Source organism: Pseudomonas sp. S07E 245 (assembly GCF_019599025.1).
In the GTDB taxonomy this organism is placed as follows: Bacteria; Pseudomonadota; Gammaproteobacteria; order Pseudomonadales; family Pseudomonadaceae; genus Aquipseudomonas; species Aquipseudomonas shirazensis.
The window spans coordinates 4,621,792-4,679,135 of record NZ_CP080625.1; the positions used below are offsets into that span (position 1 = coordinate 4,621,792).

Annotated in this window: 46 protein-coding genes and 1 pseudogene (2 of these 47 only partly in view); 18 read left to right on the forward strand and 29 right to left on the reverse strand. The window is 62.0% G+C overall.

The window, feature by feature from the left end; translation table 11 throughout:
• The 9 genes in view from hutH to K3F44_RS21355 are tightly spaced (at most 8 nt apart) and all read right to left on the reverse strand, a layout consistent with a single transcriptional unit that may run on beyond the window.
• A protein-coding gene (hutH, locus tag K3F44_RS21315; protein WP_150570357.1) for a histidine ammonia-lyase crosses the window boundary here: on the reverse strand, positions 1-616 show its beginning. Its footprint begins 923 nt before the window's first position; only the first 616 of its 1,539 coding nucleotides appear in the window; its start codon is at positions 614-616; its stop codon lies beyond the left edge, outside the window.
• Positions 603-1,541 carry a glycosyl transferase gene (locus K3F44_RS21320; protein ID WP_150573367.1) on the reverse strand — a complete coding sequence of 313 codons (939 nt, stop codon included), beginning with the start codon at positions 1,539-1,541 and terminating at the stop codon, positions 603-605. The genes hutH and K3F44_RS21320 overlap by 14 nt, the downstream gene beginning before the upstream one ends.
• Positions 1,538-2,272 carry a glycosyltransferase family 2 protein gene (locus tag K3F44_RS21325; RefSeq protein WP_150570355.1) on the reverse strand — a complete coding sequence of 245 codons (735 nt, stop codon included), beginning with the start codon at positions 2,270-2,272 and terminating at the stop codon, positions 1,538-1,540. Before K3F44_RS21325 ends, K3F44_RS21320 begins: the two co-directional genes overlap by 4 nt.
• Positions 2,265-3,944, reverse strand: a complete 1,680-nt coding sequence (locus K3F44_RS21330) for an AMP-binding protein (RefSeq protein ID WP_220632921.1) — start codon at positions 3,942-3,944, stop codon at positions 2,265-2,267. The genes K3F44_RS21325 and K3F44_RS21330 overlap by 8 nt, the downstream gene beginning before the upstream one ends.
• Positions 3,941-4,486 (reverse strand): hypothetical protein, encoded by a 546-nt coding sequence (locus K3F44_RS21335; RefSeq protein ID WP_101315564.1) that lies wholly within the window; start codon positions 4,484-4,486, stop codon positions 3,941-3,943. The genes K3F44_RS21330 and K3F44_RS21335 overlap by 4 nt, the downstream gene beginning before the upstream one ends.
• Positions 4,483-4,737: an acyl carrier protein gene (locus K3F44_RS21340; RefSeq protein WP_101315566.1), complete on the reverse strand. Its 255-nt coding sequence runs from the start codon at positions 4,735-4,737 to the stop codon at positions 4,483-4,485. The genes K3F44_RS21335 and K3F44_RS21340 overlap by 4 nt, the downstream gene beginning before the upstream one ends.
• Positions 4,738-4,745: 8 nt before the next feature.
• Positions 4,746-5,018, reverse strand: a complete 273-nt coding sequence (locus K3F44_RS21345; protein WP_101315568.1) for a phosphopantetheine-binding protein — start codon at positions 5,016-5,018, stop codon at positions 4,746-4,748.
• The gene (locus K3F44_RS21350; protein WP_220632922.1) at positions 4,993-5,805 is read right to left on the reverse strand and encodes a 1-acyl-sn-glycerol-3-phosphate acyltransferase; all 813 of its coding nucleotides are present in this window, start codon (positions 5,803-5,805) and stop codon (positions 4,993-4,995) included. Before K3F44_RS21350 ends, K3F44_RS21345 begins: the two co-directional genes overlap by 26 nt.
• Positions 5,781-6,500, reverse strand: a complete 720-nt coding sequence (locus K3F44_RS21355) for a beta-ketoacyl synthase chain length factor (protein ID WP_150571528.1) — start codon at positions 6,498-6,500, stop codon at positions 5,781-5,783. The genes K3F44_RS21350 and K3F44_RS21355 overlap by 25 nt, the downstream gene beginning before the upstream one ends.
• 316 nt (positions 6,501-6,816) lie before the next feature.
• Between K3F44_RS21355 and K3F44_RS21360 the strand changes: the two genes are divergently transcribed.
• On the forward strand, positions 6,817-7,590 hold the full coding sequence (locus tag K3F44_RS21360; RefSeq protein ID WP_101315573.1) for a ParA family protein: 774 nt from the start codon (positions 6,817-6,819) through the stop codon (positions 7,588-7,590).
• On the opposite strand, the gene trxC is transcribed toward K3F44_RS21360, so the two are convergent.
• The 4 genes from trxC to K3F44_RS21380 form a co-directional block, all read right to left on the reverse strand.
• Positions 7,587-8,021 (reverse strand): thioredoxin TrxC, encoded by a 435-nt coding sequence (gene trxC / locus K3F44_RS21365; RefSeq protein WP_101315575.1) that lies wholly within the window; start codon positions 8,019-8,021, stop codon positions 7,587-7,589. The two genes, K3F44_RS21360 and trxC, sit on opposite strands and share 4 nt — an antisense overlap.
• Positions 8,022-8,198: 177 nt before the next feature.
• Positions 8,199-9,659: a protein adenylyltransferase SelO gene (gene selO, locus K3F44_RS21370; protein ID WP_101315577.1), complete on the reverse strand. Its 1,461-nt coding sequence runs from the start codon at positions 9,657-9,659 to the stop codon at positions 8,199-8,201.
• Between the two features lie 75 nt (positions 9,660-9,734).
• Entirely contained in the window at positions 9,735-13,052 is a 3,318-nt protein-coding gene (gene mscK, locus K3F44_RS21375) for a mechanosensitive channel MscK (RefSeq protein WP_220632923.1), read from the reverse strand.
• A 47-nt stretch (positions 13,053-13,099) separates the two neighbouring features.
• Positions 13,100-14,842, reverse strand: coding sequence for a potassium/proton antiporter (locus tag K3F44_RS21380; RefSeq protein ID WP_103435727.1), 1,743 nt, complete (start codon positions 14,840-14,842; stop codon positions 13,100-13,102).
• Between the two features lie 160 nt (positions 14,843-15,002).
• On the opposite strand from K3F44_RS21380, the gene K3F44_RS21385 reads away from it, so the two are divergent.
• Positions 15,003-17,156 carry a dermonecrotic toxin domain-containing protein gene (locus K3F44_RS21385; RefSeq protein WP_220632924.1) on the forward strand — a complete coding sequence of 718 codons (2,154 nt, stop codon included), beginning with the start codon at positions 15,003-15,005 and terminating at the stop codon, positions 17,154-17,156.
• Positions 17,157-17,192: 36 nt separating this feature from the next.
• Here K3F44_RS21385 and betA read toward each other — a convergent pair whose 3' ends face one another.
• From betA to betI, 3 genes are all read right to left on the reverse strand, one after another.
• Positions 17,193-18,890 (reverse strand): choline dehydrogenase, encoded by a 1,698-nt coding sequence (gene betA, locus K3F44_RS21390; protein WP_101315586.1) that lies wholly within the window; start codon positions 18,888-18,890, stop codon positions 17,193-17,195.
• Between the two features lie 77 nt (positions 18,891-18,967).
• Positions 18,968-20,440: a betaine-aldehyde dehydrogenase gene (gene betB, locus K3F44_RS21395; protein WP_101315588.1), complete on the reverse strand. Its 1,473-nt coding sequence runs from the start codon at positions 20,438-20,440 to the stop codon at positions 18,968-18,970.
• Between the two features lie 30 nt (positions 20,441-20,470).
• Complete coding sequence (betI, locus tag K3F44_RS21400) at positions 20,471-21,136, reverse strand: transcriptional regulator BetI (RefSeq protein ID WP_101315590.1); 666 nt, start codon at positions 21,134-21,136, stop codon at positions 20,471-20,473.
• Between the two features lie 423 nt (positions 21,137-21,559).
• Here betI and K3F44_RS21405 point away from each other — a divergent pair, with 423 nt between their 5' ends.
• Together K3F44_RS21405 and K3F44_RS21410 are read left to right on the forward strand one after the other, a co-directional pair.
• A complete protein-coding gene (locus K3F44_RS21405) occupies positions 21,560-23,563 on the forward strand; it encodes a BCCT family transporter (RefSeq protein ID WP_150572675.1) in 2,004 nt (667 codons plus the stop codon).
• A 167-nt stretch (positions 23,564-23,730) separates the two neighbouring features.
• On the forward strand, positions 23,731-28,392 hold the full coding sequence (locus tag K3F44_RS21410) for a dermonecrotic toxin domain-containing protein (protein WP_220632925.1): 4,662 nt from the start codon (positions 23,731-23,733) through the stop codon (positions 28,390-28,392).
• Between the two features lie 3 nt (positions 28,393-28,395).
• Here the strand turns inward: K3F44_RS21410 and K3F44_RS21415 are convergent, their stop codons facing one another.
• The 4 genes from K3F44_RS21415 to gpmI form a co-directional block, all read right to left on the reverse strand.
• On the reverse strand, positions 28,396-29,160 hold the full coding sequence (locus tag K3F44_RS21415; RefSeq protein WP_150571521.1) for a divergent polysaccharide deacetylase family protein: 765 nt from the start codon (positions 29,158-29,160) through the stop codon (positions 28,396-28,398).
• A gap of 7 nt (positions 29,161-29,167) precedes the next feature.
• Positions 29,168-30,484 carry a S41 family peptidase gene (locus K3F44_RS21420; protein ID WP_150571520.1) on the reverse strand — a complete coding sequence of 439 codons (1,317 nt, stop codon included), beginning with the start codon at positions 30,482-30,484 and terminating at the stop codon, positions 29,168-29,170.
• Positions 30,485-30,558: 74 nt separating this feature from the next.
• Positions 30,559-31,860: a murein hydrolase activator EnvC gene (locus tag K3F44_RS21425; protein WP_103435734.1), complete on the reverse strand. Its 1,302-nt coding sequence runs from the start codon at positions 31,858-31,860 to the stop codon at positions 30,559-30,561.
• A gap of 118 nt (positions 31,861-31,978) precedes the next feature.
• On the reverse strand, positions 31,979-33,511 hold the full coding sequence (gpmI, locus tag K3F44_RS21430) for a 2,3-bisphosphoglycerate-independent phosphoglycerate mutase (RefSeq protein ID WP_101315602.1): 1,533 nt from the start codon (positions 33,509-33,511) through the stop codon (positions 31,979-31,981).
• Between the two features lie 204 nt (positions 33,512-33,715).
• Between gpmI and K3F44_RS21435 the strand changes: the two genes are divergently transcribed.
• Genes K3F44_RS21435 through secB form a run of 3 tightly spaced genes read left to right on the forward strand, consistent with a single transcriptional unit; the run spans position 33,716 to position 34,909 of the window.
• A complete protein-coding gene (locus K3F44_RS21435) occupies positions 33,716-34,129 on the forward strand; it encodes a rhodanese-like domain-containing protein (protein WP_101315604.1) in 414 nt (137 codons plus the stop codon).
• Between the two features lies 1 nt (position 34,130).
• Entirely contained in the window at positions 34,131-34,385 is a 255-nt protein-coding gene (grxC, locus tag K3F44_RS21440) for a glutaredoxin 3 (RefSeq protein ID WP_101315605.1), read from the forward strand.
• Between the two features lie 38 nt (positions 34,386-34,423).
• Entirely contained in the window at positions 34,424-34,909 is a 486-nt protein-coding gene (secB, locus tag K3F44_RS21445; RefSeq protein WP_103435737.1) for a protein-export chaperone SecB, read from the forward strand.
• A 51-nt stretch (positions 34,910-34,960) separates the two neighbouring features.
• Here the strand turns inward: secB and trmL are convergent, their stop codons facing one another.
• Positions 34,961-35,416, reverse strand: coding sequence for a tRNA (uridine(34)/cytosine(34)/5-carboxymethylaminomethyluridine(34)-2'-O)-methyltransferase TrmL (gene trmL / locus K3F44_RS21450; RefSeq protein ID WP_101315609.1), 456 nt, complete (start codon positions 35,414-35,416; stop codon positions 34,961-34,963).
• Between trmL and K3F44_RS21455 the strand changes: the two genes are divergently transcribed.
• Positions 35,415-35,852: a hypothetical protein gene (locus K3F44_RS21455; protein WP_220632926.1), complete on the forward strand. Its 438-nt coding sequence runs from the start codon at positions 35,415-35,417 to the stop codon at positions 35,850-35,852. The genes trmL and K3F44_RS21455 overlap by 2 nt on opposite strands.
• A gap of 359 nt (positions 35,853-36,211) precedes the next feature.
• On the opposite strand, the gene ntrC is transcribed toward K3F44_RS21455, so the two are convergent.
• The 4 genes from ntrC to glnA all read right to left on the reverse strand — a co-directional run bounded on the left by ntrC (position 36,212) and on the right by glnA (position 41,089).
• Positions 36,212-37,648 carry a nitrogen regulation protein NR(I) gene (ntrC, locus tag K3F44_RS21460; RefSeq protein ID WP_101315613.1) on the reverse strand — a complete coding sequence of 479 codons (1,437 nt, stop codon included), beginning with the start codon at positions 37,646-37,648 and terminating at the stop codon, positions 36,212-36,214.
• Positions 37,645-38,730 (reverse strand): nitrogen regulation protein NR(II), encoded by a 1,086-nt coding sequence (gene glnL / locus K3F44_RS21465; protein ID WP_101315616.1) that lies wholly within the window; start codon positions 38,728-38,730, stop codon positions 37,645-37,647. Before glnL ends, ntrC begins: the two co-directional genes overlap by 4 nt.
• A gap of 262 nt (positions 38,731-38,992) precedes the next feature.
• Positions 38,993-39,526, reverse strand: a complete 534-nt coding sequence (locus tag K3F44_RS21470) for a chorismate mutase (RefSeq protein ID WP_220632927.1) — start codon at positions 39,524-39,526, stop codon at positions 38,993-38,995.
• 156 nt (positions 39,527-39,682) lie between these two features.
• A complete protein-coding gene (glnA, locus tag K3F44_RS21475) occupies positions 39,683-41,089 on the reverse strand; it encodes a type I glutamate--ammonia ligase (protein WP_101315620.1) in 1,407 nt (468 codons plus the stop codon).
• 502 nt (positions 41,090-41,591) lie between these two features.
• Here glnA and thiI point away from each other — a divergent pair.
• The 4 genes from thiI to K3F44_RS21495 all read left to right on the forward strand — a co-directional run bounded on the left by thiI (position 41,592) and on the right by K3F44_RS21495 (position 46,618).
• Entirely contained in the window at positions 41,592-43,046 is a 1,455-nt protein-coding gene (gene thiI, locus K3F44_RS21480; protein WP_150571217.1) for a tRNA uracil 4-sulfurtransferase ThiI, read from the forward strand.
• Positions 43,047-43,173: 127 nt separating this feature from the next.
• Positions 43,174-44,994 (forward strand): translational GTPase TypA, encoded by a 1,821-nt coding sequence (typA, locus tag K3F44_RS21485; protein ID WP_101315624.1) that lies wholly within the window; start codon positions 43,174-43,176, stop codon positions 44,992-44,994.
• Positions 44,995-45,229: 235 nt separating this feature from the next.
• Positions 45,230-45,814: a 2OG-Fe(II) oxygenase gene (locus tag K3F44_RS21490; protein ID WP_150571216.1), complete on the forward strand. Its 585-nt coding sequence runs from the start codon at positions 45,230-45,232 to the stop codon at positions 45,812-45,814.
• A gap of 6 nt (positions 45,815-45,820) precedes the next feature.
• The gene (locus tag K3F44_RS21495) at positions 45,821-46,618 is read left to right on the forward strand and encodes a hypothetical protein (RefSeq protein ID WP_220632928.1); all 798 of its coding nucleotides are present in this window, start codon (positions 45,821-45,823) and stop codon (positions 46,616-46,618) included.
• Positions 46,619-47,614: 996 nt separating this feature from the next.
• Here the strand turns inward: K3F44_RS21495 and K3F44_RS21500 are convergent.
• Positions 47,615-48,019 (reverse strand): YkgJ family cysteine cluster protein, encoded by a 405-nt coding sequence (locus tag K3F44_RS21500; RefSeq protein ID WP_101315626.1) that lies wholly within the window; start codon positions 48,017-48,019, stop codon positions 47,615-47,617.
• A 183-nt stretch (positions 48,020-48,202) separates the two neighbouring features.
• Here K3F44_RS21500 and K3F44_RS21505 point away from each other — a divergent pair, with 183 nt between their 5' ends.
• The 3 genes from K3F44_RS21505 (at position 48,203) to K3F44_RS21515 (ending at position 52,440) form a co-directional block, all read left to right on the forward strand.
• Complete coding sequence (locus K3F44_RS21505; protein WP_188035175.1) at positions 48,203-50,653, forward strand: glycogen/starch/alpha-glucan phosphorylase; 2,451 nt, start codon at positions 48,203-48,205, stop codon at positions 50,651-50,653.
• A 176-nt stretch (positions 50,654-50,829) separates the two neighbouring features.
• A complete protein-coding gene (locus K3F44_RS21510) occupies positions 50,830-51,840 on the forward strand; it encodes a class 1 fructose-bisphosphatase (RefSeq protein WP_101315630.1) in 1,011 nt (336 codons plus the stop codon).
• A 3-nt stretch (positions 51,841-51,843) separates the two neighbouring features.
• A complete protein-coding gene (locus K3F44_RS21515; RefSeq protein ID WP_101315633.1) occupies positions 51,844-52,440 on the forward strand; it encodes a DUF924 family protein in 597 nt (198 codons plus the stop codon).
• Between the two features lie 53 nt (positions 52,441-52,493).
• On the opposite strand, the gene K3F44_RS25175 is transcribed toward K3F44_RS21515, so the two are convergent.
• Both K3F44_RS25175 and K3F44_RS25180 read right to left on the reverse strand, forming a co-directional pair.
• A complete protein-coding gene (locus K3F44_RS25175; RefSeq protein WP_371918905.1) occupies positions 52,494-53,324 on the reverse strand; it encodes a methyl-accepting chemotaxis protein in 831 nt (276 codons plus the stop codon).
• 24 nt (positions 53,325-53,348) lie between these two features.
• Positions 53,349-54,386, reverse strand: a pseudogene (locus K3F44_RS25180) (cache domain-containing protein); the annotation flags it as partial.
• 222 nt (positions 54,387-54,608) lie between these two features.
• On the opposite strand from K3F44_RS25180, the gene bamE reads away from it, so the two are divergent.
• Positions 54,609-54,863, forward strand: coding sequence for an outer membrane protein assembly factor BamE (gene bamE / locus K3F44_RS21525; RefSeq protein WP_101315637.1), 255 nt, complete (start codon positions 54,609-54,611; stop codon positions 54,861-54,863).
• A complete protein-coding gene (locus K3F44_RS21530) occupies positions 54,860-55,432 on the forward strand; it encodes a lipocalin family protein (RefSeq protein WP_150572667.1) in 573 nt (190 codons plus the stop codon). The genes bamE and K3F44_RS21530 overlap by 4 nt, the downstream gene beginning before the upstream one ends.
• 4 nt (positions 55,433-55,436) lie before the next feature.
• Here K3F44_RS21530 and K3F44_RS21535 read toward each other — a convergent pair whose 3' ends face one another.
• The gene (locus tag K3F44_RS21535; protein WP_181088389.1) at positions 55,437-56,801 is read right to left on the reverse strand and encodes a formimidoylglutamate deiminase; all 1,365 of its coding nucleotides are present in this window, start codon (positions 56,799-56,801) and stop codon (positions 55,437-55,439) included.
• 145 nt (positions 56,802-56,946) lie between these two features.
• Between K3F44_RS21535 and hutC the strand changes: the two genes are divergently transcribed.
• On the forward strand, positions 56,947-57,344 hold the 5' portion of the coding sequence (gene hutC, locus K3F44_RS21540) for a histidine utilization repressor (protein ID WP_178080811.1). 313 nt of this gene lie beyond the right edge of the window; the window shows 398 of its 711 coding nt (coding positions 1-398); its start codon is at positions 56,947-56,949; its stop codon lies beyond the right edge, outside the window.

The window sequence follows — 57,344 nt, forward strand, 5'->3', positions numbered from 1 at the left end:
TCACCGCAGTGCCGTTCATCAATGCCAGTGCCTCTTTGGGGCGCAGCACCAAGGGCTGCCAGCCCAGCTCGCGGTGCACGTCGGCACTACTGCGGCGCTGGCCCTGGTAGCTGACCTCGCGCTCGCCGGACAGGGTCGCTGCGACGTACGACAGCGGCGTCAGGTCGCCGCTGGCGCCGACCGAACCTTCTTCCGGGATCAACGGCAGGATGTCGTGCTCGAGGAACGCGCGCAGGCGCTCCAGCAACTCCAGGCGCACCCCCGACACGCCGTGGCTCAGCGAGCGCAGGCGGGCCGCCAGCACGGCGCGCACCGCCGGTGCTTCGAGCAGGCGGCCCAGGCCGCAGCCATGGAAGGTGTACAGGTGCTGCGGCAGCGCTTCGACATGCTCCAGCGGCACGGCCACCACGCAGGAATCGCCGTAACCGGTAGTGACGCCGTAGATCACCCCTTCTTTGCTCAGCAGGGTGTCGAGAAAGCGCGCGCCACGAGCGATGCGTTCGCGGTAGGCGGCGTCGTCCTGCAAGTGGGCGCTGGCCCGGCGTTCGGCCAGGGCTACAACAGCTTCGATGGCCAGGTGCGACTCACCGAAAGTTACAGGCTCATGCGGATGCATCGTCGTCGGTCTTCCAGAAAGGGTAGAAGTTGAACCACTGCAGCGGCGCTTGGCTGCAGTAGTGCGCCAGGCGTTGCGCATAGCGCGTGGTCCATTCGGCAATCACTTGGTCGCGCTGGCCGCGGCGCCATTGCACACGCTCGGCAAAGGGTTCGAGGGTGACTCGGTAGCGGCCTTGCAGCTTGAGGCAGAACAGCAGGTTGAGCGGGCAGCCAAGGATCCCCGCCAGCAGCCACGGCCCCTGCGGGAATGCGGCGCGGTGACCGAGGAAATCCACCTCGACGGTGCGCGCGCCATGCAGCGGTACCCGATCACCGGCAATCGCCAGCCATTCGCCGCGCTCGAGCCGTTCGGACAACTGCAGCATCACTGCCGGGTCCAATTCGCTGACCTGAATCAGGCGCAGATTGGTCGCGCCGGCCTCGCCCAGCAGGCGGTTGAAGCGCTCGGCGTGGCGGGTGTGCACCAGCACGTTCATGGTCACCTGCTCGCCCAGTTCGGCCAGCGCCCGGCACACTTCAAGGTTGCCCAAGTGGGCGCCCACCAGCATCTGCCCGCGTTCGCCGCGCAATTGCGTGCGCAGTTGCGCTGGGTCGTCGATTTCGATGTCTTCCAGGCGCAGGCGGCCATTCCATACGTCGAGCTTGTCCAGCAGGGCGTCGGCGAACGCCATGAACTGGCGGAACACCTGCCACTGGCTCGGCGCCGGTGTCTGTCCGCCGTTGCATGCGCTGAGCCGTTGCTGGTATTGCCAGGCACTGCGCCGGGCGCGGCGGCCGAACAGGAAGAAGTAGCCGACGATGACGTGGATCAGCGGGCTCAGCACGCGCCGGCCAAGCAGCCGTACCAGCGTTGCGGTCAGCTTCATCAGCCAGAAACTGCCGCGCTCCTGATGCTGTGCCCAGTGCCGCGCAGGAGTAGTCATGCGCGCCACCTGCGCCAGACGATCAGCGGCGCGCGCAGCAGCATGCCGAAGAACAGCTTGGCGTGCATTGTCGAGATCAGCGCGTTGTCGTGCACCAGGCGAAAGTGCGACAGGCCGTCCTGCGGGTAGTGCACGCGGGTTGGCAGCCAGCGCATCGGCTGGTTGCGCCAGGCCAGGCGCACCAGGATCTCCGGATCGAAATCCATTCGCCGGCCAAGCTTGACGCTGTTGATCAGGGCCAGCGTGGCAGGCAGCGGGTAGACGCGAAAACCGCACATGGAATCGGGAATCTGCAGCGACAGGCTGTTGATCCACACCCATACATGGGTCAGGTAGCGCGCATACAGACGGCCCTTGGGCACGCTGGCGTCGTATTGCGGATAACCACACACCAGTGCCTGTGGATCATTCTGCGAAAGCTCAAGAAAACGGCCGATGTCGCCCAGGTCATGCTGGCCGTCGGCGTCTACTTGCAGTGCATGGCTGAAACCCAGCCGCGCCGCTTCGCGCAGGCCGGCCATCACCGCGCCGCCCTTGCCCTGGTTGACGCTCAGGCTGACCAGATAGATGTCCGTTTGAGTGGCCAGCTGTGCCAGCACTGAGGCGCATGCGGGGCTGCTGGCGTCGTCAACCAGCACGCAGGGCAGCCCGGCGCGCTGCAGGTCGCTGACTACTGCTGGCAGCGCGTGCTCGTGGTTGTATACCGGGATCACTGCGCAAGGCTTATGCATCGACCGTCTCCATCAGAATGCGGCCGCTGGAGCAGGCCTGCCCGGCGCAGGTGTAGGCGAAGTAGAGTTTGCCGCGCTCGCTGTCCCAGCGCAGGCTCAGCAGCACTTCGTCGCCGGGGCGCACCAGTTGCTGGAATTTGAGCACTTCCATGCCGGCAAAGCGGCGCTGGCCCGGCAGTAGTTCGCTGGCCAGGGCAATCGCCCAGTCGACCTGCACCACACCGGGCAGCACCGGCGTTTTCGGGAAGTGCCCGCTGAAGCAGGCCAAGTCCAGCGGCACGTGCAGTGTGAACAGGTGCTGGTCCTGCTCCTGGCGCTGTTCGAGCAGCTCTGGCTGCATGCTGCGTGAGGCTTGCAGCAGCGCCTGCACCTGGGCCTCGGGCAGCTTGCCCTGGCTGGTCAACGGCAGCTGGCGCAGCAGTCGCCAGCGCCGCGGCAGGGCGACCGCTTCGCAATGATCGGCCAAGTGCCGTCGCAGGCCTTCGATCAACGCGCGTCGGCCCTGATTGCGCAGGGCGTGCAGTCCGCTGGCCGACAACACCAGCAAGGCGCCGAGGTAGGCGCGGCCCTGTTCGAGCATGCCCAGCCGCGCTTCGCTGACCCAGGCATGGCTGCACAGCGCTTGTTCGAGCAGGGGCAGCGACACACGTTTTTCTTCCAGCTTGACGATCCGGTCGAGCCGGCCGAGCAGGCGCAGGCGCCCGTCGGTGCTGAACTGGACCGCATCGGCCGTTTGCTCGACATGCCCGACGGGCAGGTAGGGTGAGGCAATGCGCAGGGCGCCGTGCGCGTCCTGGCTCAGTTGCACCTCGGCAAAGGGCTGCCACAGGGTGTCGCCCTGACGCCAGGCGATACCGCCGGTTTCAGAGCTGCCGAAGATCTCGGTCGGCCATTGCCCGAGCAACTGCTGCAGGCGCTGGCCGGCTTCGGCGGGCAGGGCGCCGCCGGAGGTGAACACCCGGCGCACGTGGCCCAGCGCTGGCCAGTCGAGGTTGTCACCCATGCGTTTGAGCAGGGCCGGGCTGGCCACCCAGGCGAAGTCTGCATGTTCACGGCTGGCCCGTTGCAGGTCTTCGGGGAACGGCAGTTGGCGGCGCTCGAAGCCGCGCCCCGCGCACAGTGGCCAGAGCACGCGGAACAGCAGGCCATAGATGTGCTGGGTGGCGACGCTGCCAATGATCCAGGCCTCGCCCAGGCTGGCGCCCCACAGTGCCTGCAGCGCGCTGACTTCATTGGCCAGTTGGCTCAGCTGCTTGTCGATGCGCTTGGGCTCGCCGCTGGAGCCGGAGGTGCACAGGCTGATCGAGCAGGTGTGCGGGTCGAGGTCGGCTGCCGGCAGTGGCTCACCGAGCAGGCTGAGCAATGAATGATCGCCGGCCTGGTCGCTGAGCCACAGGTCGACCTGCTCGCTCCAGCGCGCCCGCGTGGCGGCTTGCAGATCGGCTGGCAGCAACACGGTGACGCCAGCGCGCCAGGCGCCGAGCAGTGCGATCGCCAACTCGGCGGCGTCTTCCAGGTGCACCGCCAGGCGCTGCACGCCGCGCTGCTGCAGGCCACCGGCGAGGCGCAAGGCCTGGGTGCACAGCTCGGCGTGGTCGAGCGCCGGCGCCTGGGTCACCTGGCGCGGCGCATCCAGCGGGCGCAGCAGGTGGTGAAGATTGATCCAGTTCATGGGCGTCCTCGCACACGTTGTCTTGTCAGCCATTCGCCAGCGAACAGCAGGCCCATCGCGATATAGGCGATCAGGCCGTTGTACAGGGTCCACCAGCTCAGTGGCGCCCACAGGGTCAGGCCCGCTGCGATCAGCCCGTTAAGCAGAAAGAACAGGCACCACACCTGCGTCACCCGGCGGGTGTACTGCACCGCGCGGGCTGGCAAATCAGGCTCTTGCAGGCGTGCCAGGCGCTCGGCCATGGGCATGCCGTGAAGCAGGCTGGAGCCGAACAGGCCGAGCATGAAGGTGCTGATCAGCACCGGGTACCAGCGCAGCAGTTGGGCACTGTCGCTCAGCCCGAGCAGGGCGCAGAAGGCCAACGCCAGCGCGGCCATGCACAGGCTGGCCGGGCGGCGCGGCGCGCTCAAGGCGCGGGCCAGCCACAGGCCACCCAGCAGCAGGGCGAACTGCCACGGGGCAAAGTGCGCCAGGCCGAAATGCACGGCAAACGGGTACAGCACCCCAGCCACGACCAGACCGAGGCCGATCAGGCGTTTCATGCGGCCGGGTTGACCAGGCGGAACACCGCTTCGACCACATCATTGACGGTGCGCACGGCCTTGAACTCTTCGGCGGCGATTTTCTTGCCGGTCTGGCGCTTGATGTGGTCGATCAGGTCGATCGCATCGATGCTGTCGATTTCCAGGTCCTGATACAGGTTGGCGTCCAGGGTTACGCGCTCTGGCTCCAGCTCGAACAGCTCGACCAGCGCATCGCGCAAAATATTGAAGATGTCTTCGCGGGTTTGCATGTGAGTTCTCAGGCGGCGTTGCGGGCAGTGACGAACGCCGCCAGTGCGGCGACGCTGCTGAAATGGTTGCGGGTGTCCTTGGCGTCGGCGTCGATCTTGATGCCATAGCGCTTCTGTATCGCCAGACCGAGCTCGAGAGCGTCCACCGAGTCCAGGCCCAGGCCGTCGCCAAACAGCGGTTGCTGGTCGTCGATGTCGTCCACGGCTATGTCTTCCAGGCCGAGTGCGTCGATGATCAATTGCTTGAGGTCACGGTTAAGGTCTTGCTGTGGATCGCTCATCGATGGCGAGCTCCTTGATGTAGTACTGATGCAGATAATCGTTGAGTGCGCGCGACGCCTTTGGCGCAGGTCCGAGGGCGGCGAACGTTTGTGGGTCGATATCGGCGCCGACACTCAGGCTCAAGTGCACGCGGCGCTGAGGGATGCGGTACCAGGGTTCGTTCTTGGTCAGGGTGGTCGGGCTGACCTTGATGGTTACGGGGGTGATGATCTTCGCACCGCGCAGGGCAATCGCGGCGGCGCCGCGATGAAAGGCCGGCGTCTGGCCGGGCGGGGTGCGTGTGCCTTCCGGGAATATCACCAGCGGCTGGCCATCGCGCAGGCATTGCACGGCGTTGTCGAGCATGTCCATGCTGCCATCGTTGCCCAGGTACTGCGCTTCACTGACCGGACCGCGGGTGAAGGGGTTGTCGAACAGGCTCTGCTTGATTACGCAATTGCCCTGACGCACCAGACCGATGAGAAACACCACATCGATCAGCGAGGGGTGGTTGGCGATGATCATCTGCCCGGGGCGGCCGAGGCGCTCGGCGCCGTCGATCTGGTAGGTGAGCACGCCACTGAACCGCATCACCCGTACGAACTGCCAGAACAGCCAGCTGATGGTGTAGCGCGCGCGTTGACGATGACGCACCACTCCGCCCGGCAGGCAACTGAGCAACGGAAACACCAGCACGCGCAGGCACAGGCCGCCGAGACCAAACAGGCAAAAACACGCAGCTGTCGCCAGCAGGCGCCAGTAGTAGTGATCGCGGGGCTTGCTCACGGCTGCCGTTGCCAGGTCCATGACCGCCGCTTCCAGGTATGAGTGAAGCAATTCACGCCGTTCAGTGTGGCCTGCAGCCAGTTCAGGGCATGTGGCAGGGCGGCCGGCAACGACTGCGTGGCTGCCGGGCCAGGGCTCAGTTGCCACTGCTGACCCGGGGTGACCAACAGGCCTAGGGCGTAGGCGAAAGGCACATCGTTGACCCAGGCATCGTAGACCGCCGGCGGCAGTTCTTCGCAGACGATCAGCAACACCGCCGGCGCGCCCTCCGCCAACAGCGCCGCAGCCTCCAGCAGGCCCTGCTCAAGGCCATCGCCGGCGGCGGCGATGGCGGTCATCTCGCTGGTTTCGCCGCGCAGGATCGACCACAGCCCGATTACCGCGTTGTGCACCGACAGGCTGAACTGGGTCGGCGACAACGGTTGCTGATCAGCCAGGTCACTGAGAATGGCAAAGGTGCGCGGGGTTTCGCCATGACGCGAGGCAAATACCAGCGGCAGTGCCTCGTACCCTTCAGCCAGCGGCCAGCCGACAGCAAAGGCCATGCGCGCCAGATTGCTCAGGCGACGGCGCTGCATGGCCGGCAGGAACGAGACGTCTGGCGACGCCGCTTCACTGCAGCTGTGTCGGCTGCCCTGGGCCCACGCCTGCCAGTCGGCAGGCGTCACCAGGCCTGGAGCCCAGGCACGCCATTGGCTGATATCGAAGGTGATCACGGTGCTTTTTATTCCGCCCTGAAGGACTGCCTTGCCGAGGAATGACTCGTAACAACGACCTGACAGGGTTGGCATATTCGCCGAGTGGCGCGCATTATCACGGCGCCAGCGATGTGTAGCAATTGCTGGTTACATAATCGCCATCAGACAAGTTCATTTACGTTTTGCACAACGCCGACATGTGGTGCGGGCAAATTCCGACAAGCGGTGCAGCCCGCATGTCAGCTGCCGTTGGAGCGGCTTAAGCGAAGTGGCGCTGGCCAATGCACGGGCCTCGACACATACTCGGACATTCGTTGATACACGGAGGTCTCTCATGCGGCGCGTGGTATTCAATCAGAAAGGTGGCGTGGGCAAATCGAGCATTGCCTGCAACCTGGCAGCGGTCAGCGCCAACGAAGGCTACCGGACCCTGCTGATCGACCTGGACTCCCAGGCCAACTCGACCCAGTACCTGACCGGGCTGACCGGCGACGACATCCCCATGGGCATCGCCGACTTCTTCAAGCAGAGCCTGTCGACCGGGCCGTTCTCGAAGAAGAACAAGGTCGATATCTACGAAACCCCATTCGACAACCTGCACGTGGTTACCGCCACGGCGGAGTTGGCCGACCTGCAGCCCAAGCTCGAGGCCAAGCACAAGATCAACAAGCTGCGCAAATTGCTCGAAGAGCTCGACGAGGATTACGATCGGATCTACATCGATACCCCGCCGGCGCTGAATTTCTATGCGGTATCAGCGTTGATCGCGGCCGACCGAGTGCTGATCCCCTTCGACTGCGACAGTTTCTCGCGCCAGGCGCTGTACGGCCTGCTGGCCGAGATCGAAGAGTTGAAGGACGACCACAACGAAGACCTGCTGGTCGAAGGCATTGTGGTCAATCAATTCCAGTCACGCGCCAGCCTGCCGCAGCAGATGCTCGATGAGCTGATCGAAGAGGGCCTGCCGGTGTTGCCGGTGTACCTGACCAGCTCGGTGAAGATGCGCGAATCGCACCATGCCAGCCTGCCGCTGATCCACCTGGATCCGCGGCACAAGCTGACCCAGCAGTTCGTCGAGCTGCACGCGTTGCTCGAAGAAAACGCCTAAACGCCCTGGCTGCGCAGCCACTCCAGTAATGAGTGGAGTGGAAATGCGCCAGCCTGACGGCTGATTTCGCGACCGTTCTTGAACAGGATCAAGCTTGGGATCGAGCGGATGCCCAGTTGGCTGGCCAGATTGCGGTTGGCTTCGCTATCGAGCTTGGCCAAACGGCAGCGACCGCTCAGTTGCGCCGCTGCCTGGGTGAAGATCGGCGCGAACGACTTGCACGGCCCACACCAGTCGGCCCAGACGTCCAGCAACAAGGGCAGATCGCCTTTGATCTGGCTGGCGTAGTTTGCCTCGCTCAGATCGAACGGCCGGCTCAGCAACACGGCCTGTTTGCAGCGGCCGCATTTGGGCGTGTCGTTCAGGCGCTCGGCCGGCAGGCGGTTGAGGCCGTTGCAGTGTGGGCAGGGGATCACTAGTGGATCGGACATTGTGACTCCTTATGAATGCGATTCTGAGCGGAAATTCTGGGGCTGCTTTGCAGCCCTTTCGCGACACAAGGCCGCTCCTACAGTTGACCGCGTACGTCGGTATTGCGCGGTGCCTGTAGGAGCGGCCTTGTGTCGCGAAAGGGGCGCATAGCGCCCTCCGACGTCCTCAAAAGTTACTCACGACGAGCAACTGATTTCCAGATGCTTGCCCCACTCCGGCGGGCGCTCGGCGTACGCCTGCATGCCCGGCTGTTCTTCGAACGGCCTGCTCAACACCTGATGCAGGCGGCGCACTTCGGTGTAGTCACCGCCATTGGCCGCTTCGATGGCCTTCTGTGCCAGGTAATTGCGCAGCACGTACAGTGGGTTGACCGCATGCATACGCTCGCGGCGGCCCTCGGCGTTGGCTGGCTCGCGCTCACAGCGGGCCAGATAGGTCGCGCTCCAGGCATCGAAGCCGGCCAGATCGACAAAATCGTCGCGTACTACCTGCAGGGCCGCTGCGGCGGGCTGATCGCCAAGCCGGCGGAAGAACAGCGTGTAGTCGACGCCGCCGCTCTGCATACGTTGCAGCAGGGTTTCGACCAATTGCAGGTCGTCGTCCTCTGCGGTAGTCAGGCCCAGGCGGCGGCGCATCAGGTCGAGGTAGTGGGTCTGGTACAGCGGCAAGAACAGGCCCAGCGCCTGCTTCAGTGCCTCGACCTCGACAAACGGAGTCAAGGCCTGGGCCAGTGCGCTGAGGTTCCAGTGGGCGATGGGCACCTGATTGCTGTAGCTATAACGCCCCTGATTGTCAGAGTGGTTGCAGATGAAGTTGGCGTCGAAGTCGTCGAGGAAGGCAAACGGGCCGAAGTCGAAGGTGATGCCCAGAATCGACATGTTGTCGGTGTTCATCACCCCATGGCAGAAGCCATAGGCCTGCCAGCGCGCGATCAACTCGGCGTTGCGCTCGACGATGGTCTGGAACATCGCCAGGTACGGTTGCTCGGCGCTGCGGCATTCAGGGTAATGCTGCTCCAGCACATGGTCGATCAGCAGCTGCTGCTGTTCTGGCTGGCGGGTGTAATAGAAATACTCGAAGTGGCCAAAACGGATATGGCTCTGTGCCAGGCGCAGGATCATTGCCGCGCTCTCCTGGGTCTCACGCCACACCGGCGTGCTCGAGCCGATCACGCACAGCGCGCGGCTGCTGGGGATGCCCAAGGCGTGCAGGGCTTCGGAACCGAGGAACTCGCGGATCGACGAGCGCAGCACGGCGCGGCCATCACCCATACGCGAATAAGGCGTTTGCCCGGCACCCTTGAGGTGCAGGTCCCAGTGCTCACCGGCATCGTTGACTACTTCGCCCAGCAGCAATCCGCGGCCATCGCCCAGACGCGGCGTATAGCCGCCGAACTGGTGCCCGGAGTAGACCATCGCCCGTGGGTCGGCGTCTTGCCAGGACTGGTGGCCGCTGAACAGCTCGGCAAACAGCGGCAGCGCTGCCTGCGCCGGGTCGAGATCGAGCAGGGCCATCGCCGACTCGCTGGCCACTACCACCCGCGGCTCGGCGATCGGGTCAGGCAGTACCTGAGTGGAGAAGGCATCGCCGAGGCGGGCGAAGCGATTGTCGAAGGTCAGTTGGTCTAGGGCTTTCACGGGCCGGCTCCTGGCATGGCGGACGAGGGCCAGGCCCTCGCCGCGAGTGTGCGGTGCATGCCGGTTTGAGTCCAGTCAGAACGGTTGAGTGCCTTCGGGTTTTGTCCCGTCGCCACCTTCAACGGCGATCAGCTTCTGTTTGTGGCCCTGGGTGTCCATCAGGAACACTTCGACCTGGCGCACCGAGATCTTGATGTCGTGGGCCTTGAACTCGCGGCTGATGTAGCGGTTGATCTCGTCCAGGGTCGGGTTGCGGTCGCCGAGGTCGCGCACGTGCATGCGCAACTCGTGATCCAGCGAGCTCTCGCCGAAGTTGAGGAAATACACCAGCGGTTCTGGGTCTTTCAGCACGCGCGGGTTGTCATGTGCGCCCTTGAGCAGCAGTTCACGTACCAGGTCCAGGTCCGAGCCGTAGTCGATGCCCAGTTTCAGCGTGACCCGGGTGACCGTGTCGGTCAGCGACCAGTTGATCAACTGGCCGGTGATGAAGGTCTTGTTGGGGACGATGATGTCCTTGCGGTCGAAGTCGGTGATGGTGGTGGCGCGGATGCGGATCTTGCTCACCGTGCCGGACAGGTTGCCGATGGTGATGGTGTCGCCGATACGCACCGGGCGCTCGAACAGGATCATGATCCCGGAGATGAAGTTGGCGAAGATTTCCTGCATGCCAAAGCCAATCCCCAGCGACAGTGCAGCCACCAGCCATTGCAGCTTGTCCCAGCTGACGCCCAGGGTCGACAAGGTACTGACGAAACCGACCCCGGCAATCACGTAGGACAGCAGTGTGGTGGTGGCATAGGCGCTGCCCTGCGCCAGGTTCAGGCGTGACAGCACCAGCACTTCGAGCAGGCCCGGCAGGTTGCCGGCCAGGGCGAAGGTGATGCCGATGATCACCAGTGCGCCGAGCAGGTCACCCAGGCTGATCGGCACCATGCTGGCGGCGGCGCCGGTACCGCTGGTGTACTCGTAAAGGGTGAAGTTGTTGAGGTAGGCGAACACCGAAAGCAGGTCTGCCCAGACCCAGTACAGGCCACCGATGAAGCCGCCGAGCAGGGTCAGGCGGATCAGGCGCAGCGACTGCTGGTTGACCTGTTCGATATCCAGGGTCGGCTCCTCGACGATCACTTCGCCGTCGAGCCCTTCCTTGCTTGCCTGGCGCTTGCTCAGCGCGCGCTGATAGGCCAGGCGCCGCGCGGCAACCGACAGGCCGCGTACGAACGCTGCCTCGATCACCAGCCAGAACAGCAGCAGGTACAAGGTGTAGATCAAACGGTCAGTGAGTTTCAGGGCGGTGTAGTAGTAGCCGAAGCACACGGCCACGAACAACGCCATCGGCAGCGCCGTGAAGGCCACCCCGACGATCTTGCGAAACAGTGACGTGTCGCGGTGCGCCGGGCTACTCAACAGCAGGCGGCTGAGCAACCAGGCCATCAAGGCATAGCAGGTCAGTACTACGCCGATGCCAAGCACGTCACTGGCCAGCGCCGACGGCTGGTGTTCGGCCACGGCGACCACCCCGACCAGCGCCAGCACCACGGTACCCAGACGCCGCACCCAGCCACGCAGGAACTGCACCTGCGGCTTGTGCCAGCGGAAATGCACCTCGGCCACGCCGCCCGGCGCGAGAATCCGGTAGGCGGTGTAGAACACCAGCCAGGCCTGAGCCAGCTGCCACAAGGCAGCACTCAGGTTGGCATTCTGCCCGCGTGCATCGACCTGGAGGATATACGCGCACAAGGCCAGGGCCAGGCTCAGCGGCATCGCCAGCAGCACGTTGATCAGCAGCGCCTGCGGCGTGTGCCACTGGCTGTCGCGTTTGAAGTGGCCGATGTCCTGATGCACCTTGCTCAAGCGCTGATACAAGTAGCGCCGGCGCCACTGCAGCACTCCTATCAGCAGCAATAGCGGCAGGAACAGCAATGGCCGCAGGCTGAGGCCTTGCAGCACTTCCTTGACGCCCGAACCCCACGGCAGGTTGGCCACCTGATCGATCAGGCGCCCGGGCACGCTGCTCAGCCATTCCCAGTCCAGCGGCTTGTTACTGGGGATCCAGAACATCTGCTCTTCCAGGGTGGTGCGCAACCCCTGAGCGGTGCTGACCAGCTGCTTCTGGTTCAGCTGCAGGGTGATCGATTCGTTGAGCAATGCCGAAAGCTCACGGTTGAGCCGTTCGAGCAGGTCGCTGCGGGTGATGGCCACTTCCAACAGTGCCTTGCGCAGTTCGGGCGTGACGTCCTCGGCAGGCTGGCTGGCGAGCACGCCATCGACGTAGCTGACGGGGCTGCTCATCTGCTCGCGCTGCTGGTTGACCTCGAACTGATACAGGCGGATATCGGCGATCTGGTCGGCCAGGTCGCGGTCGAGCTTCAAATGCGGCAGGCTCTGTTTTTGCTTGTAGAGGATCTTGGACAGCAACAGGCTGCCCTTGAGCACGTCGATCTGTTCATCAAGCACCTGATCGGCCTGGGTCAGGCTGTCGAGCTGAGTTTTGGTCTTGAGGTTCTGCTGGGTCAGCTCGTTGAGCCGGTCGGTACTCTTGAGCAGGTAGTCGGAGAGCTTGAGGTTGGCGGCGCTCTCATTGGCCAGCAGGACACTGCCGCCGGACTTCTGCGCTTCCAGCGATTGCTGGGTCACCGCTTGCTGCGACTGCGCAAGGCGTTTGTCGTTGATCAGCGTCTGCAGTTGCTGGATTTCCTGCTCCAGTCGCGCGGTGCGCTCGACCAGCAGGTCGTGCTGAGCGCTGCCCAGGTCCTGCAGCAGGCCGTTGCCGGCCAGTTCCTGGCGGCGCAGCAGGGTTTGCGCGTTGAGCGAGGCGAGCTCGGCGGCGAGCTGATTGCGTTGGTCGGCGGAGAGGGCCTTGCCAGCGTCCTTGCCGGACTTGAGGCTGCTGTTGATCTGCTGGATGCGCGTCTGGTTGTTGCTGATCTGCGCTTGCGCCCGTTCCGGGCGGGTCTGCGAACTGATCATCAGGCTGTTGGCATCGGCCAGCGCCTTTTGCAGCTCGCCTTGCAGCGTGCTGCGCTCGCTGAGCAGTTGCTCGAGTTGCGGCACGCTCAGGTTGGCATAGCGCTGGGTGACTGGGGCCGGCTTGCTCGCCTTGAGCTTGGCCAACTCGCGCTGGGCCTCGCTGGTCAAGCGCGGCGCGTCGGCCAACTGCTGCTTCAGCGCCTTGAGCTTGGCCGCGCTGTCCTGCTGGCTGGCGAGCAGGCTCAGGGTCTGCTCGAGCACTTGCTGCAGGCTCTTCTGGTCAGCCTCGGGCAGCTTGCGCTCGGCGATCTTGTCGAGGCTGTTCTGCACGCTGGCAGTGGTCGGGGCCTCGGCAGCGGTGGCGCCGAAAGAGAGGGACAGGCACAGCCCGAGCAGGGCTGCGCGAAGGTGCACGCGCAGGGACATAAGCAGAGTCTTGTCAGGGGTTCGTGTAATACGAGGCAAGTCGAGGGCTACAGGAACAAACCCGGGCCGGGGCGAGTTCCTTCGGGGAATTTGACGCCGACTTTGTCGATCTTGTTCCCGTCCATGACTGCGACCGTCCAGATTGTGCCGTGCCATTCGATCTGATCGCCTACTACTGGAGCGCCTCCGACCTTTTGTCGGATGAACTGCGCCAGCGCCATATCGGCGTTCAAACCGTCCAGTTGCAGGCCATAAAGTGCTGCCACCTGGCCCAGTTCGGCATCGCCTTCGAGAACGAAGTCGCCAAAGAAGCGCAGGTCCAGGCCACGTTGTGGCGCCTGGCTGAACAGCTTGCCCAGCGCCGGCAGGTTATGCTCGTGGCCGATCACGCAGAGCATGTCGTCCACTTCGAGCACGGTACTGCCGGATGGGTGCAGCAGCTGCTCGCCGCGAAACAGCGCGGCAATCCGCGTGCCTTCAGGCATCTTCAGCTCGCGCAGGGCGGCGCCGATGCACCACTTTTCTGCGCCGAGGCGGTAGACGAACATCTCCCACTCGCTGGTGATATGTACCTCCAGCGCCGAGCGCGAGATCGGTGCCGGGTCTGGCGGTACCGTGACTTTGAGCAGCTTGGCCATCCACGGCAGGCTGGTGCCCTGTACCAGCAGCGAGATCAACACGATGAAGAAGGCCAGGTTGAAGAACAGCTGCGCTTGCGGCAGCCCCGCCATCAGCGGGAACACGGCCAGAATGATCGGTACCGCGCCGCGCAAACCGACCCAGGCAATGAAGCCCTTTTCACGGTCATGGAAGGCCTTGAACGGCAGTAGCGCGGCGAGCACCGACAGTGGCCGCGCCACCAGGATCATCCACAGCGCCAGGCCCAGCGCCGGCACTGCAATCGGCAGCAGGTCATGTGGCGTGACCAGCAGCCCGAGCACCAGGAACATGCCGATCTGCGCCAGCCAGGCCATGCCGTCGAGCATGTGCAAAATACCGTGGCGGCTGCGGATCGGCCGGTTGCCGAGCACCAGGCCGCACAGATAAACCGCGAGGAAGCCGCTGCCGTGCAGGGCGTTGGTCAGCGAAAACACCACCAGACCGCCAGCCACTACCAGAATCGGGTAGAGGCCGCTGGCGAGGTTGATGCGGTTGACCATCTGCAGCATCAGCCAGCCGCCGCCCAAACCCAGCAGGCCGCCGATACCGAACTCGCGCAGCAGGTGAGTGAGCAGGCTCCAGTGTAGGCCGGTCTGGCCGCTGGCGATCATGTCGATCAGGGTTACGGTGAGGAATACTGCCATCGGGTCGTTGCTGCCCGATTCGATCTCGAGCGTGGCGGTGACCCGCTCGTTGAGGCCTTTGCCACCGAGCAGCGAGAACACCGCCGCAGCGTCGGTCGAGCCGACGATGGCGCCGATCAACAGGCCCTGGATCAGGCTCAAATCGAACAGCCAGGCCGCGACCATGCCGGTCAGCGCCGTGGTGATCAATACCCCGACCGTGGCCAGCGACAGCGCCGGCCACAGCGCTACGCGAAAGCTCGCCACCCGTGTGCGCAGGCCGCCGTCGAGGAGGATTACCGCCAGCGCCAGGTTGCCCACCAGGTAGGCAGTCGGGTAGTTGTTGAAAATGATCCCGCCGCCGTCGACGCCGGCCACCATGCCGACCGCCAGAATGATGACCAGAATCGGAATGCCCAGGCGCGATGACAGCGAGCTGACCAGAATACTTGCACCCACCAGCAATGCGCCGATCAGGAACAGGCTGTTGATGGTGCTTGCATCCAAGGGCGGTACTCCGGAGAAACGGGGGGACAGGCGGCGCTGTTACGCAGGTTGCGTGCCAACTGATTCTAACCCGAGGCGCTCGCGGGCTGTAAAGCGTTACCGCATATTGATGCGGCATCCAGGTTGAAGTGCGGGCTCCCATTTGCACAGGCCACCGCGCATGATCCACCCCGACGATATGCCTCTGGCGGACATTGCCCGCCGTTATCTGGGCCAGTTCCCTGACCTGCATGGGCTGGCCCGTCAGGCCGCCGGCCATGTGCTGCGCCGTCAGCTCGGTCACTGGCTCGACCCTGATCAGGTGTTTTGGCATGAGTTCGACAGCGCCAGCAGCAGCCCGCGGACCTACACCGGTTTTTGCCACGGCGGCCCGCCGCGGCGCTCGATGAGCCTGACTGAGCTGATGATCCAGCGTTTCAGCCCGGCGCAGCAGGCCAATATCGACCAATTGTCGGTGTACGGCGGTTTCTATCGAGTGGACGCCAGCCATACCGTTTTCGATGAGCGCAACGAGCTGCGTCTGGCGGCCCAGAGCGTGCTGGAGCAGTGTTGGGCGATGGACTTTGCGGCAACCTACCGCAAGCGTTTGGCGCGGTTTCGAGCCGAGCGCGGCGAGGACTTCTGCCTGTTAGCCCGCTCGCGGTTTCTGGCTGTACTCGGCCAGGCTGCACTGAGCAACGATGAGCGGCACGAAATACTCGCGGCCTCGCTGGTCCGCTCGCAGTTGCCAGCGACCCGCAAGGCTCTGCGCCTGTCGTATGGCGACAACCACCTCAGCGGTTGGGCTCGCCTGAGTCTGGGCGGGGTTGCGGCGCGAACCCTGCTGCTGCGTACGTTGCCCAGTGGCAAACGCTGCCTGTATCTGGCAGGCGAGCATGCCGGCATGGTGCTGCTCAACGATGAGCAGACGCTTGAGGCGTGGCTGGTCGAGCAAGCGGCAACAGCGCAGGGGCAGGAGCGGTTGATGAGCGATTTTGTCGGCAGTGACTTGCTGAGCCAGTCGCTGCGCCCGCGTCTGCAGAAGTACCTGGACTTGCTGGCGCGGCCCGATCATACGCTGCTGATCAGCAGCCAGCCGCTGCGCGGAGATGTGTTCGTGCGCCTGCGTGATCAGGCGTTGGTTACCCTGGCCAGTGATGCCGATGAGCGCCTTACCACCAACGCTCAGTTACGCAGGCAGCGCTGGCTGTCGGGGCTGCAAACTGCGGCATTGATCCTGGCGCCCATGAGCATTGCGGGTTGGCCTGTGGCCCTGACAGCGTTGGGCATCGGTGTCGGTTGCCTCGCGCTGCATGTGGACCAGGCCATCAATGGTAAGCGCGAGTGGCGCGCAGCTGCCTGGTGGGCGGTGTTGCTGGATATCCTGTTCATCCTCCTGGACAGCGCACTGATGCGCTCCACCGAGCTGTTTGCTCCAGGTCGGTTACCACCGCCGCGCACGCTCGAGGCGCCGCTGGCGATTGCCGACGACAGCTGGGAAGAATTCATGCAGCCCGCCGCTGACGCGCTATTGCTCCGTTCCGATCAAGCTCTGGCCCGTCAGCAAATGGCGCTGGCGCGGGTGCCGTGGGCCGACGCCGGCCAGGTTGATGAGCGCGGGTGGTATCTGGATGCGTTCAGTGAGCCTTACGCGGTCTATCGCGATGAACTCGGCTATGGCGCGCCGGCGATAGCCGAGTACAGCCATGCGCCGCAGCGCTACAACAACCTGTGGCGCGGGCTACCACTGGACGATCGGCTGGCGGTCTGTATCGACCGTAGCCATGCCCTGGCCGAGGCACTCGAGCAGATTGGTCAGCACAGCCCGGTCACCTTGTATCGCGCTGCTTCAGGTATTCGCAGCACCGGTACTGCGGCTTTCCGCAGTGGTCAGGTCGCGGTGGGAGATGTACTGGTGAGTACCGAGTTCACCTCGTTCACCGAGAATCCCTACGTGCTTTGGGAGGTGTTCAACAGCCCTGAGGTGCAGATATCCGGCAGGCCAGCCTTCGATGATGGCGCGGTGGTATATGTGCTGGAACCAGGCGAGCATGTGCGGGCGACACCGGTCGCGGCGTTTTCCAGCAGACCTGATGAGGCTGAGTCGTTGATGCTACCTGGGCGCTATGTCGAGGTCACGCGCATCACCGCCGTCGACAATGCGCGGTATCGCTTTATCGAGGTGCGCCTGAGGGCGCTGGCGCAGCCTCTGCAAGGAGGCCTGGTGCATGATCTGCGTAGTGGCGAGGTGTTTGATCGGGAGGTGCTGGCGCAGCGGTTGGGGGCAGGCGGAGATGATTCATTGATGCGGCGGTTCTTTCCGCTGCCGACGTAACGATTGGGGCCGCAAAGCGACCCCATTTAGCCTGAGTTACGGCTGCTTCACTTCCCGCATCGGCTTGCCTTTGACCGGCGCGCCGTTGGCCACGTAGTACTTGGCGGTGCTGCGCGGCAGCGGCTGGCGGCCACGGATCTTGTCGGAGATTTTCTCGGCGATCATGATCGTGGTGGCATTGAGGTTGCCGGTGATGATGATCGGCATGATCGACGCATCGACCACCCGCAGCCCTTGCATGCCATGCACACGGCCCTGATCGTCGACCACGGCCATCTCGTCGGTGCCCATCTTGCACGAGCAGGATGGGTGGAATGCGGTTTCGGCATGCTCGCGGATGAACTTGTCGAGCTCTTCATCGGTTTGCACGTGGGCGCCCGGGCTGATTTCGCGGCCGCGGTACTGGTCCAGCGCAGGCTGGGCCATGATCTCGCGGGTCAAACGGATACCGTCGCGGAATTCCTGCCAGTCCTGTTCAGTCGCCATGTAGTTGAAGAGAATGCTCGGATGCTGGCGCGGGTCCTTGGACTTGAGCTGAATACGGCCGCGGCTAGGCGAGCGCATAGAGCCCATGTGCGCCTGGAAACCGTGTTCCTTGACGCCATTCGAGCCGTTGTAATTGATCGCCACCGGCAGGAAGTGGTACTGGATGTTCGGCCACTCGAATTCAGGCCGGGAGCGAATGAAGCCGCCCGCCTCGAACTGGTTGCTGGCGCCGATACCGGTGCCGTTGAACAGCCATTCGGCACCGATGGCCGGCTGGTTCCACCACAGCAGCGATGGGTACAGCGAGACTGGCTGGGTGCAGGCGTACTGCAGGTACAGTTCAAGGTGATCCTGCAGGTTTTCACCAACGCCTGGCAGGTCGTGTACCACGGGCACGTCGAGGCTTTCGAGCAGTGCACGCGGGCCGACGCCGGAGCGTTGCAGCAGTTGCGGCGAAGCAATCGCGCCGGAGCTGACGATGACTTCCTTGCGCGCACGGGCTTCCATGCGCTCTTCGCTGTCGCCGACCAGGTAAGTCACGCCGACGGCACGCTTGCCTTCGAACAGGATGCGGTCGCTCAGGGCGTGGGTGACGATGGTCAGGTTGGGGCGCTTCTTGGCCTGGTCCAGGTAGCCGCGGGCGGTGCTCGAGCGACGGCCGTTCTTGGTCACCGAACGGTCCATCGGGCCGAAGCCTTCCTGCTGGTAGCCGTTGAGGTCTTCGGTACGCGGGTAACCAGCCTGTACGCCGGCTTCGACCATGGCGTGGAACAGTGGGTTGTTGCCGGCTTTGGGCGTGGCAACGCTGACCGGACCGTCACCGCCGTGATAATCGTTGGGGCCGATATCGCGGGTTTCGGCCTTTTTGAAGTACGGCAGGCAGTCGAGGTAGGTCCAGTCTTCCAGGCCTGGCAGCTTGGCCCAGCCATCGAAGTCCATGGCGTTGCCGCGGATGTAGCACATGCCGTTGATCAGCGACGAGCCACCCAGGCCTTTGCCACGGCCACATTCCATGCGGCGACCGTCCATGTGCGGCTCTGGATCGGTTTCGTAGGCCCAGTTGTAGCGACGGCCCTGCAGCGGGAAGGCCAGCGCGGCCGGCATCTGGGTGCGGAAGTCGAAGCGGTAGTCAGGGCCGCCAGCTTCGAGCAGCAGCACGCTGACGTTGGCGTCTTCGGTCAGGCGGGTGGCGATGGTGTTACCGGCCGAGCCGGCACCGACGATGATGTAATCGAATTGTTGGGACATGCAAGTACCCTCGTTGTGGCGGTGTCAGGGAGCAAAGCGCCCGCGCCATAAGGCGCGGGCCTAACTACACAGGGTGCTTAGAACACCGAGGTGTAGCCGCCGAGCTCGACCTGAACCGACTTGATGCGGGTGTACTGGGCCAGCGAGCTGACGCCGTTTTCGCGGCCGACACCGGATTGCTTGTAACCACCGACCGGCATTTCTGCCGGCGACTCGCCCCAGGCGTTGATCCAGCAGATGCCGGCTTCAAGCTGGTGAATGATGCGGTGGGCGCGGCTGATGTCGTTGGTGCAGACGCCGGCAGCCAGACCGTATTCGGTATCGTTGGCGCGGCGGATGACTTCTTCTTCGGTCTCGTAGCTGAGGATGCTCATGACCGGGCCGAAGATCTCTTCCTTGACGATGGTCATGTCGTCGCGGCAGTCGGTGAACACGGTCGGCGCAACGAAGGCACCCTTGGCCAGGTCGCCTTCGCTCAGACGCTCGCCGCCGCAGAGGACGCGGGCGCCTTCTTCCTTACCTTTGGCGATGTAGCCGAGCACGCTTTCCATGTGCTGGAAGCTGACCAGCGGGCCGAAGTTGGTGTTCTCGTCTTCTGGGTTGCCAATGCGGATGCGCGCAACGCGCTCGGCGATCTTGGCTTCGAAGGCGGCTTTCATCGGAGCCGGGATGAATACCCGGGTGCCGTTGGTGCAGACCTGGCCGGAGCTGTAGAAGTTGGCCATCATGGCGATGTCGGCGGCCTTGTCGAGGTCGGCATCGGCGCAGATGATCAGCGGCGACTTGCCGCCCAGTTCCATGGTGACTTCCTTGAGCGACGAGCTCGAGGCGCTGGCCATGACTTTCTTGCCGGTGGTGGTGCCGCCGGTGAACGATACTTTTTCGATGCGCGGGTGCTCGGTCAGCAAGGTGCCGACTTCACGGCCGCTGCCGGTGAGGACGTTGAACACGCCATTCGGCAGGCCGGCTTCGGTGTAGATCTCGGCCAGTTTCAGGGTGGTCAGAGAGGTAACTTCCGACGGCTTGAAGATCATCGCGTTGCCGGCCGCCAGGGCTGGCGCCGATTTCCACAGGGCGATCTGGATCGGGTAGTTCCACGCGCCGATACCGGCGGTCACGCCCAGCGGTTCGCGGCGGGTGTAGACGAACGAGCTTTCGCGCAGCGGGATCTGCTCGCCTTCGATGGCCGGGACCAGGCCTGCGTAGTACTCGAGCACGTCGGCGCCGGTGACGATGTCGACGTAACGGGTTTCCGAGTAGGACTTGCCGGTGTCGAGGGTTTCCAGCATGGCCAGCTCATCGTTGCGCTCGCGCAGGATGTCAACGGCACGACGCAGGATGCGCGAACGCTGCATGGCAGTCATCGCGGCCCAGACTTTCTGGCCACGTTCGGCGCTCTCGACGGCACGTTCGACGTCAGCGGCAGTGGCGCGCTGGACGTGGGCGAGGACTTCGCCGGTCGCCGGGTTGATGGCTTCGAAGGTGGCATCGCTGCCAGCGTCGACATAACCACCATCGATGTAGAGTTTTTGCGTTCCGAAACGGGCCATAGAATCCTCGCAAGTGCAGTGTGTGATTGGCTAGCCGCGTTGCGCTCCTGCTAGTGAGGCAGTCGCTGCGTGCGATCGTTCAGCCGCCTGGGGCGTTGTATCCAGGGCGTGCTGCTTAGCCAGTTGTAAATCCATGTATTCGTAGGCAATCCGAATTGCCTGCTCGGTATCGAACGCGTCGCCCGAGAGCGCGCCACGCAACCACAGGCCGTCGATCAAGGCTGCCAGGCCACGGGCGGCCTTGCGCGCATGGTAGAGCGGCAGGACGCGGCGAAACTGGCAGCACAGGTTGGAATAAAGGCGGTGATCGTTGATCCGCTGCAACCTGTGCAAGGACGGCTGGTGCATGCTGGCGGCCCAGAAGGCCAACCAGGTTTTCATTGCCGGGCCGCTGACCTGGCTGGCGTCGAAGTTGCCCTCGACGATGACTCTCAGGTGCGCCCGCGGGCTGTCGTCGGTGAGGGCTAGTCGACGGGCGACGGTGCCTTCGCTCAACGCATTCATGAGGTGGCGCATGGTCGCTGCGATCAGGCCGTTCTTGTCCTGAAAGTAGTGACTGATGATGCCGTTCGACACTCCAGCCAAACGGGCGATCAGCGCAATGCTGGCATCTCCCAGACCGACCTGATCGACCGCCTGCAGGGTGGCTTCGATCAACTGCTGACGGCGAATGGGTTGCATACCGACCTTGGGCATCTGGCAAATCTCCTCAGGCCTGCGGGCAGACGACAAGCGGCTGCCTCGGCGAAGGCCAGTCTATTTTGTTTTGATTGAACGTTCAATCAATAAAGAATAAGCTCTGCGACAATTTGTGCCATTGACAGTTGTTTGAGGCTGTCGAGAAGGCATCGATTGGCACCCCAGAAAAACGTGCAACCCCCGGAATACAAGGCGTTGACGGGCATGGGCGCTGCGCGATACAGAATCTGCCGAGCGGTCGCGAGACTGCGCGCAGGGCCCTCGGAGCGGGGCTTGGCTCTGTAGTTGTGCATCGTTTCGCTACGGGATCACGGTTTTCCTGAGTGCTTTTATAACACCTGTCGCAGTGGCATTAATTGACCAATTGCACGGGATTGACTGATTAGCCTCCACCCCAGCACTGCCCGGAGCATTCGTGCAATGAGTTCTGCCTCCCTAACCAAACCCCCCGCCGAGAGGGTCCGGGTCAACAACGTGGTGTTCATCACCTCTGCGCTGCTGATCCTTGTTCTGACTGCCTTGCTTATCGCTGTACCCGACACCGCCGGTGAAGTGCTCAACGTCGCCCAGACCTGGCTGACGCGCAGCTTCGGCTGGTATTACATGCTGGTGATTGGCGGCTACCTGGTGTTCGTCATCGTTCTGGCCTTCTCCGGCTTCGGCAAGCTCAAGCTGGGCGGCAAGGATGACCAACCGGACTTCAGCTACGGTGCCTGGGCCGGCATGCTGTTCTCGTCGGGCATCGGTATCTCGCTGCTGTACTTCGGTGCGTCCGAGCCGCTGGATCATTACTTCAACCCGCCCGAAGGCACCTCGGCCAGCGCAGAAGCGGCGCGCCAGGGCCTGCAGCTGACCTTCCTGCACTGGGGCCTGCACGGCTGGGCGATCTATGCCCTGGTTGGCCTGGCAGTCGGCTACTTCGCCTATCGGCACAACCAGCCGCTGGCCTTGCGTTCGGCGCTGTACCCGTTGATGGGCGAGCGCTGGGTCAAGGGCAGCGCCGGCCATGCGGTGGACATTTTCGGCATGTTCGTGACCCTGCTGGGGCTGGTGACCAACCTCGGTATCGGCTCGATGCAGGTTGCTTCGGGGCTCGAGTACCTGTTCGGCATGACGCACAGCAACACTAACCTGCTGATCGTCATTCTGGTCATGGCGACGGTGGCGACGGTGGCCGCGGTATCGGGTGTGGAAAACGGCATCCGCCGCCTGTCCAACTTGAATATCGTGCTGTTCAGCGGCCTGCTGATCTTCGTCCTGCTGGCCGGCGACACCCTGCACCTGCTCAACGGCTTTGTGCAGAACACCGGCGACTACCTCAACGGCATCGTGCTGAAGACCTTCGACTTGTATGTGTACGAGAACGAAGCGGGCAAGTCCGAGCGCTGGTTGGGCCTGTGGACCGTGTTCTACTGGGCCTGGTGGATTTCCTGGGGGCCGTTCGTGGGCATGTTCATCGCCCGTATCTCCAAGGGCCGCACCGTGCGCGAGCTGGTTGCCGGCGTGCTGTTGATCCCGCTGGGCTTTACCCTGGCCTGGCTGTCGATCTTCGGCAACACCGCACTGGACCTGGTGATGAACCATGGTGCAGTGGAGCTGGGCAAGACGGCGCTTGAGCAGCCATCGATGTCGATCTACCAACTGCTGGAATACTTCCCGGCAGCCAAGATCGTCATCGGGGTGGCGGTGTTCGTCGGCTTCGTGCTGTTCCTGACCCCGGCCGACTCCGGCGCGGTGATGATGGCCAACCTGTCGTGCAAGGGCGGCCAGGTCGACGAGGACGCGCCGCACTGGATGGTGGTGTTCTGGTCGGTGGTAATCACCCTGGTAACCATTGGCCTGCTGCTGGCAGGCAACTTCGCCGCCATGCAGACCATGGTCGTGCTCGCAGGGCTGCCGTTCTCGGTGGTGCTGGTGCTGTTCATGTTCGGCTTGTACAAGGCCATGAAGCAGGACGCGCAACTGGAGCAGGAGCGGGCCGAGCTGGCCGCGCGCGGCCGTCGCGGTTTCAGCGAGCGGCTCAGTGCGATGGAGTTGCAGCCGACCCAGGCGGTGGTTCAGCGCTTCATGGACAAACACGTCAGTCCGGCCCTCAAGGACGCCGCAGCGCAGCTGCAGGCGCAGGGTTTCGAGGTCGAGACCCGCTTAGGCCAGTCGCGCAATATGATGGGCCTGCGGGTGATGATGGAAGAGGGCAACCCGTTCGTCTACGAGGTCAGCCTGGACGGCTACCTGGCGGCGCCCAACGAGGCACAGGTGCAAGGCGAGGCCGATGTGCGCCAACGCTATTATCGCGCCGAGGTCTATCTGCACGATGGTAGTCAGGAGTACGACCTGATGGGCTTCTTGCCGGAGCAGATCGTTCGCGACGTGCTTGATCAGTTCGAGAGCCATCGCCAGGTGCTGGGGCGCGTGTACAGCTAGGACACGTGCGCAGCTCTGCTTGAAACAGGCCTTGTCCATTGGACAGGGTCTGTTTCGTTATTGCGCCAACTGCCTGATGGCGCAGTGTCGACCCCAGCAATAACTAACACCGGAGCACCCTGCACTACGCGTTAGGTTGAGCCTTTTCTCCTCAGGAAAGTGCCGCCATGCCCAGCAACCCATCCGCAACAGCTTTTGATTTCCGTGCCAGCGTAGCTGCTCAATTCGCCAACCGCCCTGGCCTGCGCCAGATCGCGGCTGAGCGGATCATGCAGCTCTTGATCGAACACCATCCCATTCTCAAGACTGCCAGACCTGACATGCATTCAGCTGAAGGGCTGATGCTGATGACACCTGGACTTCCTCTCCGACCGCTGGTCGACCTGGTGCTGCAAGCGCTGATTGACGGCAAGTTGCTGGACTTGTCGCCGGTAGACAACGTTGCCCAGTACTTCTGCCTGGAACCGGCTAGGCGCTTTTATGCGATCGAAGACTCCATGACCACCGGCGAGGGCGATGTCATAAAGCCTGAGCGGCTGCAGACAGCCTTCGACGAACTGATCAGGCAGTTGCCAGATGACTTCTGTCAGGCCCAGGTCGACTATTGGGCGACTGGCAGCATGGGCGTCGACCACCTGAGCTGGCTGCAGCAACTGCTCAAATCGGCGCTACTCTGCAACTTGCCCTGGCAGGTGCTGGATGAACAGCAGGCGCAGTGCGTGCGCGAGCTGCTGGCACGCGGCAATGTGCCGTCCGGTGTGTATCTGGTGCAGGTCGAACTGGACATTGGCGGGGCTACCTTCAGCGAGACATTGCCAAACCTGCTGATTCAGGCGCAATGGGACGAGCGCGAGTCCCTTCTGTGGTGCGCACCCTCGGGGGTCATCCGTGCATTCGACTCGTTCGACGAGTTTGCTGCTGCGCTTGCCGACGAGCTCGGCGTGCGTTACCGCTTCGAGGCCATGACCTGGCACCGCTTTGCGTTGGAGGGCGACTGCTTTGTGCAGCAGGCGGCAATGTTGCTGGATATTCTCCTGGCGACGCTGTCGCGGCTGCGCCCCGCCTTGTTGGCAGATGTCAGCGCGCTTGAGCAGGCATATGCCTCGCTGAGCGACCCTGCCAGCTTCTTCATCCCGGCCTATTCCAACGTTGGCAGTACCAAACTGATCCTGCCTCCAGGACTGAATAGAGCGTCTTCCGAGGACAGCTTTGCCTACCAGTGTGGCCTGTTCGAGCTGGCCTTGGCGCAGGCTGACTCCGACGGTATCCCTGCACTTGATGGCATTCTTGACCTGCATGGCTACGCCAGCCAGCGTTTGCGTGAGCAGATGTTGAGTGATCATCCGATCGACGCCAACTACTTTGCGGATGACCTGTTGCTGACCCTGAGCGTGGCCAGGGGAGTGCCCGGCGGTGCGGGCGCAGGTGTTGGCGGTGGGGTGGTTGAAACGCGCAAGGTTTCGCTTACCCAGCTTGCCGTAGGCAATTTGAGCTCACTGGCTGGAGCTACCGTGACGGCGATCGAGCATCGGGACGATCAACTGATCATGGACTGGATGAACGTCGAGTACGTCAAGGCACTTATCCAGCGTGTCGACATCGGTGCTCATTATCCGGTGTATGTCGCTGACCGTCTGGATGAGCCGGCCCAGCGTGAGCTGCGCGTCAGTCGTTTCGCACGTGAATGGCGTTGTTCCTTCCTGTTCAGTGCCTTGCAGGCAAAACTGGCAGGTAGCCTGAGTGAGGCCGCGCTGCAAGCCGTGGTCAATTACTGCCGGGGGCTGGATGACAAGCAGTTGCCAGGCAGCATGTTGATGCCACTTGCATTTCGGCGCGAGCCCAGCAGTGAGCACTACGACCTGGTGCGTGGAATGTATGTGCTGTTTTGCGTCGAGCCTGCGGTGGTTGTGCTATATCGGCCGTTGTATGCATCGCGCTCGGTGTGCGAGTTTGCCAGTCTGGATGCGATGATGCAGGCGATTCGTTCCGATATGGCCTTGCAGCAGGACATCCTTGAGTGGATCCTGCCACAGGCTCGAAGCGTGTATGCGCACGGCGGATTTACCGAGCCGCATCTGGGTGTGCCGATCATCGATTCCTCGCTCCTGCCCGAGCGCGTGCAACCGCCTGCGTTCTGGCCGCAGTATTGGCGCGTTGATGTCGACGCAAAGATGTATGCAGCAAACCGCGATCTGCTGGTGGAGCTGGCTGACCGGCAGAGTGTGTCGAATGCCGAGAGCCGTTGGGCCATTCTGTGTGAAGGTGCCTGGTTGCTGTTCGACCTGATTACCTTGCAACTGCGCGGGCCGGTGGCAGTGGTGGCCTGGATGGTGCAACTGGCCAAGAGCGTCGACAATGACCTCACTGCGTTGGCTCAAGCTAGTGCCTTCGGGCGCTCAGCGGCGGTTGTCGACCTGATCCTCAATGCCGGCATGGCGCTGCTGCATGCGCGGTTGCCGCAGTTGCAGGAGCCCGTCCCCTTAGAGCAACCGCCGCTGGATCTGTTGCGCGGGCCGACAATCGCAGGCAACGGTGCATCCACGGCGATGACTCGCCCAGTCCAAGGCAAGGTTTACCTGCCTGGCGAGGTGCTCAACCAGGCCAGCGTGAACCTGGACTTTTCCTTCAGTGGAGGGCAGGGCTTCAATGTCCTGCCTCCTCAACGGCGGCAGACCTTGCTGGCGATGCGCAGTGCTGTATCGCTCAACGGCATTCAGCCGCTGAGTGCTGGCCCTGAACAAGGCTTGTACATCAAGGATGGGCAGCATTACGTGTCGCTGCGCAGGGACACCTACGCGGTGGCGCTCAGCGCCGAAGGCGCACGCATTGAAGGCCGGGACGGCGCCGTCGGGCCGTGGCTGCTGCGCGAGTTCGGAGCGTGGCGTATCGATGCTCGGCTGCGCTTGGATGGCGGTATGCCGCGTAATCGCGTTCAGCGCCTGCAGGAAACCAAGAAGCAGCAGCTTGCTCTGCTCAAGAATCAGGAAAGTGCGCTTATCGTGGACAGCGAACCACGGCGGCGAGACCTCGAAAAATATATCAGGCAAGAGTTCGAGAACAAGGCGCTGATCCTTGATCTGGAACAGGAGGCATCACTGGACAGCGTTCAAGTAAGCAAGTTGGCGCTGCTCAGGAGCCTTCAGAAGCGCTACAGCGAGCGTGTTGCCGGTGGCTATAAACGATTGATCGAGGTAGACCGCAAGCATGATCGTATTCTGACCGAGATCACTGCCGTCAGGTCCGTTGACCCATTGCTGGATCAGGTGCTGGACGCACAGCGCAGCGATATTCGGCGCAGCCTGGTCGAGAACTGTGGGCATTACTACAACCGTCTGGCGGACATGATCAACGAGGAAGACGTGGAGGAGCAAAGGGAGCAGCTGATGGTCCTCCCGGAAACCGAGGTCGAAATCCAGCATTATCGGGACTTCACCAAGGCGCTTGAGGGCGTGCAGGTGTGGGAGCAGGAGTTGATCGAACTGTCCGGGCCGTTCGACGCCCTGCTCGAGGAAACGCTAAAGGACAGCACGATTCATTTCAAATCCGAGGAAGGCGGCAGAGACACCAAGGCTCAGATGCTCAATCGGATCATCGAGACAAGGCGAGCGAACGCGGTAGACCTTGAATTCCGTATGCTGCAGGACCTTGCCGAGCTTAGTCTGGATCGCCTTGGTGGGGCCGACGAAGCGACCTTGAACGAGTACCAGAACTATCTCAACGGCCCGGCGTTGGCCAGTGCTGGTGCTGCGCACGCCGAGCTGGCGGGTGCGGACCTCGCGCTGAGCGAGCGCCTGGAAGTCCTGAACGGTGTGATGGATGCCTACGAGGAAGCAGCAAGTATGGCCGATTACTTGCTGAGCGTGGGCAAGAGAGTCATCCGAGCGGACAAGCTGCGGCTATACCAGCAGACGCTCGGCAAACTCAAGGATTCGGTCAGGATCGAGATTGCCAGCGACCTGCGTGAACTTGAGCTGGCGGATGTACCGAGGGTGCGTACGCCTCTCTATGCGAAGCGTGGCGGCATACGTCGAGTGGTCCGCACGCACCGTGGCCGAAGCGTGGTGGGAGAGGAGGTGCAGGTCGATGGCGAGTCGGTTATCCAGCAAAGAGATTCCTACTCCAAGGTTTTGAAAACTTTCAGACGCCAGAACAGTGCATGGGTCGAAGACGCCGAGTCCAACCCGCTCGACAGAGCTTCCCCATCGACGCAAGGGCTTGCCAGTGTCCGCCGACGCGGGCGCACGCTGTTGGACGAGATGGATTCGGTGGTCAAGATCGCTCGGCGCTATGTTTCATCTGACGAGCCGTTGGGCTTGAGCACGGTATTGGAGCTGCACCGCGAAAAACTCAGCGAGGTGCTCGCAGCACTGCCTCGCAGCGAAGGCGATGCAGCGTTGTATGAAGATCTTGAAACGGGCATCGAGTCATTGCAGGCGACCCAGGATGACTTGCTCAGATCGATCTACTTCAACACCACTCACCCAACGGCACGAGCGCTCAAGTACCTGCACGAGCAGAAACAACTGACTATTGTACGCACCGTCAAACGCAGACCGCTGCCCCGCAACGACTACCTGGATATCTATGAAATCAAGCGGCTGGCCGTGTCCGGACATGGTCGAGGCATTGGCTTGTGGGAGGCGCATTTCCACTACGCCAGCGAGGGCGCAGCTGACCTTGATTTTGTCGCCGGGCACCTCAAAACCTGGGCGCAGCGCGCGTTGGGCCGCGACGCTCAATTACGTGCAGCGCAGAACAGTGAGGTGTTGGAGATCTACCGCAGCAAGCTGACCAAGGCCGATGTGCTCGGCATCATCCCGTTCGAGTAGGCTTCAGCGATTGCTGTAGCGGCCTTGCTTGCCATGTGCAGGCATGGCCAGATTGCTGCGCACGGCGATCATCTGGCGCAGCTCTATCAGTTCGATGCCCTGGCTCTTGAGCCGGGGCATTTCTCTTTCCAGAACCTCCAGCGTTTGTGCGTAGGGGTGGCCAATCAGAACAGCAGAGCCCTGCCTGCGGGCCAGCTCGACGCCTTCACGCAACTGAGCGGTGATGGCTTCACTGGTGCGCACGTCGTCCAGAAATACATCCCGTGACACGTGTGCAAGGCAGTCTTCCTGCGCCTTGGCGGCAGCCACGGTAGCGGCACTGGTGCGGCTGTCGACGAAGAACAGGTCACGGCGCTGCAACTCAGCCATCAACCAGGCCATGGCAGTTGGCTCAGCGGTCATGCGGCTGCCCATATGATTGTTCACGCCTGCGGCAAACGGCACCTTGAGCAACGCTGCGTCGAGGCGCCGGGCGAGCTCTTCGGTCGGTAGGCCAGGGTGCCAGGCATATGGGCCGGTGGCCGGGTCCATCGGCATGTGCAGGATCACCGTCTTGCCGGCTTTATGGGCCTGACGGGCGAAGTCACTGGCGTGCGGGGTATCAGGCATCACCGCCATGGTCACCGGGCCGGGCAGGGCAAGGGTGCGCTGGTCGCGCTCGATGCTCTGGCCAAGGTCGTCGATGATGATGCTCATGTAAGCCTTGGCCGGCGCCGCATGGGCGGCGCCGGTCAGCAGGCAGAGCAAGGTCAACAGCAGATAACGCATCAGCGGATCATTCGCCCTTGGTGATGTTCAGGCCTTTGAGCAGGCTCAGTGCCTGGCTCAGCTGGAAGTCATCATCCTGCGGACGCTCTTTGCGCTTGCTGCTGCCGGTCGGGCGGTCGGCGCCGCCGTTGCCGTTACCGAGGTGGCCTTGCAGGTCCGCTTCCTTGAAGTTCTCGGTGTCGGCCTCGGCAGTGAGCTTGGCCTGGCGCACTTCGATATCGGGGACGATGCCCTGGGCCTGGATCGAGCGGCCGTTGGGGGTGAAGTACAGCGCGGTGGTAAGCTTCAGGGCGCGGTCGTTGGCCAGCGGCAGCACGGTCTGCACCGAGCCTTTGCCGAAGCTGTCGGTGCCCATCAGCACACCGCGCTTCTGGTCTTGCAGGGCACCGGCGACGATCTCCGAAGCCGAGGCGCTGCCGCCGTTGATCAGCACCACCAGCGGTACGCCTTCACTGGCGTCGGCCGGGTCGGCCGAGAAGCGCAGCTCGGAGTTGGCGATGCGGCCTTTGGTGTAGACGATCAAGCCTTTGGTCAGGAAGTGGTCGGCCACTTCGACCGCCGACTGCAACACGCCGCCGGGGTTGTTGCGCAGGTCGAGCACGACCCCGCGCAGCTTCTTGCCGTTGTCCTTGCGCAGCTTGGCCAAGGCCTTGCCGACTTCTTCGCCAGTCTTGACCTGGAACTGGGTGATGCGGATATAACCGTAGCCGCTTTCCAGCAGCTGGCTCTTGACGCTCTTGACCTGAATGACCGCACGGGCGAGGGTCACGTCAAACGGCGTGCCGCCATCGCGGACCAGGGTCAGGGTGATCTTGTCGCCGATCTTGCCGCGCATCTTGTCGACCGCTTCGGTCATGCTCTGGCCACGGGTCGGCGCGCCATTGATCTTGACGATCAGGTCGCCGGCTTCGATGCCGGCACGCGAGGCCGGGGTGTCGTCGATAGGCGAGACAACTTTGACGAAACCGTCTTCCATGCCCACTTCGATGCCCAGGCCGCCGAACTCGCCGCTGGTGCTTTCCTGCAGTTCCTGGAAGTCTTCCGGGCCGAGGTAGGCCGAGTGCGGGTCAAGGTTGCTGAGCATGCCCTTGATGGCGTTCTCCAGCAGGGTCTTGTCGTCCACCGGTTCGACATATGCCGCTTTGATGCGGTCCATGACTTCGGCAAAGGTGCGCAGCTCTTCCAGCGGCAGCGGCGACTTCGCCGTGGCCTCGGGAGCTGGCGTTGCGGCTGGCTTGGCCGGCTCGGCGGCATAGGCCAGGGGCGCGCCGATCGCCAGGGCGACGGTCAGGGCCAGTTGGGTGAGGCGAGGCGAGTGCAGCATGTCGAACGAACTCCTGATCCTGTTGGCGCTCCCGCAGGAGCCTCGGTGCAGCCACCGTAAATAAGTTGAAATGCCTAGCCACGGCACCATTGCGCCGGGTCGCTCGGGCGGCCCTGCTGACGAATGGCAAAGTACAGACCTGCGCTTTCCTGGCCACCGCTGTCACCCACGGTGGATATGGCTTCCCCAGCCTTGACCACATCACCGGCGCTCTTGAGCAGGCGTTGATTGTGGCCATACAAGCTCAGATAGCCATTACCATGGTCGAGAATGACCAGAAGTCCAGCCCCACGCAACCAATCGGCAAATACCACTCGGCCGCCGTGCACTGCGCGAACCTGGGTGCCACTGCTGGCGCTGATCATCACACCATCCCATTTGGCGCGGGCATCACCACCACGGGCATCACCGAAGCGTGCCAGCAATCGACCATTGACTGGCCATGGAAGTTTGCCCCGCGCTGCAGAAAACGCACCGCCATAGCTGGCGCCATCGCCGGAAACCATCGGGCCGAGGGTGGTCAGGGCCTTTTTCGGTGGCTCGGCCGGCGCCTCGGCTGGGGCCTGGCGTGCGGCCAAGGCCTCCTGCTGGCGGCGTTGTTCGGCTTCACGCTGAGCGATCAGGGCTTTTTGCCGCGCCTCTTCAGCTTCGCGGGCCTGGCGCGCGAGGGTTTCTTCGATGGTCTTGAGCACCTTGCCCAGCTCGGCCTGGTCCTGCTCGCGGGCTTGCAGCTTCTGGTCGCGCTGCTTCAAGTCGCTGTTGAGCTTGGCCAATACCGCCTTGCGCTTGTCGCGCTCGGCTTCGAGCTCCTGCCGGCGGCTGTCGAGGTTGCCGCTCTGGGCGAGCAACTGCGCCTGCTGGCTGGCAATGTCCTTCTCGACATTGGCCAACTGACGCAGGGTCTCGTTGAACACGCGCAACTGCTCCATACGCGCCTTGCTCAGGTAATCGTAATAGGTGAGGGTGCGGGCAAATTTCTCTGGGTTCTGCTGGTTGAGCAGCAGTTTCAGGTATTCCTCGCGGCCGTTGTTCTGATAAGCCGAGCGGGCCTGACTGGCAATCAGGCCTTGTTGTTCAGTGCGGGCGGACTGGAGTTTTTTTTTCTCGGTATCAAGGCGCTCCAGTTCGCCCTCGGTCTTTTTTAGTTCTTGCTGCAGGGCCTCCACCTGCTTTTCCAGGTTACCGATGTCGGTTTCGGTGCTCTTCAGGTCTTTTTGCACACCGGATTTTTCTTCCTGGAGCTTGCCCAGCATCTTCTTGAGCTCGGCGATGTCCTGGCGGGTGGCATCCAGTTGTTGCTGGGTCTGTGCGCGCTCATCGGCAAAGGCCGGGCTGAGCAGGCATGACAGGGCGAGAAGGATCAGGGCGCGGAACATGGAGTGGGCGTACCAGGGATGGAGACTGGCCTAGTATGCCCGCCTGGGCCTGCAAACAAAACGCCCCGCGGCATCTGCAGCGGGGCGTTTGTCTGGAAACAGCGGTGTAGCGGGCGGTTTATTCGACCAGAATCGAAGTCCCGGTCATTTCTGCCGGGATTTCCAGGCCGAGCAAGGTCAGCATGGTCGGTGCTACATCGGCCAGCACGCCGCCTTTACGCACCTTGAGCTGGCGCTTGCCGACATAGATGAACGGGACGGGCTCGGTGGTGTGCGCGGTATGCGCCTGGCCGGTGCTCTCGTCTTCCATCTGCTCGACGTTGCCGTGGTCGGCGGTGATCAGTGCTTCGCCTCCGACTTTGTCCAGGGCATCGACAATGCGCCCGACGCAGGTGTCGAGCGCCTCGACGGCTTTGACCGCAGCGGCAAATACGCCGGTATGGCCGACCATGTCGCCGTTGGCGTAGTTGACCACGATCACGTCGTAGCGCTGCTGCTCGATCGCTTCGACGATGCGGTCGGTGACCTCAGGCGCGTTCATCTCGGGCTGCAGGTCATAGGTAGCAACCTTGGGCGAAGGGATGAGAATACGTTCTTCGCCTTCGAACGGCTCTTCGCGGCCACCGGAGAAGAAGAAGGTGACGTGAGCGTACTTCTCGGTTTCGGCGATCCGCAGTTGGGTCTTGCCGTTTTTTGCCAGGTATTCGCCAAGCACGTTGTCCAGGCTGGCCGGGGCGAAGGCTGCCGGCGCGGGGATCTTCGCCGAGTACTGGGTCAGGCCGATGAAGGCTGCCACTTTTGGCTGGCGGGTGCGGGCAAACTCGTTGAAGTCAGGCTCGACGAACACCCGCGACAGTTCGCGGGCGCGGTCGGCACGGAAGTTCATGAAGATCACCGCATCGCCATCTTCGACAGTGACCGCTTCGCCAATCCGCGTGGCCTTGACGAATTCATCGCTCTCGCCGCGCGCGTAGGCGGCCTCAAGCCCTTCCACAGCGGTAGCCGCAGTGTGGTCGGCACTGGAGTCGACGATCAGGTTGTAGGCCGCGGCGACGCGGTCCCAGCGGTTGTCCCGGTCCATCGCAAAGTAGCGGCCGATGATGCTGGCGATGCGGCCCTTGCCCAGTTTGGCGAACGCTGCGTCGACCAGTTCGAGCGACGACTGCGCGCTGCGTGGCGGCGTGTCGCGGCCATCGAGAAACGCGTGCAGGTAGATCTTCTCGGCGCCGCGCTGCGCGGCCAGTTCGGCCATGGCGATCAGGTGGTCCTGGTGGCTGTGTACGCCGCCGTCGGAGAGCAGGCCGAGGATGTGCACGGCCTTACCGGCGCCGACAGCCTTGTCGACTGCATCGCAGAGCACCGGATTGGTGAAGAACTCGCCATCGCGGATGGCCTTGGTCACCCGGGTGAAGTCCTGGTACACCACGCGGCCAGCGCCGAGGTTCATGTGGCCGACTTCGGAGTTGCCCATCTGCCCGTCAGGCAGGCCGACGTCCATGCCCGAACCCGAGATCAAGCCGTTCGGCTGGGTAGCGCAAAGGCGATCGTAGACCGGCGTCTGCGCGGCAAGGATGGCGTTGTATTCGACGTGTTCGCTGTGCCCGAAACCATCAAGGATGATCAGGACCAGAGGCTTGGGGGTGTTCGTCATCAATCGCACTCACGGTTGCCAGAAGATGATAAAGACCCGATTTTAGGGCAAATGCGCCACCCCAGGCGAAAATTCATCGTGTTTGCCGACTGGCGCTGCAACGTTTGCAGATGAATGCTGCACGCCTGCCCGGCGGGCGGGCTTTGGTGGGCCTTGGCTGCTGTGTATACTGGCCGACATTTTCAATCGCGTGGAACACACCTGATGGTTGCTAACCTGATTACATTTGCCACAAACCACTTCATTCTGGTGGCGATTTTCTTTGTTCTGCTGATCCTGCTGTTGCTCAACGAAATCCGTCGTGGCGGCCAGAGCCTGAGCAACGGCCAGCTGACTGCGCTGGTCAACGCCGACAAAGGCGTGGTGCTCGACATCCGCACCAGCAAGGAATTCGCGGCCGGCCACATCGTTGGCGCCCTGAACATCCCGCAAGACAAGCTCGCCAGCCGTATGGCCGAGCTGGAAAAGCATAAAGACAAGACCCTGATCGTGGTCGACAGCATGGGTCAGCAATCCGGTACCCATTGCCGTGAACTGCTCAAAGCTGGTTACACCGCGGCCAAGCTCAGCGGTGGCATTTCCAGCTGGAAAGCCGATAACCTGCCCCTGGTGAAGTGATATGAAGCCCGTCATCGTCTATTCCAGCGACTACTGCCCGTTCTGCATCCGCGCCAAGCAACTGCTGCAAAGCAAAGGCGTGCCGTTCGAGGAAATCAAGGTCGACGGCAAGCCCCAGGTTCGCGCCGAAATGAGCCAGAAGGCCGGCCGTACCTCGGTACCGCAGATCTGGATCGGCAGCACCCACGTCGGTGGTTGCGATGACTTGTACGCCCTCGAGCGCGCGGGCAAGCTCGACAGCCTCCTCGCGGCCTGAGTCACACCGCATTCAACCCATTAGGATTAGGATCAGCCATGACTGAGCAACAGAACAACGGCGCTGCCACTGACGACAACGCAGCACAATTCTCCATGCAGCGTATCTACGTGCGCGATCTGTCTTTCGAAGCACCGAAGAGCCCGCAGATCTTCCGTCAGCAGTGGGAGCCGGCTGTTTCGCTGGACCTCAACACCCGTCAGAAAGCCCTCGAAGGCGACTTCCATGAAGTCGTGCTGACCCTGTCGGTGACCGTCAAGAACGGTGACGAAGTGGCTTTCATCGCGGAAGTGCAGCAGGCCGGTATCTTCCTGATCAAGAACCTTGACCCGGCTTCCATGAGCCACACCCTCGGCGCGTTCTGCCCGAACATCCTGTTCCCGTACGCTCGCGAAACCCTGGACAGCCTGGTAACCCGCGGCTCGTTCCCGGCGCTGATGCTGTCGCCAGTGAACTTCGACGCCCTGTACGCGCAGGAAATGGAGCGCATGCAGGCCGCTGGCGAAGCACCGTCGCTGCAATAAGCACGGCTGCCAGACCGAGAAAAGCGCCCTGTTGGGCGCTTTTTTTGTGGCTCAGAGAAAGCCCTGCTGGCGCCAGGCTTCATACACCGTCACTGCCACGGTGTTGGACAGGTTCAGGCTGCGGCAGCCTGGGCGCATCGGCAGGCGCAGCTTCTGCTCGGCGGGCAGGGCGTCGAGTACTTCGGCCGGCAGGCCGCGGCTTTCCGGGCCGAACAGGAAGGCATCGCCTGGTTGGTAGGCAACCTCGTGAAACGGGTGCGAGCCCTTGGTGGTGAAGGCGAACAGACGCGGCTGGCCGAGGCTTTCCAGGCACGCCGCCAGGCTCTCGTGGCGCTTGAGCGTGGCATACTCGTGGTAGTCCAGCCCGGCCCGGCGCAGGCGCTTGTCGTCCAGCTCGAAGCTGATCGGCTCGATCAGGTGCAAGGCGCAGCCGCTGTTGGCACACAGGCGGATGATATTGCCGGTATTCGGCGGAATTTCTGGTTGAAAAAGGATGACGTGAAACATGCACGGCTCCAAGCGTGAAGATGACGAGCATTCTACCCTTGAACCGGATCAGCGTTCGAAAGCGTTCCCGCGGGTAATGCTGTCGCTGGCCATCGTCGGGGTGATGGTCGGCTTGATGATCGGCCGCCTGACCACGCCTGAAGAGCGTGTGCTGGAGCAGATCGGAGTAGTGCAGGGCGGGCTTGACCTGTGGTTCAACGAAGAGCCAAAGCTGCATGGCGAGAACGTCGAAGGTACGGTGGCGATTGTGTTCGAAGCGAAGGGCAAGGCGCAGCGCGGGCAACTGATGCTGGAGGAGAAGCCGGTCGGCTGGCGTTTGCAGAACAGCGACAAGGGCTTGCTGCTGACGGTGGTGGCCGCGCGCCCCCTGCAGGGCGAATGGAGCGCTGCAGAGGACGCGGGACGTTGGCGTGTGCAGGTGAAGCTGCACGAATAAAAGAGGGGATTCCCGGCCTGCCTGTACCGAGGTCCCCAGAACTTGCTCGACTTGCGAATAAAATAGGGGTCACCCGGCCTGCCTGTACCAGGGCCCCCGAAACTGGTTGTGCAATAGCTATTGCAGGGGGCGTGCCAGGTTTTTTAAACGCTGTGTTTGTTAGGGTTTGCGGGTGATTAGGCCGGGATTTGATGTCGTTTGTGCCTTGCTGCGGTGCGTTGGGCACGATCTCGGTGCATGGTACAGACTGCGCCGATCCGCAACCGAGCGCGGTCCCTGTAGGAGCGGCCTTGCCGGGGCGCCGGACCGGTCGGAAAGGCCAGCGAAGCTGGCCCGGCGTGTAGGGCGTCAAGCGTGGATCAATGATCGTCGCCGTCATCCTCATCGCCGCCGTCGATCTTCATCCCCAGTTCTTTGATCTTGCGGGTCAGGGTGTTACGCCCCCAACCCAGCAACACCGCAGCATCACGCCGACGCCCGGCGGTATGCTTGAGTGCGGTCTCGATCATGATCCGCTCGAAACTCGGCACCGCGCTGTCGAGCAGGTTGGACTGCCCCCGCGCCAACGCCTGATCCGCCCACTGGCGCAGTGCCTGCTCCCAGTTGGTCACCGGCGCAGCATCCTGCGGCAGGTTGAGCAGCTCCGGCGGCAGGTCACCCACCAGCACTTCGCGGCTAGAGGCCATTACCGTGATCCAGCGGCAGGTGTTCTCCAGCTGGCGCACGTTGCCCGGCCACGGCAGGTTGCGCATGAACTCTTCGGTCTCCGGCTTGAGCAGCTTTGGCTCGACCGACAGCTCTTGCGCCGCTCGGCCGAGGAAGTGCCTGGCGAGGGTGGGGATATCCTCACGGCGGTCGGACAGTCGCGGAATATGGATGCGGATCACGTTCAGGCGGTGGAACAAGTCCTCACGGAATTTGCCCGCCTGGACCAGGGTTTCCAGGTTCTGGTGCGTTGCGGCAATGATGCGTACATCGACCTTGACCGGGATATGCCCGCCCACGCGGTAGAACTCACCGTCAGCCAATACCCGCAGCAGGCGGGTCTGGGTGTCGGCTGGCATGTCGCCGATTTCGTCGAGGAACAACGTGCCGCCATCGGCCTGCTCGAAGCGGCCACGGCGCAGGTTGGCAGCGCCGGTGAAGGCGCCTTTCTCATGGCCGAACAGCTCTGACTCCATCAGATCCTTGGGGATCGCCGCCATGTTCAATGCAATGAACGGCGAAGCAGCCCTTGGGCTGTGACGGTGCAGGGCGTGGGCAACCAACTCTTTACCGGTACCCGACTCACCGTTGATCAACACGGTGATGTTGGAGTGGCTGAGGCGGCCGATGGCGCGGAATACTTCCTGCATCGCCGGCGCCTCGCCAATGATCTCCGGCGTGCGCGTCAGCGTCGGCGCGACATGCAGGCCTTGCTGCTCCTGAGCATGTTGGTTGGCCCGCTTGACCAGCGAGACCGCCTCGTCAACGTCGAATGGCTTCGGCAGGTACTCGAAAGCGCCGCCTTGATAGGAGGCAACCGCACTGTCCAGGTCCGAATGCGCGGTCATGATGATCACCGGCAAGCGCGGATGTTGTTCGCGAATCTGCGCCAGCAGGTCCAGGCCGCTGGCGCCAGGCATGCGGATGTCGGAAATGATCACGTCCGGCTGCTGCCGGGCCAGGCGACCCATGACTCCGTCAGCGCTGTCGAAGCTCTGGGTGGTCATGCCCTCCTGTTGCAGGGCTTTTTCCAGGACCCAGCGGATGGAGCGATCATCGTCGACGATCCACACGGTTTCACTTCGGCTCATGGGGCAGTGGCTCCTTGTTCCAGAGGCAGGAAGATCGAGAAGGTGGTGTGGCCGGCATGGCTCTCACACTCGATCAGGCCCTGGTGCTGGCTGATGATGTTCTGGGTAATGGCCAGGCCGAGGCCGGTACCGTCCGGGCGCCCGCTGACCATGGGATAGAAGAGGGTGTCCTGCAGTTCCGCCGGGATGCCGGGGCCGTTGTCGGTGATTTCGACGCGGGCTACCAGGCGATGACGGATGTGGCCAATGGTGAACTGGCGCACGGCGCGGCTGCGCAGGCTGATGCGGCCCAGGCGCAATTCGTTCTGGCTGCTGATCGCCTGCATTGCGTTACGCACGATGTTAAGTACGGCCTGGATCATCTGCTCGCGGTCGATCAATACGTCCGGCAGGCTCGGGTCGTAATCACGCACCAAAGTGATGCAGCCTTGGCTTTCGGCCTCGACCAGGCTGCAGACGCGCTCCAGCACTTCGTGAATGTTGGTCATCGCCAGCGACGGCAGTTTGTTCGAGCCGAGCATGCGGTCGACCAGGTTACGCAGGCGGTCGGCTTCTTCGATGATCACGTTGGTGTAATCACGCAGGCCATCATTGGGTAGTTCACGGGCCAGCAACTGCGCCGCGCCACGAATGCCGCCCAGCGGATTCTTTATTTCATGGGCGAGGCCACGCACCAGCATCTTGGTGGTTTCCTGCTTGGACAGCTGGGCCTCTTCCTTGGTGATACGCAACAGCCGGTCACGCGGGTGCACCTCGAGCAGCAGCAAGGTCTGGCCTTGATGCAGGATCGGCGTAACCGCGTAATCGACGGTGATGCTTTGCCCGGTCAGCGAGGTCAGTTGCGCCTCGCGCTTGGTGAACGGGTGAGCCTGTTCAACGGCCTGGCGCAGCGAGTTGAGCGCCTCGGTCGACTCGGTGAACAGCTCGCTGATGAACTGCCCATGACTGCGCTGACCGCTGACCGCCAGCAGCATCTCTGCGGCCGGATTCATGTACTCCAGGCGCAGTTCGGCATTGAGCAGCAGGGTCGCTGTGGTCAGGTTGTCCAGGAGTAGACGGTGCTGCGCATCGCTGATGGTCATGGGGCGTCGTCGACCTCTTTTGGCACATGGGTCGCCCTTGGCTGAGCCAGGAGCGGGCGCGCTGGTGATCCGCGTGATGGTTTGAAAATGCAAGAAACAAACCAAGGCTCCGAAAAGAAGCGCAATTACCGGAAAAAGCCCTGTTCATGCGCTATTGCAGGCCAAAAACTATCGATTAAACGATTCACTTGAACCATATTGGGCTGCATGGCAGAGCAGTAGGCCCCGCCATGCACCAATATAGAGCATATTGCTCGCGTGCTCAGTTGCAGAGCTGTCCGGTGGCGCGGATCATGCCGGCACGGTGCAGTGCATCGCCTTGGCGTTGCGCCAATGCCAGGGCCAGCTTGCGCGCGCACTGGCGGCTGCGGGTTTGATCGAAAGACGCCAATTGGTGCAGCAGGTCTGTCTGCAGGCCGTCCAGCCGCGGGCGGATGATGCGTTGCAAGTCATGTCGTGGTAGTGCCGGCGCGGCTCCGGCGAGCTGCCATTGCGACAGCCGCGCATACTGCACCAGCTTGTTGGCCTCTATCTGATCATCAAAGAACGCCGCTGCACGAGCAGGGTCAAGGCCATAGCCAGGCGCCGCGTTGCGCACGGCAGCAATGATGGCTTGCTCGCGCTCGGTTGCCTGGACGGGCTGGGCGTTATCCCATTTATGCAGCGCCACCACATCGGCCACGGCCAGTCGCCGCTCGACCAGGTCAAGCAGGGGTGAGAAGGTGGGGTCGTCAGAGGTGGCGCTGCAGCCGCTCAGACCGAGGGCGCAGGCGAGGATAAAGGGGGCAAGGCGCATCGGCAGTCTCCTTTTCAGTGGAGGCTGGAAGTGTGCGGTGATGCTGAGGGTGCGCAAGTCGGACGCTTCTGAAAATCCTGTCTGGCGAAACGGAAAACGGCCTCCCGAGGGAGGCCGTCTTCAGTTGATGCCTAGTGACGACAGGCGTCGCTTACATCAGCAGCTGTAGTACAGCTCGTATTCCAGCGGGTGTACGAAGGTGCGCACCTTGATTTCTTCTTCGCTCTTCAGCTCGATGAAGGCATCGATGAAGTCGTCGGAGAACACGCCGCCCTTGGTCAGGAACGCACGGCCTTTATCCAGCTCTTCCAGAGCTTCTTTCAGGCTGCCGCAGACTTGCGGAATGTCCTTGGCTTCTTCTGGTGGCAGGTCGTAGAGGTTCTTGTCGGCAGCATCGCCTGGATGAATCTTGTTCTGGATGCCGTCCAGGCCAGCCATCAGCAGGGCTGCGAAGGCCAGGTATGGGTTGGCCGACGGGTCCGGGAAGCGCGCTTCGATACGGCGAGCTTTCGGGCTGCTGACGTAAGGAATACGGATCGAGGCGGAACGGTTACGGGCCGAGTAGGCGAGCATTACCGGTGCTTCGAAACCTGGGACCAGACGCTTGTAGGAGTTGGTCGACGGGTTGGTGAAGCCGTTCAGTGCCTTACCGTGCTTGATGATGCCGCCGATGAAGTACAGGGCGGTATCGGACAGGCCGGCATAGCCTTCGCCAGCGAAGGTGTTCTTGCCGTCTTTCCAGATCGACATGTGCACGTGCATGCCCGAACCGTTGTCACCGTAGAGTGGCTTCGGCATGAAGGTAGCGGTGCGGCCGTAAGCGTCGGCAACGTTGTGCACGACGTATTTCAGGGCCTGGACTTCGTCAGCTTTCTTCACCAGGGTGTTGAACTTGACGCCGATTTCGTTCTGACCGGCAGTCGCCACTTCGTGGTGGTGAACTTCAACGATCTGACCCATTTCTTCCAGTGCGTTGCACATGGCAGTACGGATTTCGTGGTCGTGGTCGAACGGAGGTACTGGGAAGTAGCCGCCTTTGACGCCTGGACGGTGGCCTTTGTTGCCGCCTTCGATGTCAGCACCGGTCATCCACGAGCCTTGCTCGGAGAAGATCTTGAACATCGAACCGGAGATGTCGGACTGGAACTTCACTTCGTCGAAGATGAAGAACTCAGGCTCTGGACCGGCGAACACGGTGTCACCCAGGCCAGTGCTCTTGAGGTACTCTTCAGCGCGCTTGGCGATCGCACGTGGGTCGCGATCGTAGCCGAGCATGCTCGACGGGTCGACGATGTCGCAGGTGATGATCAGGGTTGGCTCTTCGGTGAACGGGTCGAGCACAGCGGTATCGTCAACCGGCATCAGGATCATGTCGGAGGCTTCGATGCCTTTCCAGCCGGCAATCGACGAACCGTCGAACATCTTGCCGACTTCAAAGAAGTCTTCGTCCAGACCATCACGCGCCGGCATGGTCACGTGATGCTGAGTGCCTTTGGTGTCCGTGAAACGCAGATCAATCCACTTGACGTCATGATCTTTGATGAGTTGAACCGACTTCGACATGTTGTCCTCCGGAGGGTCTAGAGCGCGGTGGGCCGCTGCCCTGGAAAAAGGGTGTTGCTGGGCGCGGATAGTCGGCCAAGCTTACCTGCCTCACAAGAGAGCAAATTGCATGCCAGTGCCCGAAAATGGCGAGTCTGAGATAAAAGCGGGCGTTCAGGGGCACTTATTGGTAGTGGTCCGAGCAAAAGCGCACCTTTTAGATGCGGAAATTGCGAACTGCGCACCAAATTAGTGCGCATCTTTGCGGGGGCGTTTTCTGGAACCTCTTCGCGGGTAAACCCGCTCCCACAGAGATAGCGGTGGAGTCGGGCATTACACCATCCTGTGGGAGCGGGTTCACCGGGACGCCGGATCGCCGCTAAAGAGCCGGCACAGGCGCGGCAAAATCAATCTCTTGCACTCATCTCAAACCTTTCTGTTCAAAAGTTGGTCAAATCCTGAGCAATTTCCGCTATAATTCGCGCCCCTCATTTTCGGCAGGCCCTGGGCGCGCTGTTTACCCATGAAACTCATCGTCAAAGTCTTCCCAGAAATCACCATCAAGAGCCGGCCGGTGCGCAAGCGCTTCATCCGTCAGCTCTCGAAGAACATCCGCAACGTGCTCAAGGATATCGACCCTGAGCTGAAGGTTGACGGTGTCTGGGATAATCTCGAAGTGGTCACCCGCATCGAAGACGAGAAGCTTCAGCGCGAGATCATCGACCGGCTGTCGTGCACGCCGGGGATCACCCATTTCCTTCAGGTAGAGGAATACCCGCTGGGCGACTTCGACGATATCGTCGAGAAGTGCAAGGCGCATTACGGCCATCTGCTGGCCGGCAAGCGCTTCGCCGTACGCTGCAAGCGTGGCGGCCACCACGACTTCACCTCGATGGATGTCGACCGTTATGTTGGCAGCCAGTTGCGCCAGCAGTGCGGCGCCGCCGGTATCGACCTGAAGAACCCGGAAATCAAGGTGCGGATGGAAATCCGCAATCAGCGCCTTTACGTCATCCACAATCAGCATCAAGGTATCGGCGGTTATCCGTTGGGCGCGTTGGAGCAGACTCTGGTGTTGATGTCCGGTGGTTTCGATTCCACCGTGGCTGCCTACCAGATGATGCGTCGCGGCCTGATGACCCACTTCTGCTTCTTCAACCTCGGCGGCCGTGCCCACGAGCTGGGGGTAATGGAAGTCGCTCACTACCTGTGGAAAAAATACGGCAGCAGCCAGCGCGTGCTGTTCATCAGCGTGCCGTTCGAAGAAGTGGTCGGCGAGATTCTCGGCAAGGTCGACAACAGCTACATGGGCGTCACCCTCAAGCGCATGATGCTGCGCGCAGCGGCCAACATCGCTGACCGCCTGCAGATCGACGCGCTGGTCACCGGTGAGGCGATTTCCCAGGTGTCGAGCCAGACCCTGCCCAACCTGACAGTGATCGACCAGGCCACTGACAAGCTGGTCCTGCGTCCGCTGTTGGCCAGCCACAAACAGGACATCATCGATACCGCTTATCAGATCGGCACAGCCGAGTTTGCCAAGCACATGCCAGAATACTGCGGCGTCATCTCGGTCAACCCGACTACCTGCGCCAAACCGCAGCGGGTTGTATATGAGGAGGCCCAGTTCGATATGCAGATTTTGGAGCGCGCGCTGGAACGTGCTCGCTTCATCTCGATCGACCATGTAATCGACGAACTGAGCCAGGACATTCAGATTGAAGAGGTGGCCGAGGCCACTCCAGGCCAGATCGTCATCGACATTCGTCACCCCGATGCGCAAGAGGATCAACCTCTGGTGATCGACGGTATCGAAGTCCAGACCATGCCTTTCTATGCCATCAACAGCCGCTTCAAGCAGCTCGATGGCAACCGTCAGTACCTACTTTATTGCGACAAGGGCGTCATGAGTCGCCTGCATGCGCATCATCTGCTCAGTGAGGGACATGCCAATGTGCGTGTTTATCGTCCGGCATAAACTGCCAGGGCTGTATGGCGGCAGCATCCGCCATCGCCCTCCCGACCCGCGGGCCCGCTGAGCCTTTTACCTTCATATTGGCCGTCTAGAATGGGCGGCAACCGAATCCTCTGATCGAGATACATTTGTGATCGAAAATCTGCGTAACATCGCCATCATCGCCCACGTTGACCATGGTAAAACCACTCTGGTCGACAAACTCCTGCGTCAGTCGGGCACCCTGGAGCGTAACGAGCTCAATGACGAGCGCGTCATGGACTCCAACGACCAGGAGAAAGAGCGCGGTATTACCATTCTGGCGAAAAACACCGCCATCAACTGGAATGGCTACCACATCAACATCGTCGACACCCCCGGCCACGCCGACTTCGGTGGCGAAGTTGAGCGTGTAATGTCGATGGTCGACTCCGTGCTGCTGCTGGTCGACGCCCAAGACGGCCCTATGCCGCAAACTCGCTTCGTGACCAAAAAGGCATTCGAAGCTGGCCTCAAGCCAATCGTTGTAATCAACAAGGTTGACCGTCCGGGCGCGCGTCCTGATTGGGTTCTGGACCAGATCTTCGATCTGTTCGACAACCTCGGTGCTACCGACGAGCAGCTGGACTTCCAGGTCGTCTACGCCTCGGCCCTGAACGGCATTGCCGGTCTGGACCACACTGCCATGGCCGAAGACATGACCCCGCTGTACCAAGCGGTTGTCGACCACGTTCCACCACCTGCTGTTGACCGTGACGGCCCGTTCCAGATGCAGATCTCCGCTCTGGACTACAACAGCTTCCTCGGTGTTATCGGCGTTGGCCGTATCGCCCGTGGTCGCGTCAAGCCGAACACCCCGGTTGTTGCCATCGATACCGACGGCAAGAAGCGTAACGGCCGTATCCTGAAACTGATGGGTCACCACGGTCTGCACCGTGTCGACGTTGAAGAAGCTGCCGCCGGCGACATCGTCTGCATCAGCGGTTTCGACGAGCTGTTCATCTCCGACACCCTGTGCGACCCGCTGACCGTCGAGGCGATGAAGCCTCTGACCGTCGACGAGCCAACCGTTTCCATGACCTTCCAGGTCAACGACTCGCCATTCTGCGGTAAAGAAGGCAAGTTCGTGACCTCGCGTAACATCAAGGATCGTCTGGACAAAGAGCTGCTGTACAACGTTGCACTGCGCGTTGAAGAAGGCGACTCGGCAGACAAGTTCAAGGTTTCCGGCCGTGGTGAATTGCACCTGTCGGTACTGATCGAAACCATGCGTCGCGAAGGCTTCGAGCTGGCCCTGGGCCGTCCGGAAGTGATCATTCGTGAAGTCGACGGCGTCAAGCAAGAGCCGTTCGAAAACGTCACCATCGACATCCCAGAGGAAGCTCAGGGCAAGGTCATGGAAGAGATGGGCCTGCGTAAAGGCGACCTGAGCAACATGGTCCCGGATGGCAAAGGCCGTGTGCGTCTGGAATACAACATCCCTGCTCGTGGTCTGATCGGTTTCCGTAACCAGTTCCTGACCCTGACCAACGGTGCTGGCATTCTGACCTCGATCTTCGATCGCTACGCTCCAGTCAAGTCGGGCCACATGTCCGGCCGTCAGAACGGCGTACTGGTTTCGGTTGAAACCGGCAAGGCTCTGACCTACTCGCTGGAAACCCTGCAGGCGCGCGGCAAGCTGTTCGTCGAGCACGGTCAAGAGATCTACAACGGTCAGATCATCGGCCAGAACAGCCGCGACAACGACCTGGGTGTAAACCCAACCAAAGGCAAGAAGCTCGACAACATGCGTGCTTCGGGTAAAGACGAAACCATCGCTCTGGTTCCGCCAGTTCGCTTCACTCTGGAACAGGCTCTGGAATACATCCAGGAAGACGAGCTGTGCGAAGTCACGCCTAAGTCGATCCGTCTTCGCAAGAAGATCCTCGACGAAAGCGAGCGTACCCGCGCTGCCAAGAAAGCCAAGATCTGAGTCCAGATCTAGCTGAATGAAAACGCCCCCGGTCGAAAGGCCGGGGGCGTTTTTTTTGCAAGTTTCATAATTCGCTACGATGCACTGCTGAAGAATAGCGCTCGTCGTAGATGTGAGTTTCATAAAGCCATCAGCGACAATACCTCCCCCGCAGCCTATATTTCCCGCTGTGCAGCTCTCTTGTGCTGATTTAACTTCGGTCTTCGCTTGTTATGTTTGATAAGGAGATTGAACTATGTCGGTTGTCATTGCGGGTGAACGTATTTGTGTGATTGATGATGGAATAACGGACGAAGAGCATACCAAGATCTTGAAACTGCTGACCGGCTCGCTTTGGCGATATGGCTGGCCCTATCCCTATTCACCTCTTGATCGTCCCTGCTGGCACAGCTTTATTGCAGGTACTCGCAGAGACGAGCTTGAAGATTGTGAGCTAGAGCTGCGGGCTCGACCTGATTGGGCATTTCTCGCGGATATCTGGGCGCGGATCAAAGCGGTGCACCTACCCTCGGCAAAGCTATTAGGTGTCTACGCCAATGGCCAAACAAGTAGTCAGGACGGTCCTATCCACCACGACAATACAGTCGAGCTGCCCGGCAAAACGGTCATGCTGTTCTGCAGTGAGTATTGGGCTACATGTTGGGGAGGAGAGCTGGTCTTTTACGATACTGCCAAAGAAAATATTATGCTATCCGTGCAGCCCAAGCCGAAGAGAGTCGTAGTGTTCAATGGCGAGGTGCCGCATGGCGCGCGGGCGCCGGCAGCAAATTGCAACAGGCTGCGCATGAGCATCGCTTTCAAGACTCTGATCAGGGAGTAACGAACGATGTCGAAAAAATTCGAAATCATTCTGGGGTACGTCGATAAGCCCGTAGCGGTGGGCGGCGCAGCTGCCTCCCTTACGGATCAGTACAACACCGATAAGTCCGGGTTCTCCCTCGTCAACCAGACAGCACAAACCGGTGCTACAGTCGCGAGCGTGATCTCTATCGTAAAACTGACCGCGGGATTCACACCGTTTCTCAACATAAAAGCCAACACGCTTGCGGCGACGACGGTATTTCTAAAGATCACAGCTGAATACAAGACTAATCAAAAATTTGATAATGGAGATGTCCTGAGTCTTATTGGTGATGTTGCCGGGATTGTCGCAAGCATTACTTTGCTCGCCGGTGCAAGCGGTCCAGCACTTGTATTTACTGGCGTAGGTGTTACCGCAACTGCCGCGGGGATAGTCACCTCCGATGCGGTTAAAAATTTGTATCAATCTTTGATTTTGCCAGTTGTCGAAAAACATTTCGCCACAAATACGAATGCGGCATATCCAGATTATTGGGTGGCGCCGGATTTGGCACTTGTGTCGCTCGCGAAAATCAGCGCAAGCTATACGAGCCAAATTGCTGTCAGTCGCTGGGACCCTGACTCACATGAAGTAGGGCTGGGGCGTGACGATACCTATCCGTACGGAATAACCGCCGGCGGTGGGGGGTATTTCGAGCCCGGTGGAGACGGTGGCGTTATGATATTCCCGTTGCCGGAGTATCCAGGGTGGAGCATTGACATCGGACCCATTCAGGTCATCGCGCCTGGTGGGGGTGGTGCTGGGCTTGATAGATATCACTAAGGGCCGGCGGTGCCGATGTGCCCGGCTTGAGTAAGGGGGGGCATTTGTACTCATTTTCCGAGTTCTTGCGATTATTAAAAGTGTCTCCTCCCTTGAGGTCCGCGGGAGCGCTTTCGGCTTGTTTAGTTACCATGCTTGCGTGCATTGCACTTTTTGTCAGTCAGCGTGAAGTGTACGTTGCCCCTGATATGTCTAAGTTGACAGCCCTCGAGGGGAGAGTCTCTGGTTATCCGAGCAGTTGGGAAGTTGATCGTTCGTTGATGCACTTCAGTGTAGCGTACACGCTTGATGGGAAACGGGAGGGAAAACGTATTTATACGCCCCATAAGCTGTACAAAGCCTCTGGCCTTCGGATCAATTCCAAGGTGGTGCTCGTGGCAGAACGCGTAAATGGTGGGAGCGTAGTGCGTGAGCTGGCTACGTTGGACGGTCGAGTTCTCTTCAATGATCGACTCTATCGACAGGTTGTGGATATGAACAACGCCTCGATAGAAGCGGCAGTCGTCATGGGTAGTGTGGTTGCACTACTGCCTGCCATAGGTGTGATAGTCATGCTGGTGCGTCATCGGCGCCAGCGTGTCTCGCAGAGCACGTTCGAAACATAGCGCCTTCACAGTCGCTCTGCTGGGGGTGAGCACCGGCGTTGCAGGCTGCTTTATGTGTACCTGGACCACAGAAAAAATGCCCCCTGTCAAAAGGCCGAGGCGTTTTTGTCTGAGGATTTTGGGGTCGCGCAGCAGCTCCAGGATTTCAGCTTCGCGGCCGATATCGCCGGGCCAGCGCTGCTGGCCTTTCGCGACACAAGGCCGCTCCTACAATTGACCGCGCATGCCGATCGTACGCGGTGCGTGTAGGAGCGGCCTTGTGTCGCGAAAGGGCTGCGCAGCGGCCCCAGATTTCAGTTTAGCGCTGCTGGCTTTCCGACCGCTCCAGCGCCGCAGCGAGCCGCTCAGGAGGGCGGCTTAGGTGGGAGAGGCCGCGACGCAGCCCCGACCATCAGCGCCCGACCACCTTCGGTTTGTACGCGCAGAAGCCCGGCCGTGGGCCGACCTTGGGGTGGTTGCGGCAGGTATCGGGGCGCTTGTCATAAATGGTGCACAGGCGGCTCTTACGATCCAGATAGAGACAGTCATCGTTGCTCATTCGGGTCAAGGTGAAGATCCCCGACTTCTGATTGAAACGCTCGATGATGCCGTCCTTCTGCAGGCGCTTGGCAACGTTCTTGGCCGGCTCGTCCTTGTCGAAGTCGTCGACCACGCCGATACGGATCAGGTCTTTGATCTTCACTTCCACCGGCAGCGTGCAGCAGGTCGAATGGCAGCCCCCGCACATATGGCTGGAGTAGCGCTGCCAGGTATCGAGGCGGTCGACTTCAGCCGCGGCAATCAGGGTCGGTTTCATAGTTATAAGGAGCGAATCACGGTGGAGGGGCGCGCGATGATACCGGAGTTGTTCAAATTGTGAACAACCTTTCGCCCGATTATGCTTGTCGGCATGAAAACTGCGAACAACAACTGCCAGCCCCTGTCGAAGGGTCTAGTCTGAACACTCTCCTGCCTTCGCCCACTTGCCCGAGGATGTCACATGTCTCAGCAACCCAAAGCACGTGACGTCGAGGTCACCGAGTTCCGTGCCGCTGTATTGGCCAAGCTGACCTACGCGGTCGGCAAGGACCCGGAGCACGCCTTTGATCACGACTGGTTCGAAGCCATTGCCCTGGCTGCGCGCGACCATATGGTCGATCACTGGATGGACCACACCCGGCAGGCCTACCGACGTAGTCAGAAACGCGTCTACTACCTTTCCCTCGAGTTTTTGATCGGCCGGCTGCTGTACGACAGCCTGAGCAACCTCGGCTACCTGGAAATCGCCCGCGAGGCGCTGGATGGCCTCGGTGTCGACCTTGATCGTATTCGCCTGCTGGAGCCGGACGCCGCGCTCGGCAATGGTGGCCTTGGCCGGCTGGCGGCGTGCTTCATGGAAAGCATGTCGACCCTGGGCATTGCCGCCCATGGCTACGGTATCCGCTACGAGCACGGCTTGTTCCGCCAGGCCGTGGTCGATGGCTGGCAGCAGGAGCAAACCGAGAACTGGCTGGATTTCGGCAACCCGTGGGAGTTCGAGCGGGCCGAGGTGATCTATCCGATCAGCTTTGGTGGTGGCGTCGAAACCGTTACAGCTGCCGACGGCCAGCAACGGCAGATCTGGACCCCTGGCGAAACCGTGCGGGCGGTTGCCTACGATACGCCGGTAGTCGGCTGGCGCGGGTCCAGCGTCAACACCCTGCGCCTGTGGCGTGCACGCGCGCTGGAAGAGCTGCACCTGGAGCGCTTCAACGCCGGTGACCACCTGGGTGCAGTCGCCGAGGTGGCCCGCGCCGAGAGCATCTCGCGCGTGCTCTACCCAGCCGACAGCACCGAGGCGGGCCAGGAACTGCGCCTGCGCCAGGAGTACTTCTTTGTTTCCGCCTCGCTGCAAGACCTGCTGCGCCGGCACCTGAACATGCACAAGAGCTTGCTCAACCTGCCTGATGCGGCGGCGATCCAGCTCAACGACACCCACCCCTCGATTGCGGTGGCGGAGCTGATGCGCTTGCTGGTCGACCAGCATGAAATCCCATGGGACAAAGCCTGGGAAGTAACCGTCGGTACCCTGGCCTACACCAACCACACACTGTTGCCCGAAGCGCTGGAAACCTGGCCGGTGGCGCTGATGGAGCGCATGCTGCCGCGGCACATGCAGATCATCTATCTGATCAACGCCTACCATATCGATGCCCTGCGGGCCAAAGGCCAACACGATTTCGACGTGTTGCGCGCGGTGTCGTTGATCGAAGAAGACAACGGCCGTCGCGTGCGCATGGGCAACCTGGCGTTTCTTGGTTCGCATAGTGTCAACGGCGTGTCCGCGCTGCACAGCAAGCTGATGAAGAGCACGGTGTTCGCCGAGCTGCACAAGCTCTACCCGGATCGGATCAACAACAAGACCAACGGCGTCACCTTCCGCCGCTGGCTGCACCAGGCCAACCCGCAGCTGACTGCGATGCTGATCGAGGCCCTCGGGCGCGAGGTGCTGGATGACGCCGAGGTGCGCCTCAAGGACCTTGAGCCGTTCGCCGAGCAACCGGCGTTTCGCAAGCAGTTCGCTGCGCAGCGGCTGCACAGCAAGCGTGCCTTGGCGAGCATCATCCAGGACCGCGTCGGCGTGACGGTCAACCCCGAAGCGATGTTCGACGTACAGGTCAAGCGCATCCACGAGTACAAGCGCCAGCTGCTCAACCTGCTGCACACGGTGGCGCTGTATCAGGCAATTCGCGCCGAACCGAGCACCGACTGGGTGCCGCGGGTGAAGATCTTCGCCGGCAAGGCGGCCGCCAGCTATCACCAGGCCAAGCTGATCATCAAGCTGTCCAACGACATCGCCCGGGTGGTCAACAACGATCCGACCGTGCGCGGGCTGCTCAAGGTGGTATTCCTGCCCAACTACAACGTCAGCCTGGCCGAGAGCATCATCCCGGCGGCGGACTTGTCCGAGCAGATTTCCACCGCCGGCTACGAAGCGTCTGGCACCAGCAACATGAAGTTCGGCCTCAACGGCGCGCTGACCATCGGCACCCTGGACGGCGCCAACGTCGAGATGTGCGAGCAGGTCGGTGCAGAGAACATGTTCATCTTTGGGCTGACGGCGCAGCAGGTCGAGGCGCGCAAGCGCGCGGGTGACTTTGGTGCCAGTGCAGCGGTGGCCGAGTCGCACCGCCTCAGCGATGTGCTGCACGCCATTCGCAGCGGGGTGTTCTCGCCGGATGACCCGTCGCGCTATACCCAGTTGATCGACTCGCTGCTCGACCATGACCGCTTCCTGGTCTGCGCCGATTTCGACGCCTACTGGGACGCCCAGCGCAAGGTCGATGAGCTGTGGCATCAGCCGGAACAATGGTGGCGGATGGCGGTGCTCAATACCTCGCGGATGGGCTGGTTCTCATCGGACCGGACCATACGCGAGTACGCCACCGAGATCTGGAAAGCGTTGGATTGAGCTGACCATCGCAGGGCACCTGGCCGACCGCCGGCCGGTGCCGTGCTGAACTAGACTCCGGTTCGACCGTCTGATCGGCCAGGCGAGTGTGTTTGCTAGCTAGCCTTTACGCCAAACCATCGGCATTACTGTAAACTGCGAGGGTTTTTCACCCTCTTTCCCTTTCGGAGCCATACATGTCCCGCGTTACCCTGAGTCGCTATCTGATTGAGCAGACCCGCAGCAACAATACTCCTGCCGATCTGCGCTTCCTGATCGAGGTGGTGGCGCGCGCGTGCAAGGAAATCAGCCACCACGTGTCCAAAGGCGCCCTCGGCGGCGTGCTGGGCAGCATGGGTACCGAAAACGTACAGGGCGAAGTGCAGAAAAAGCTCGACGTGATCTCCAACGACATTCTGCTCGAAGCCAACGAGTGGGGTGGTCACCTGGCCGGCATGGCGTCCGAAGAAATGGACAACGCCTACCAGATCCCGGGTAAATACCCGAAGGGTGCCTACCTGCTGGTGTTCGACCCACTGGACGGCTCGTCGAACATCGATGTCAACGTTTCGGTCGGCACCATCTTCTCGGTTCTGCGCTGCCCGCAGGAATACCTGAGCCAGAACGAAACCCTCAACGAAAACGCCTTCCTCCAGCCTGGCACCGAGCAGGTCGCCGCCGGTTACGCGATCTATGGCCCGCAGACCATGCTGATCCTGACCCTGGGCAACGGCGTCAAAGGCTTCACCCTGGACCGCGAGCTGGGCAGCTTTGTCCTCACTCACGAGAACATCCAGGTGCCGGAGACCACTGCCGAGTTCGCTATCAACATGTCCAACCAGCGTCACTGGGAAGCGCCGATCCAGCGCTACGTCGGCGAGCTGCTGGCCGGTGAAACCGGGCCGTTGAAAAAGAACTACAACATGCGCTGGATCGCCTCGATGGTGGCTGATGTGCACCGCATCCTCACCCGTGGCGGTCTGTTCATGTACCCACGCGATTCGCGTGAGCCGAGCAAGCCAGGCAAGCTGCGCCTGATGTACGAGGCCAACCCGATGTCGTTCATCATCGAACAGGCCGGCGGCGCTGCCACCAACGGTGAGCAACGCATCCTCGACATCCAGCCGGACAGCCTGCACCAGCGCGTTTCGGTAATTCTCGGCTCGAAGCAAGAGGTCGAGCGCGTTACGGCCTACCACAAGGAATAAATCATGCTCGCACCTTGGCAGCCGTTGCTGGAGTGGTGGTTCGGTCCGGGCAAGAGCCCGCAGGCCGTGGCTGACGAGAAGAGCACGCTGTGGTTCGGCAAGCACCATGATGACGAGGCGCGCGAGCGTTTCGGCGCGCTGTGCGAGCAGGCCCTGGCGGGTGGTCTCGAAGACTGGCAGCAAAGCCCGCAGGGCTGGCTTGGCCTGATCCTGCTGCTCGATCAACTGCCGCGCATGATCTACCGCGACACGCCGCGCGCCTTTGAAGGTGACCGGCGCGCGCAGGTGGTGGCCATGCAGGGTTTGCAGCATGACTGGGATTACCAGTTGCTGCCGATCCAGCGGGTGTTCGTGCTGTTGGTGCTGGAACACGCCGAGGTGCTCGACTGGCAGCACCTTAGTGTCGAGCGCTATCGGCAGTTGCTGGACGAGCAACCGGAGGCCAACCGCCGCCTGTTCGAAGGCTTCCTTGACTACGCCGAGCAGCATCAGCGCGTGATCGAGCGCTTTGGCCGGTTCCCGCAGCGCAATCTGCTGCTGGACCGTCCGAGCACCGATGAAGAGATGGATTTCCTGCTCGAGCCGGGTTCACGGTTCTGATGCAGCGCTGAGCGGCTGCCCCATCTGCGTAGGCGAATGGGGCAGCACCCGGCTCAGATTCTGAAACTGCCAACCAACTGTTGCAACCGTTCGACCTGGTGTTCCAGGTCGTTGCAGGCACGCAAGGTGCTCTGCAGGTTGTGCACGCCTTCCTGATTCAGCGTATTGATCTCGCTGATGTCGAGATTGATCGACTCGACCACCGCCGTCTGCTCTTCGGTGGCGGTGGCAACCGACTGGTTCATGCCGTCGATCTCGCCGATGCGCTGGGTCACGCTGCCCAGGCGTTCACCGGCCTGGTTGGCAATCCCCACGCTGTGCTCGCTCTGCTGCTGGCTCTGGTTCATGGTGCTGACCGCCATCTGCGCCCCGGCCTGCAGCTCTTCGATCAAACGCTGTACCTGCTGCGCTGATTCCTGAGTGCGGTGGGCCAGACTGCGCACCTCATCGGCAACCACGGCAAAACCACGCCCGGCCTCGCCCGCGCGGGCGGCTTCGATGGCAGCGTTCAGCGCGAGCAGGTTGGTTTGCTGCGAAATGCCGGTGATCACATCGAGGATCTGGCCGATGTTGCTGGTGTGCGAATTGAGTGTCTGGATGTTCTCGCACGAGTCACTGATGCGCGCCGACAGCTGATGCATGGTGCTGATGGTTTGCCCGACCACCTGCTGGCCTTCTTCGGCCAGACCGCGCGCTGCGGTCGAATGCTGCGAGGCGAGCGCGGCGTTCTGGGCGATTTCATGGGCGGCGGCACCGAGCTGATTGATTGCAGCGGCAACGCTGCTGGTGCGGCTCGACTGCTGATCGGCGTTGTTGATCGAGGCGTTGGAGGCAGTCACCACCTGGCCGGCCACGGCATTCACCTGGCCGGTCGCCGAGGCCACTTCGCGGATCGACTGGTGGATACGCTCGACAAAGCGGTTGAACGACTGGGCAAGGCTGCCGAATTCGTCCTGAGCATGGATGGTCAGGCGCCGGGTCAGATCGCCCTCACCCTCGGCAATGTCGCGCATGGCGCGGCCCATGGCGTGCAGCGGCTGCATCAGCACGCGAATCAGCAGGCCGAGCAGGGCAATGATGGCGATGATCGCGATCAGCGTCGCCACGGCTGCCGACGTGCGCAGCTCGCCGAGCATGGCGAAGGCGGCATCCTGGTCGAGCACCAGCGCGACATACCAGTCGACCGACGAGATGCCGTCGACGTGGGTGAAGTTGATGAACTGCTTGCGCCCGTCGAACTCGACTTCCTTCAGCCCGCTGCTGATCTGCGGCGTGTCGCCAGGGAACAGATCGGCGAGGGTTTTCAGGGCCAGCTCAGGCTTGGGGTGGATCATGATCTTGCCTTCGCCGTTGACGATGAAGGCGTGGCCATTGCCATCGAAGTCCAGCGCGTTGATCAGCTTGCTGATGGTCTGCAGGTCGGTGTCGACGCCACTCACGCCGAGCAGGCGACCGCCCTGTTGCACCGGCGTGGCCAGGGTGATCACCAGCTTGCCAGCCGAGGCGGAAATGTACGGCTCGGTGACGATAGTCTGGTTGGCAGCAGTTGCCGCCTTGTACCAGCCACGCTGGCGCGGGTCGTAGTCGGCGGCGCGGTTGCCGGCGGGTACCGATTGCATGCTGCCGTCCTGGCCGCCGAAGTAGCTCAGCTGGAAGTTGTTGGCATACACCGGCAGTGCCAGGGCACGGTCCAGGCTCGGCTTGCCGGGGCCATCGACGGCCACTTGCTGGGCCAGGCTGTCGAGCACCTGCACGCGGCTGTCGAGCCAGTTGCGGATGTTGCCTGCAGTCAGGCTGCCCAGGTCCTGCAGCGACGTCTGCGTGTCGCTGCGCAGCGACTGGCGTTGCCGGTAGTCGTTGAAAAGTACGAAGCAGGTGAAGGCGACCGCGACTACGAGGGCTGCGGCCAGCAGGATCTTGTGGCTGAACTTGAGATTTTTGGTCATGGCTGAGTCTGCGCGAATGCACGTCGAAGGGCAGGGGGTAGGGCAGGCTGCTGCTCCACTGCTCGTTGTGTCGACTTGTGCGGGTAAAACATGAGTCGTTGGCCGGTCAGACGACCAACGGCCGGCATTTAAGCGCTGCGGTCAGGGAACCACGGAGGCTTTTTGCTCTCCAAGGTCTCCACAGGCGCCTCGCCTGATGTCCGTGTCCAGGAGTGTCCCTTCATGTCGTTGCGTTCCCTCGCCCTGTTGTCGTTGTGCGTCGTGCTGACTGCGTGCAGCAAGATCAACCAGGAAAATTACTCCAAACTCAGCGCCGGCATGAACCGCGCGGCGGTCGAACAACTGCTGGGTACACCTACCGAGTGCTCGGGCGCGCTGGGCATGAGCAGTTGCACCTGGGGTGACCAGAACAGCTTCATCAGTGTGCAGTATGCAGCGGACAAAGTATTGATGTACTCCGGGCAGGGCCTTAAATGAGGCACGTGAGTCTGCTGCTTGGGCTATGCCTGAGCCTGTTGCTGGGCGGCTGCGCCACGGGTAGCCATGACCCGTTGGCGCCGAAGACGGCAGGCGCCGTTGACCTCAAGCGCTATCAGGGCAAATGGTTCGAGCTGGCCCGCCTGCCGATGTACTTCCAGCGCGACTGCGCGCAATCCGAGGCGCATTACAACGCCCGGCCTGATGGCAGCATCGGCGTGCTCAACCGTTGCCGCATGCTCGACGGCCAGTGGATCCGCGCCGAAGGCAGCGCCACGCCGCAGGAGGCCGGGCATACCGACAAGCTCTGGGTCGAGTTCGACAATTGGTTCACCCGCCTGGCGCCTGGTGTGGCCAAGGGCGAGTACTGGGTGTTGTACGTCGACTCGCGTTATCAGACCGCATTGGTCGGCAGCCCGGACCGCAAGTACCTGTGGATCCTGTCGCGTACGCCGAGCCTGCCGGCCTGGGAGCGCGAGAGCCTGCTGGCCAAGGCGCGTCAGCAAGGCTACGACACCAATCGCCTGATCTGGCGCGTAGCCGACCGCGATATCGCCGCCGCACACTGAGCCCTCAGCCAAGCAACTGGCCGAGCACCTCGGCAAACGCTCGGTTGCTCTCGGCTTCCTGAGCATGGCGGCCCTGGCGCACCACCCACGCGCCGTTGACCATCACGTCGCGGATCTGGCGGTCGCCGCCGGCAAACAGCCAGCGGTTGAGGATGGCGTCGCCTTCGGCAGTAGCGATGTACGGGTCCTCACCGTCGAGCACCAGCCAGTCCGCGCGCTTGCCCACCGTCAACTCGCCGATCGGCTGCCCCAGGGCTTGCGCGCCACCGCTGAGCGCTGCGTCATAAAGGGTGCGGCCAACCATTGGCTGGTCGCTGCGATAGAGCCGATTGCGGCGCTGATCACGCAGTCGCTGGCCGTATTCGAGCCAGCGCAGTTCCTCGACCACGCTGAGTGACACGTGGCTGTCCGATCCAATCCCCATGCGCCCGCCCCGTGCCAGGTAGTCGACCGCGGGGAAGATGCCGTCGCCCAGGTTGGCCTCGGTGGTCAGGCACAAACCAGCTACCGCGCCGCTTTCGGCCATCGCTGCGACCTCGTCCGGCGCCGCGTGGGTGGCATGTACCAGACACCAGCGGCGGTCGACCTCGACGTTTTCATATAGCCATTGCAGCGGACGACGCCCGCTCCAGGCCAGGCAGTCGTCGACTTCCTTTTGCTGCTCAGCGATGTGAATGTGTACCGGGCAGTCCTGCTCGCCGCTGGCCAGCACCGTGGCAATCTGCTCGGGAGTGACCGCGCGCAGCGAGTGGAAGCACAAGCCCAGGCGCTGCGCCGGTTGTGCCGCCAGCACTGGTTTGAGCTGTTCGTGCAGGCGCAGGTATTGCTCGCTGCTATTGATAAAGCGGCGTTGGCCCTCGCTGGCGGGCTGGCCGCCGAATCCTGCGTGGCTGTACAGCACTGGCAACAACGTCAGGCCAATCCCGGCGGCGCTGGCGGCGGCACTGATGCACCGTGACAGCTCGGCGGGATCGGCATAGCGCTGGCCATCGCGATCGTGGTGCACGTAATGGAACTCGGCGACCGAGGTATAGCCGGCCTTGAGCATCTCGATGTACAGCTGGCGGGCGATGACCTGCAGTTGTTCCGGGCTGATCTGGCCAACCATGCGGTACATCAGCTCGCGCCAGGTCCAGAAACTGTCGTTGGGGTTGCCGGCCACTTCTGCCAGGCCTGCCATGGCGCGCTGGAAGGCGTGCGAATGAAGGTTGGGCATGCCCGGCAGCAGCGGCCCGGCCAGGCGCTCGGCGCCGTCTGCCGAAGCATCGACCTGCAGGCTGGCAAGCTGGCCTTGGGCGTCGACCTCTAGACGGACGTTGCGCGCCCAACCGCTGGGGAGCAGCGCGCGCTCGGCAAAGTACACGGACATGTAAGCATCTTCCTGTTCTTGTTAGCTTGTATATACATATACAGGCGTTTGCCTGCCCGGTAAACTGCGGCAAGCTACTGCTCACTCAAACCGCACAAGGATCAAAGCCGTGCCGACACCTCCTGTCTCCGCGCTGGTTGCCCAGATGGGCGAAGGGCCGGCGCCGCTGTATGCCCGGGTCAAACAGATGATCGTCCAGCAGATCGAAAACGGCAGCTGGCCGCCGCATCACCGGGTGCCGTCCGAGAGCGAGCTGGTCAACCAGCTGGGTTTCAGCCGCATGACCATCAACCGCGCCCTGCGCGAGCTGACTGCTGACGGGTTGCTGGTGCGCATGCAGGGGGTCGGCACGTTCGTCGCCGAGCCCAAGAGCCGTTCCGCGCTGTTCGAGGTCAACAACATTGCCGACGAGATCGCCGGCCGTGGCCATCAGCATAGTTGCCAGGTGATCGTGCTCGGCGAAGAGGCCGCAGGTTCCGAGCGCGCCCTGGCGCTGGATATGCGCGAAGGCCAGCGGGTATTCCACTCGTTGATCGTGCATTA

Excerpts from the sequence above, each read along its gene's own strand:
- K3F44_RS21535 (WP_181088389.1), bottom strand. The coding sequence starts at position 56,801 with ATGTCCGTGTACTTTGCCGAGCGCGCGCTGCTCCCCAGCGGTTGGGCG.
- K3F44_RS21515 (WP_101315633.1), top strand. The coding sequence starts at position 51,844 with ATGCTCGCACCTTGGCAGCCGTTGCTGGAGTGGTGGTTCGGTCCGGGC.
- K3F44_RS21335 (WP_101315564.1), bottom strand. The coding sequence starts at position 4,486 with ATGAAACGCCTGATCGGCCTCGGTCTGGTCGTGGCTGGGGTGCTGTAC.
- betI (WP_101315590.1), bottom strand. The coding sequence starts at position 21,136 with ATGCCCAAGGTCGGTATGCAACCCATTCGCCGTCAGCAGTTGATCGAA.
- trmL (WP_101315609.1), bottom strand. The coding sequence starts at position 35,416 with ATGTTTCACGTCATCCTTTTTCAACCAGAAATTCCGCCGAATACCGGC.
- bamE (WP_101315637.1), top strand. The coding sequence starts at position 54,609 with ATGTCGTTGCGTTCCCTCGCCCTGTTGTCGTTGTGCGTCGTGCTGACT.
- K3F44_RS21415 (WP_150571521.1), bottom strand. The coding sequence starts at position 29,160 with ATGCGTTATCTGCTGTTGACCTTGCTCTGCCTGCTGACCGGCGCCGCC.
- K3F44_RS21500 (WP_101315626.1), bottom strand. The coding sequence starts at position 48,019 with ATGAAACCGACCCTGATTGCCGCGGCTGAAGTCGACCGCCTCGATACC.
- glnA (WP_101315620.1), bottom strand. The coding sequence starts at position 41,089 with ATGTCGAAGTCGGTTCAACTCATCAAAGATCATGACGTCAAGTGGATT.
- K3F44_RS21405 (WP_150572675.1), top strand. The coding sequence starts at position 21,560 with ATGAGTTCTGCCTCCCTAACCAAACCCCCCGCCGAGAGGGTCCGGGTC.
- K3F44_RS21330 (WP_220632921.1), bottom strand. The coding sequence starts at position 3,944 with ATGAACTGGATCAATCTTCACCACCTGCTGCGCCCGCTGGATGCGCCG.
- K3F44_RS21420 (WP_150571520.1), bottom strand. The coding sequence starts at position 30,484 with ATGCTGCACTCGCCTCGCCTCACCCAACTGGCCCTGACCGTCGCCCTG.
- K3F44_RS21360 (WP_101315573.1), top strand. The coding sequence starts at position 6,817 with ATGCGGCGCGTGGTATTCAATCAGAAAGGTGGCGTGGGCAAATCGAGC.
- K3F44_RS21385 (WP_220632924.1), top strand. The coding sequence starts at position 15,003 with ATGATCCACCCCGACGATATGCCTCTGGCGGACATTGCCCGCCGTTAT.
- K3F44_RS21320 (WP_150573367.1), bottom strand. The coding sequence starts at position 1,541 with ATGACTACTCCTGCGCGGCACTGGGCACAGCATCAGGAGCGCGGCAGT.
- K3F44_RS21505 (WP_188035175.1), top strand. The coding sequence starts at position 48,203 with ATGTCTCAGCAACCCAAAGCACGTGACGTCGAGGTCACCGAGTTCCGT.
- K3F44_RS21340 (WP_101315566.1), bottom strand. The coding sequence starts at position 4,737 with ATGCAAACCCGCGAAGACATCTTCAATATTTTGCGCGATGCGCTGGTC.
- mscK (WP_220632923.1), bottom strand. The coding sequence starts at position 13,052 with ATGTCCCTGCGCGTGCACCTTCGCGCAGCCCTGCTCGGGCTGTGCCTG.
- K3F44_RS21435 (WP_101315604.1), top strand. The coding sequence starts at position 33,716 with ATGGTTGCTAACCTGATTACATTTGCCACAAACCACTTCATTCTGGTG.
- grxC (WP_101315605.1), top strand. The coding sequence starts at position 34,131 with ATGAAGCCCGTCATCGTCTATTCCAGCGACTACTGCCCGTTCTGCATC.
- thiI (WP_150571217.1), top strand. The coding sequence starts at position 41,592 with ATGAAACTCATCGTCAAAGTCTTCCCAGAAATCACCATCAAGAGCCGG.
- glnL (WP_101315616.1), bottom strand. The coding sequence starts at position 38,730 with ATGACCATCAGCGATGCGCAGCACCGTCTACTCCTGGACAACCTGACC.
- K3F44_RS21510 (WP_101315630.1), top strand. The coding sequence starts at position 50,830 with ATGTCCCGCGTTACCCTGAGTCGCTATCTGATTGAGCAGACCCGCAGC.
- K3F44_RS21495 (WP_220632928.1), top strand. The coding sequence starts at position 45,821 with ATGTCGAAAAAATTCGAAATCATTCTGGGGTACGTCGATAAGCCCGTA.
- K3F44_RS21350 (WP_220632922.1), bottom strand. The coding sequence starts at position 5,805 with ATGGACCTGGCAACGGCAGCCGTGAGCAAGCCCCGCGATCACTACTAC.
- K3F44_RS21345 (WP_101315568.1), bottom strand. The coding sequence starts at position 5,018 with ATGAGCGATCCACAGCAAGACCTTAACCGTGACCTCAAGCAATTGATC.
- K3F44_RS21425 (WP_103435734.1), bottom strand. The coding sequence starts at position 31,860 with ATGTTCCGCGCCCTGATCCTTCTCGCCCTGTCATGCCTGCTCAGCCCG.
- K3F44_RS21530 (WP_150572667.1), top strand. The coding sequence starts at position 54,860 with ATGAGGCACGTGAGTCTGCTGCTTGGGCTATGCCTGAGCCTGTTGCTG.
- K3F44_RS21325 (WP_150570355.1), bottom strand. The coding sequence starts at position 2,272 with ATGCATAAGCCTTGCGCAGTGATCCCGGTATACAACCACGAGCACGCG.
- betB (WP_101315588.1), bottom strand. The coding sequence starts at position 20,440 with ATGGCCCGTTTCGGAACGCAAAAACTCTACATCGATGGTGGTTATGTC.
- K3F44_RS21410 (WP_220632925.1), top strand. The coding sequence starts at position 23,731 with ATGCCCAGCAACCCATCCGCAACAGCTTTTGATTTCCGTGCCAGCGTA.
- K3F44_RS21470 (WP_220632927.1), bottom strand. The coding sequence starts at position 39,526 with ATGCGCCTTGCCCCCTTTATCCTCGCCTGCGCCCTCGGTCTGAGCGGC.
- secB (WP_103435737.1), top strand. The coding sequence starts at position 34,424 with ATGACTGAGCAACAGAACAACGGCGCTGCCACTGACGACAACGCAGCA.
- trxC (WP_101315575.1), bottom strand. The coding sequence starts at position 8,021 with ATGTCCGATCCACTAGTGATCCCCTGCCCACACTGCAACGGCCTCAAC.
- K3F44_RS21455 (WP_220632926.1), top strand. The coding sequence starts at position 35,415 with ATGCACGGCTCCAAGCGTGAAGATGACGAGCATTCTACCCTTGAACCG.
- gpmI (WP_101315602.1), bottom strand. The coding sequence starts at position 33,511 with ATGACGAACACCCCCAAGCCTCTGGTCCTGATCATCCTTGATGGTTTC.
- K3F44_RS21490 (WP_150571216.1), top strand. The coding sequence starts at position 45,230 with ATGTCGGTTGTCATTGCGGGTGAACGTATTTGTGTGATTGATGATGGA.
- ntrC (WP_101315613.1), bottom strand. The coding sequence starts at position 37,648 with ATGAGCCGAAGTGAAACCGTGTGGATCGTCGACGATGATCGCTCCATC.
- betA (WP_101315586.1), bottom strand. The coding sequence starts at position 18,890 with ATGTCCCAACAATTCGATTACATCATCGTCGGTGCCGGCTCGGCCGGT.